This is a genomic window from Georgenia phoenicis, assembly GCF_047302425.1.
GTDB lineage: Bacteria > Actinomycetota > Actinomycetes > Actinomycetales > Actinomycetaceae > Oceanitalea.
This window is the reverse complement of the sequence record NZ_CP154855.1, coordinates 2,931,768-2,987,168: the sequence shown is the minus strand read 5'-3', so window position 1 is coordinate 2,987,168 and position 55,401 is coordinate 2,931,768. Positions and strand designations below refer to the sequence as shown.

Sequence of the window (55,401 nt, the reverse complement as noted above, 5' to 3'; positions counted from 1 at the left end):
GGCGTGCGGCTGCGCGGTGCCGACGTCGCCCTCCTCGACGAGCCGACGAACAACCTCGACGGCGACGCGCGCGAGCAGGTCTACGAGGTGGTGCGGGGGTGGCGCGGCACGCTCGTCGTCGTCAGCCACGACCTCGCCCTGCTCGAGCTCATGGACGCGACCGCCGAGCTGCGTGCCGGTGAGCTCGCCGGTTTCGGCGGCCCCTACAGCGCCTACCGGGAGTGGCTCGCCACCCAGCAGGAGGCGGCCCGGCAGGCGCTGCGCACCGCCGAGCAGGGCCTGCGCCGCGAGCAGCGGGAGCGCGTCCGGGCGGAGGAGCGCATGGCGCACAGCCAGCGGCAGGGCCGCCGGGACCGCGCGGAGGGCAAGTACCCGCCGATCGTCCTGGGCGCCCGCCGCAGCGCCGCCGAGCGCTCCCAGGGTGAGCGCAGGGCGGCGGCCGACGCCCGGCTCGCTGCCGCCCGGGCCGCCGTCGACCTCGCGGAGGAGGCCGTCCGCGACGACGACGCCGTGCGGGTCGACCTGCCCGACCCCCACGTCCCCCGCGGGCGGCGCCTCGCCGTCCTGCCGAGCAGCGACGGGCGCGACGTCGTCGTCCAGGGGCCCGAGCGCGTCGCGCTCGTCGGCGCGAACGGGGTGGGCAAGACGACGCTGCTCCGCGAGCTGCTGCCCACGCTGACGGTGCGGGTCGGGTACCTGCCGCAGCGGGCCGAGCTCGACGACGGCGCCACCGTCCTCGACACCGTGCGCGCCACCGCTCCGCACCTGGCGCCCGGTGACGTGCGGGGCCGGCTGGCCCGCCTCCTCGTCCGGGGCGACATGGTCGACCGCCCGGTCGCGACGCTCTCCGGCGGTGAGCGCTTCCGGGTCGCCCTCGCCCGGCTGCTCCTGGCCGACCCGCCGCCCGAGCTGCTCGTCCTCGACGAGCCGACGAACGACCTCGACATCCCGACCGTCGACCAGCTCGTCGCGGCCCTCGGCGCGTACCGGGGTGGCCTGCTCGTCGTCAGCCACGACGGCGCCTTCCTCGAGCGGCTCGGGCTCGACGCCGTCGTCCGGCTCACCGCCGACGGCCGCCTCGAGCGGTGCTCCTGAGGCGGCTCAGGGGCGGCGCAGCTCCCGCACGAGGGCGCCGGCCAGCACGGCCAGGGCGGCGACCGCGACGGTGACGAGCCACGGCACCGGCGCGGCGCTGTCGAGCACGAGGGCGAGGACGGCGGCCGTCTGCGCGACCACCTGGACGGCGAGGAACCCGGGTGTGGCCTCGCGCAGCACGGCCAGCTCCACCCGCCCGCGCCACGAGACGGCGTCGGCCGTCGCGCCGAGGCGCAGCAGGGCGTGGGTGAGGAGCACGAGGAGGGGCAGCGCCCACCACGGCCCGGGGGAGAACGCGAGCAGGGCCGCGAGGACGGCCACCGCGATCGCGAGCAGGGCGGCGTGGGGACGCAGCGCCACGACGACGGCGAGGGCGGCCACCACCGTCCACTGCGTCTCGTTGGCCGCCACGGTGGCGCCGGCACCGAGGACGAGCAGGAGCAGGACGCCGCGCAGCACGAGCGCGGGCACGGCGGGGCCGGTGCGCAGCGTGGTGCTCGGGCGCACCTGCCGGTGGCCGGGGAGCCCCTCTGGCCGGGGCAGGGCGGCCCGCACCCGCTCGGGCAGCCGCGCGCTCATCGCGGCGCTCCGTGCCGGCGGCGCGCGAGGGTGGCGAGCTGGGCGCGGCCACCGGCAGGCGGCGGGCCGTCCTCCGCCCAGCGCACCACCTCCACGCCGCCGCGGCGCAGCGTGGCCAGCCGGTCCTCCCGCTGGATCGACACCATCCGGAAGGCCATGAGCTGCCGCACCGACATCTGCGCCCCGCGCACCGGCGGCAGGACGTCGACGGCGAGCACCCGGTGGCCCGCGTGCCGCCAGGTCAGCGCCATCGTCACCGCCTCGTCGTCGAGGAAGGTCGACAGGACGACGACGAGCGCCCCGGACGGCACCTGGGGTGCCCGGACGCGCGGGCGCGGTGTGCCCTCCGGCGCGGACAGCGCCAGGCGCCGCACGACCCGCTCGAGGTGCCGCCGCCCGCCCCCGGGACGCACCGGCCGCCGCCGCAGACCCAGGTCCTCCAGGCCCACGCGGTCACCCTGGGCGAGGTAGGCCCGGGCGAGGGACGCGGCGGCCTCGCGGGCGATGTCGAGGGAGGTGACGTCGCTGGTGAGCACCTCGCGGCCGCCTGCCCAGGTCGCGACGTCGGGCCCGACGTCGTCGCGGGAGTCGATGACGAGGACGACGGTCGCCTCCGCCGTCGACTGCGTGCGGCGCACGTACAGGTCCTGCAGGCGCCCGCCCTGCACGCCCCGGCGGGCGCTGGTGCGCCAGTCGATGCGGCGCAGCCGGTCCCCGGCCGTGAAGAGGTTGACGTCGTGCAGCTCCTCGCCGTCGCCGATGCGCCGGGCGGCGTGCGGGCCGACGAGCCCCTGCAGGCGCGGCGGCAGCGGCAGCGCGTCGAGCGGACGCTGCCCCGGGACGACGAGGACGGACGCGGGTCCCACCGTGACGACGTCGCCCACGGTCAGGTGACCGCTGCCCAGCCCCACGGCGTCGAGGCGGAAGAGCCGGTTGTGCCCGGTGCGCACGGTGCTCGTCGCGAGCACCACCTCGCGGGTCCGGCCCGGCTCCAGCCGCACGAGGCACTCCTGGGGCACCGTGCCCGGGCTCGAGGCCCGCAGCCGGGCGGCGACGACGCCCTCCGGGGCGTGGACGAGCGCCGGGGCGCGCAGCTCGCTGCTCGCGGTGAGCTGGCGCGGGGCACGCAGCTCCACCTCCATCGGCCCGCGCGGGCGGCGGCTCCAGCCCCACACCGCCGTGAGGAGCGGGGCCACGCCGAGCGCCGCCACGTCCGGGCGCCCCGCCAGCGCACCGGCGAGCAGCACCCCCGCCCCGAGGAGCAGCGCGGCGGTGAGGTGGGTGAGCGGGGCCCAGCGGGTCACCGGGTGCTGGCCGGGCCGGGGACGGAGGACAGGAGCGCGGTGACGACGCTGCTCGGCTGGGTGCCGCCCGCCCACGCCGCGGCGGTGAGGGTGAGGCGGTGCGCGAGGGCCGGCACGGCCACGGCCTTGACGTCCTCCGGGGTGACGAAGTCACGCCCGTCGAGGGCGGCCAGCGCGCGCCCCACGAGGAGCAGCGCCTGGGAGCCGCGCGGGGAGGCGCCGACCTCGACGGCGCTGTGCGAGCGGGTGGCCGCCGCCAGCGCGACGCAGTAGGCGACGACGTCGGCATCGACGTCGACCGCCTCCACGCCCGCCTGCATCGCCAGCAGCTGCTCGGGCGTGACGACCTGACGCACGTCCGCGCGCTCGCGGCGCCGCTCCAGCCGCCGGTGCAGGACGTCGGCCTCCGCCTCGGCGCTCGGGTACCCGACGGCGAGGCGCACCATGAAGCGGTCGAGCTGGGCCTCGGGCAGCGGGTAGGTGCCCTCGTACTCGACGGGGTTGGAGGTGGCCATGACGTGGAAGGGCTCGGGCAGCGGGAAGCTCGTCCCCTCGACCGACACCTGCCGCTCGGCCATCGCCTCGAGCAGCGCCGACTGGGTCTTCGGCGCGGTGCGGTTGATCTCGTCGGCGAGGAAGAGGCCGGTGAAGACGGGGCCGGGGCGGAAGGTGAACTCCGCCGTCGCCGGGTCGTAGACGTAGGAGCCGGTGATGTCCGCCGGCAGGAGGTCGGGGGTGCACTGCAGCCGCCGGAAGTCCAGGCCGAGCGCCGTCGCCAGGGAGCGTGCCGCCAGCGTCTTTCCCAGCCCGGGCACGTCCTCGAAGAGCACGTGCCCGCCGGCGAGCACCGCCGCCAGCGCCAGCCGCAGCGGCTGCGTCATGCCGACGACGGCGGTGCCCACCTCGCGCAGGACCTCACCGCCCAGCGTGGCGACCTCGGCGACGTGCAGCGGGGCGGGGGAGAGGGTGGGCAGCTCAGGCACGGTCGGCTCCAGGGAGGTTCTCGAGGGCGGTGAGGCAGGCGTCCAGCGCCCGCACGGGCTGAGGGGTGGTGGCGCGCAGGGTGCGCCAGGCGCGCTCCCCGAGGGCCGCGCGCACGGCGGCGTCGTCCGTGGGGTCGATCCCGGCGCCGGTGAGGCGGCCGGCGGCGACCTCGCGCAGCTGGCGCAGGCCGCGCTCGCCGACGCGCCCGTCGCGGTCGGTCAGCGACCAGGAGAGCTGGGAGACCTCGTGGCGGTGGCCGGCCCGCTCCTCCGCGGGCAGCTGGGGCAGCTCGTGCTCGCGGCCCAGGTCGCGGTGGCCGACGACGACAGCGACGACGGCGGCAGCCCCGGCCGCGAGGGCGATGTTGACGCCGGTGAAACCGAGGGTCCACAGCAGCCCGGCGACGACGGCCGCGGCAACGACTGCCGCCACCGCCCGGGCCGCCGTCACCGGTCCTCCCAGGAGTCGGCGAGCCGCTCGAGGCAGCGGCGTGCCTCGGCGACGTCCGCGGGCGTGAGCACGGCGTGCGGCGCGAAGCGGGCGCGGTGGTACAGGCGCAGCAGGCCGCGGGTGGCCGCGGGGTCGGCGCTCGTGGCGTCGAGCACGGCGGTGGTGAGCTCGGTGGGCGTGTCCGACGGTGCGCGCGGCACCCCGGAGCTGGCGGCGGCGGCCTCGAGCTCGAGCCAGGCGGCGATGACGGCGTCGTCGGGCGCGGCCGGGGAGGAGAGGACGGCGCGGGCCGCCGCGACGCCCCGGCGCAGGGCCGGCAGGTCCGGCTCCGGCTCGGCGGCGGTGGACGGGACGGCCGTCCCGACGGCCGGGTCGTGGGCCGGCGGGCTCGTGCCGCGGGCGAGGGTCACGCGGCGCAGCAGCGCCCGCAGGAGGAGGACGATCAGGACGAGACCGGCGGCGGCGAGGAGCAGCGTCACCGGGATGCCGCGCTCGCCCGCGTCGGGCGGCGGCTCCTCCTCGGCCTGCTCCGCCGTCGGCAGCTCGCGCTGCTCCACGGGCGCCGCGGGGGGAGGGACGTCCCGGGCGGCGAGCTCCCACGGCCCCGCGAGCGCCGCGCCGGCGACGACGGCGAGCGCGACAACGGCCGTGAGCAGGGGGAGGAGCAGCGGGCGAGGGGTGGCCGGGCCACGGCGCTGCGCCGTCGCCTCCCGCCCGTCCATGGCCCCACGCTATCGGCCACGGTCCCCTACCGTGGCTGCATGGACCGACGCGTGCGCAGGGGCCGCCTCAGCTTCGACGTCCGTGACGAGGGGAGCGGGCCGCCGGTGCTGCTGCTCCACGGCTTCCCGCAGGACTCGACGAGCTGGCGGCACGTCGTGCCCCTGCTCCACGCGGCGGGGCTGCGAACGATCACGATGGACCAGCGCGGATACTCGCCCGGTGCCCGGCCCGCGCCCCGGGCGGCCTACCGGCTGGAGTTCCTCGTGGCCGACGCCCTCGCCGTGCTCGACGACGCAGGCCTCGAGCGCGCACACGTCGTCGGGCACGACTGGGGCGGCGGGGTGGCCTGGGCCGCCGGCGCGCTGCACCCGGAGCGGGTGGCGTCCCTGACGGTCGTCTCGACCCCGCACCCGGCGGCCCTGAGCGCTGCCCTGCCGCGCTCCGACCAGGCGCTGCGCTCCTCCTACATGGCCTTCTTCCAGCTGCCCGGGCTGCCCGAGCGGGTGCTGCGGACCCGGCTCGAGCAGGTGCTGGTGTCCGCCGGGCTCCCCGCCGAGCAGGCGCGGCACTACCAGGAGCGCATGCGTGAGCCGGGCGCCGCCCGCGGCGCCCTCAACTGGTACCGCGGCGCGCCGCTCAGCCGCGAGCGCGCCGGGCGGGTGCGGGTGCCGACGACGTACGTGTGGGGCGAGCGGGACCCCTACCTCGGGCGCCGGGCCGCCGAGCTGACCAGGGACCACGTGCGCGGAGACTACGAGTTCGTCGCGCTGCCCGGCGGGCACTGGCTGCCCGAGCTCAGCGCGGACGCGGTCGCCGACGCCGTCGTGCGACGGGTGCGCGCGCAGTCCTGACGCGCTGCCGTGCGAGGGCGCACCCCGCGGGGTTCACTGGTCGATGACCGTGCCACCGACGCCGGAGGGCTGCCGTGAGAGTCAAGGGTTGCGTCGTCGTCATCACCGGCGCGTCCAGCGGGATCGGACGTGCGAGCGCGCTGCGCTTCGCGCGCGAGGGGGCGGACGTCGTCGTCGTGGCCCGCCGGGGCGAGGCGCTGGAGACGCTCGCCGAGGAGTGCCGCCGGCACGGGGTGCGGGCGCTGCCCGTCGTCACCGACGTCACCGACGCGGCCGCCGTCGACCGGCTCGCGCAGCAGGCGGTGGCCTCCTTCGGCCGGATCGACGTCTGGGTCAACCTGGCGTCCGTCAGCGTCTTCGGCGCGTTGCACGTCACCCCGGTGGAGGACGTCCGGAGGGTCATCGACGTCAACGTCATGGGCTACGTCCACGGGGCGCGGTCGGCGCTGGAGCACATGCGCCGGCAGGGGCGCGGCGTCCTCGTCAACGTCTCCTCCGTGGTGGGTGAGGTGCCCCAGCCCTACACCGCCGCCTACTCGATGGCCAAGGCTGCCGTCCGGGCGCTGTCGGTGAGCCTGCGCTCGGAGCTGTGGCTCGACGGCGCCAAGGACATCCACGTCGTCACGGTCCTGCCGGCGACCTACGACACCCCGTTCTTCCAGCACGCCGCGAACTACAGCGGCCGGCGCGCGCAGCCGCTGCCCCCCGTCTACGCCCCGCAGCGCGCCGCGCGCGGGGTCGTCGACGCGGTGCGCCGACCGCGGCGGGAGGTGACCGTCGGGCTCGGGGGCAGGCTCATGCGGGCGCAGCACCGGGTCGCACCGGCGTTCACCGAGACGATGATGGCGGTCCTCGTGGACCGCACCCACCTGTCGCGCAGGCACAGCGCCCCACCCACCACCGGGAACCTCTACGAGCCCTCCTCCGGCGAGCGGTTCGCCCGCGTGACCGGAGGCTGGGGCGGGCGGCGACGCACGGCCGTGCGCACGCTCGCCGGAGCGGGCGCGCTCGCCGGTGGCGGCCTGGCGCTGCGCCGGCTGCGCCGTTGAACCCACGAGGAAGGCCCCGCATGACCCAGTCCCCGACCATGTCCGCTCCCGACGCCGCGCGTGCGCTGGTCAACGTCCTCGTGCCGATGGTGGCGGGTGGCGCCATCGCCCGCCGCCCCCGCGTCATGGGCCTGGCCCAGCGCCTCGACCTCGACAGCCGTGCGGTGCGGGAGATGCAGCGGCTGCGCGACCGCTACGGGCCGGGCCCGGTCCAGGTGCTGCCGGGCCGGGGCATGGCCCTGCTCCTCGACCCCGCCGACGTCCACCGAGTCCTCAATGGCAGCCCGCAGCCGTTCAGCCCCGCCAGCCTGGAGAAGCGCGGCGCGCTGGGCCACTTCCAGCCCGCCGGTGTGCTCGTCTCCAGCCCGCAGGAGCGGGTGCACCGGCGGCCCTTCAACGAGCAGGTGCTGCAGGCCGGGAAACCCGTGCACGACCACGGGGAGCACATGGCCGCGGTCGTCGCCGAGGAGGTCGACGCGCTGCTCGGCCACGTCGACTTCGCCGGGGAGCTCACCTGGGACTCCTTCGCCGTCGCCTGGTGGCGGATCGTGCGCCGCATCGTCCTCGGGGACGGCGCGCGCGACGACGAGCAGGTCACCGACGACCTCCTGCGGCTGCGCAAGGACGGCAACTGGTCGTACCTCAAGCCGCGCCGGACCGCCCGGATGCGCCGCTTCCTGCGCCGGGTGGAGGAGTACGTCGGGCGGGCCGAGCCCGGCAGCCTCGCCGAGCTGACGGCTCGCACCCCGGCCGCTCCGGGGACCGAACCGCACCAGCAGGTCCCGCAGTGGCTCTTTGCCGCCGACGCCGGTGCCTGGTCCGCGTTCCGCGCGCTCGCGCTCCTGTCCACCACACCGGGGGCGACCGCCCGGGCCCGTGCGGAGCTCGTCCGCTCACCCGACCTGCCCTACCTGCGCGCCGCCGTGCTCGAGTCCCTGCGCCTGTGGCCCACGACCCCGCTCATCCTGCGCGACACGACCGAGGACACCGAGTGGGCGCGCGGGACCCTCGCGGCCGGGTCCTCCGTCGTCGTCTTCGCGCCCTTCTTCCACCGCGACGAGCGGAACGTGCCCGAGGCGCACCGCTTCGCCCCCGAGCTGTGGCTGCGGGAGCGCACCGACGCGGACTGGCCGCTCGTGCCCTTCAGCGGCGGCCCGGCGATGTGCCCGGGCCGCAACGTCGTCCTCCTCATGGCGAGCACGGTGCTGGGACGGCTCGTCGCCGGGCGTGACTACGCCGTCGAGGGCGCCCCGCTGCGGGGGGACCGGCCGCTGCCCGGCTCGCTCAGCCCCTTCCACCTGCGCTTCCGCGTCGACCGCTGACAGCCCGCTCGCAGCGCGCGACCGGTATTCCCTTCCCAGTTGTGTAGCAGTCCTGCTACATTTCCTCCCACCACTACGACGGGGAGGTGGGTCATGAACGGCACCGGGTCCGCGGTCATCGAGGCCACGGACGTGCGGATGCGCTACGGGACCACGGACGTCCTGGACGGCGTGAGCTTCCGCGTCGACCGCGGCGAGGTCGTCGTGCTCCTCGGGCCCAACGGCGCGGGCAAGACGACGACGATCGAGATCCTCGAGGGCTTCCGGCTACCCTCCGGCGGCGAGGTCCGCGTGCTCGGCCAGGACCCCGCCCGCGGCGACGAGGGGTGGCGCGCGGACGTCGGGGTGGTGCTCCAGTCCTGGCGCGACCACGGCAGGTGGACGGTGCGGGAGCTCGTCGAGCAGTTCGGCTCCTACTACCGGCCCTACTCGACCCCGGAGCGCCCGCGGCCCTACCCGACGGCGGAACTCCTCGAGCGGGTGGGGCTCGGCGAGCACGCCGACCAGCAGGTCAAGAAGCTCTCCGGAGGTCAGCGGCGCCGGCTCGACGTCGCGATCGGGATCGTCGGCCGTCCCCGGCTCCTCTTCCTCGACGAGCCGACGGCGGGCTTCGACCCCGTGGCGCGGCGCGACTTCCACGACCTCATCCACCGGCTCAGCGACCTGGAGGACACGACGATCCTCCTCACCACCCACGACCTCGGCGAGGCCGAGAAGCTCGCCGACCGCATCCTCATCCTCGACGGCGGACGGATCGTCGCCGACGGCAGCGCCGAGCAGCTCGCCCGGCAGGTCGCCGGACGCACCGAGGTGCGCTGGTCCGCCGACGGTGAGCGGCACGTCCACGCGACCTCCGACGGCACCGCCTTCGTCCGCGACCTGCTCGCCCGCCTCGGCGACGAGGTCAGCGACCTGGAGGTGCGCCGCACCACCCTGGAGGACACCTACCTGGCGATGGTCGCACGCAGCGACGCGCCACTGCGCCACGCGGCCGCCCTCCCCAACCTCAGCCCCGCCTCCCGGGAGGACGTCCGATGAACCCCACGACCAGCGCCGTCCGCGCGGGTGCGCGCCGCGGGTGGATCGAGTTCCGCAACTCCCTGCGCGCGCCCGAGGACCTCACCTACTACCTCGTCGGGACGACGATCTTCCTCGTCGTCATGTGGTTCAACCGTGACAACGAGGTCGAGGGCACCGGCATCTCGCTCGCGCTGCTCCTCCTGCCCGGCGTCCTCGCGTTCACGACGATGTTCTCCGCCTCCTACGGCCTGGCGTCGGCGGTGGCCGCCGAGCGCGAGGACGGCACGCTCCTGCGCGCGAAGTCCGTGCCCCACGGCATGCGCGGGTACGTCACCGGGCAGACCGTCCGGTCCAGCCTCGAGGTCGCCTTCAACGTCGTCGTCCTCACGGTCCCGGCGACCGTCGTCGTGCCGCGACTGTGGTCAGCCACAGACGCCGGTGACGTCCTGCTCCTCGCCGCGGCGCTCGTGCTCGGCCTGGCCGCGTGCCTGCCCATCGGCTTCGCCGTCGGCTCGGTGTTCCGCAGCCCCCGGGCCGTCGGCGGCTGGGGGATGCTCGTCATGGCCGCCCTCGTCTTCGTCTCCGGCGTGTTCGTCCCCGCGAGCCAGCTCCCGGGCTGGGCGCAGCTCCTCGGGCAGCTCACCCCGATGTACTGGATGGGCCACCTCATGCGTCAGGCGGTCCTGCCCGAGGGAGTCGTCGTCATCGAGATCGGCGAGACCTGGCGCACGGTGGAGGCCTTCGGCGTCCTCGGGCTGTGGGCGCTCGTCGGTATCCTGCTCGCGCCGGTGCTCCTGCGCCGGATGGCCCGGCGCGAGTCGGGCTCCGTCGTGGCCGCCGGCCGGGAGAAGCAGCTGCAGCGTGTCTGAACCGAAGAGCCCGGAGACCGTCCACAACCGCATCGCGACACTCCGCGTCGACCGCGGCGTCACCCGCCGCGAGCTCGCGGACGCACTGGGTGTCCACTACCAGACGGTCGGCTATCTCGAGCGCGGCGAGTACGCCCCGAGCCTGCACCTCGCGCTGCGGATCGCCGCGTACTTCGACGTCCCGCTCGAGTTCGTCTTCTCCCTCGAGCCCTTCCCGCGCATCGGCCCGGGCTGAGCTCAGCGGCGACGGTAGGTGAGGATGCGGAAGCGCATGCCGTTCTCGGCGACGTGCCAGCCGCCGTCGTCGGGGTCCTGCTCGACGACCTGCCACTCCGGGCCGATCGGCGGCGCGTAGGTGTCGCCGTCGACGGCGTGGTCGATCTCGGTGACGACGAGGAGGTCGGCGTGGTCGATCGCGGCCTCGTAGACCTGGGCGCCGCCGCAGATCCACGCGTCCTCGCCGGCGACGAGCTCGAGCGCGGCCGGCAGGTCGCCCACGACCTCCGCCCCCGGAGCCTCGAACTGCGGGTTGCGGGTGAGGACGACGTTGCGCCGCCCCGGCAGGGGGCGGATCTTCTCCGGCAGCGACTCCCACTGCCGGCGCCCCATGACGACGGCGTCGCCCGCCGTCGTGTTGCGGAAGTGGCGCAGGTCCTCGGGCAGGTGCCAGGGAAGGTCGTTGTCGCGGCCGATGACGCGGTCGTGGGCCTGGGCCCAGATCATCCCGAGGGTCATACGGCCACCGGCGCCTTGATCGCGGGGTGGTGCTGGTAGTCGTGGACGACGACGTCCTCGAAGGAGTAGTCGAACAGCGAGGGTGCCTGGCGCAGCTCGAGACGCGGCAGCGGGTACGCCTCGCGGGAGAGCTGCTCGCGGACCTGCTCGACGTGGTTGTCGTAGATGTGGCAGTCCCCGCCGGTCCAGATGAAGTCCCCGACCTCGAGGCCCACCTGCTGGGCGACCATGTGGGTGAGCAGGGCGTAGGAGGCGATGTTGAAGGGCACGCCGAGGAAGAGGTCGGCCGAGCGCTGGTAGAGCTGGAGGGACAGGCGCCCGTCGGCGACGTAGAACTGGAAGAAGGCGTGGCACGGGGCCAGCGCCATCGCGTCGAGGTCGGCGACGTTCCACGCCGAGACGATCATCCGGCGGGAGTCGGGGTTGCTGCGCAGCGTCTCGAGGACGCCGGCGAGCTGGTCGACGTGGCCGCCGCCCGGCGTGGGCCACGAGCGCCACTGGTAGCCGTAGATCGGGCCGAGGTCCCCGTCCTCGGCGGCCCACTCGTCCCAGATGTGCACGCCGCGGTCCTGGAGGGGGCGGGCGTTGCGCTCGCCGCGCAGGAACCACAGGAGCTCCTCGACGACGCCGCGCAGGAAGACGCGCTTCGTCGTGACGAGCGGGAAACCGGCCTGCAGGTCGAAGCGCATCTGGTGGCCGAACACGCTGCGCGTGCCGGTCCCGGTGCGGTCGGACTTCGGCGTGCCGTGCTCGAGCACGTGCCGCAGGAGGTCCTCGTAGGGGGTCGGGACGAGCGGAGTGGTCACCGCGCCATGGTAAGCCGAGGGCCGCCGCCCGGGTGGTCCGGTGCGGCGGCCCTGTGGTGTGTCCGGCGCGTCAGGCGTTCGCCGGCTCCTTCTCGCTCTGCTCGATGGTGCGGGGCGTGTGCGCGACCTGGATCTTGCGCGGCTTGGCCTCCTCGGCCACCGGGATCGTCAGGGTGAGCACGCCGTCGGCGTAGTCGGCGTCGATGCGGTCGACCGCGAGCCCGGTGCCCAGCGCCAGCTGGCGGGCGAAGGTGCCGGTGGGACGCTCGTGGGACAGCCACTGGACGTCCTCGCCGTCGATGCTGGTGCGCTCGGCGCGGACGGTGAGCGTGCGGTCCTCGACGTCGATGTCGATCGTCGACGGGTCGACACCCGGCAGATCGATCTGGGCGACGAAGGTCTCACCGCGCCGGTAGAGGTCCAGCGGCATCGCCGTGGCCGCGGGGGCCTGGCGCAGCACCGTGTTGAACACGCGGTCCATCTCGCGGAACGGGTCGGTGAAGTGAGCCATCAGGGGTACCTCCTCCTCGGTCAGGCGCCCGATCCGTCCGGGCGCCGCTGACTCAATTTTGGCACTCGGAGGGTGAGAGTGCCAGCGTCGTTCACCGACGGCGAAAGAGTTGAGTGGCCTCGGCTCAACCTAGGTGCTGACCTGCACAGACGCGGTGGTTTCCGGTGCTGGCCCGAAGGCTTCGCGGGCGCCGGTGACGACCTGCGCGGCGAGGCGGCGGCCGACGAACCACCCGACGACGGCCCCGACGCCGAAGGGCGCCAGCCGCCCGAGCATCATGGCGCCGCCCTTGGCCGCGGCCGCGCGCACGAGCCGCCGGGAGAGCCCCTTGTTGACGGCCCGCACCGTGCCGAGCGGCAACCGGGTGAGCAGCCCGCGGCCCCAGTAGAGGGTGCTGACGCCGAGCTCGTCGTGGACGGCACGGGCGCCGTCCTCGCCGAGGAGCGCGGAGAGGAGCAGCGTGCGCCGGCGTGCGACGTCCTCGACGTCGATCCCATGCACGTGCGCGACCGCCCCGACGAAGGTGGTGCTGGCGCGCAGGTAGCTGCCGAGGTTGGCGGTCGTGAGCAGCGCTGCCACCCCGGTGCCGACGCCCGGCACCGCGGCGGTGAGACCGACGGCGGCGCTCAGCATGCTCACCCGGCGGCGGTAGCGCCGCTCGAGAAGGGCGACGACGTCGGCGGGCGACGCGCCGGGGTTGGCGGCGGCCACCTTCTCGGCGAGCGCCCTGGAGCGTCCGGCGCCCTTGCTCAGCGCCTTCTCGACGCGCCGCTCCAGGGCGTTGGCGGCCGGCTCGACCTCGGTCGGAGCGGCGGTGGTGCGGTGGCGGCGTCTCATGACTGCCCCTTCAGCGGTTCGTGCGTCACGGCGACCTCGTAGGTCGCGCCGGCCTTGAGGGTGCGGCCCACCGTGCACTGGCGCCCGGACGTGCGGTCGACCCGCTCGGCGAGCTTCTCCCGCTTCTCCTCGTCGAGCTCGGCGAGGTCGAGGAGCAGCTCGACGTCGAGGTGCCCGTAGCGGTTCTCGCCCTCGACGCCCGTGGAGGAGACGCCGACGACGGCGGGGAAGTCGTCCCCCAACCGGCTGCGCAGCACGTGGTCGGTCGACAGGGCGGTGCACGCGGCGAGCGCGATCTTGAGCAGCTCACCGGGGGAGAAGACGCCCTCGGCGTCACCGCTGCCGATCCGCACCGTCGCGCCCCGGCCGTTGTAGGCGATGTACTCCGGGCCGCCCTGGCGCTCGGCCCACAGGGCGCGCGCGGGGGAGGCGTTCTCCTCCGGGACGGAGGCCGGCTCGTCTGGTGTCGTCGTGTCGGTCATGCCCCGATCGTGGCACGGGCCACGCCACCCCGACACCGGCGGAGTATCCAGCTCTCGCCAAGAAGGCGCCCCCCTCGCGCCGAGAGCGGGATTCTCCGGGGGCGCCTACGTCGGGAGCCGGACTCCTCGGCGGCGGGGGAGGAGGGCGGTGAGCTGGGTGCGGCCGCTGGCGGGCAGCAGGGCCGCCAGCAGGCGGCGACGGCGCGAGACCCGCCCGCGCTGCCACTCCACCACCCGCCGCACGTCCTCGCGCATCGTCCCGGGCTCCGGCGGCTGCGCGGCGTAGCGGGCGGACTCGAGGCGGTCGGTGGCGCGGTTGAGCGCGTCACGGGTGGGGGTGTCCGGCTCCAGCTGGCGCACGTAGTGGTCGCGCAGTGCGCGGGGCGTGGCAGCGGGCGGCGGCTCGGCCCCGAGGTCGGCGAGCCCGTCGACGAGCGCGGCCCACTCGCCCTCGATCCGCGCCGCGGCGCCGCGCCCGCGGCGGGCGCGCCACCGGCGCCAGCGACCGGCGAGCGGGACCACCGAGGCGAGGACGCCGAGGGCGGCCAGGCCCAGGGCGGTCCACCCGATGACCTGCGCGTGGCGCTCAATCCAGCTCTCCTCGGCGGTCGCGCCCTGCCCGCCGGCGGTGTCGGGCACCGCGGGGGCGACGGTGGGCTCCTCCGCCGTCGGCACCTCCTGCGGGGCGGGGGCCACCGGTTGCTGCCCCTCGGTCGCGAAGGTGGGCGCGGTGCCGCTGCGCTGGCCCGGCGTCGGCTCGAAGCGGGTCCAGCCGAGCCCGGTGATGTAGAGCTCGGGCCAGGCGTGGGCGTCGGACGCGACGACGGTCCGCGTGCCGTCCAGGCCGCGGGAGCCGGGGAGGAAGCCGACGGCGAGACGGGCCGGGATCTCCTGCGCGCGCGCCAGCATGACCATCGCGGTGGCGAACTGGGTGCAGTAGCCCTGCTTCGTCTCCAGGAAGTGGGAGACCGGGTCGAGCGGCTGCCCGTCGGGCCCCTCGACGGGGTCGGCGAGGGTGAGGGAGTAGGTGAACTCCGGGCCGCGCAGGTAGCGCTGGATCTCCAGGGCGATGTCGATCTGGTTCGTCCGGCCCCCGGCCAGCTCGGCGGCCAGGGGCCGGACGACGGACCACGAGTCGGGGTCGATGGCCAGGGCGTCGGGCCCGGCGAAGGGCAGCTCGCGGCGCAGCGACCCGTCGGGGCTCTCCAGCTCGGCGCTGCCGTCAGTGAGGTAGCGGTGCACCGTGCCGTCGGGGAAGGCGAAGGAGACGGTGTTCCCGTCGGGTGCCATGGTGTGCACCGTGCCGTCGTCGTAGGTCTCGGTGACGAGGTCCGCGGCCGAGTAGCGGTCCGCCAGCGGTGTGGGGGGTGCGCCCACGGTGTCGGGCAGCGCCGTCAGCGGGGCGATCTCGAGGTACTCGGCCTCGTAGCTGCCGGGCGCGGACTCCACCTGCACGGCGTCGGCCATGCCGCTCCACCACCACTCGACGTCGCCGGGGTCGACCGCCGTCGTCGGGTAGGGCAGCGCCAGCTGCGGGTCGCGCAGGCCGTTCTGGGTGACGGTCATCGTCCGGGTGGTCGCCTCGACACCGGAGATCGCGAGGGTCGCGGAGGTCCACGACTGGATCCCCTCGAGCTGGTAGTCGGTGGCGGCGGTCGCCGCGCCGTAGGGCGTCCACTGGCCGTCGGCGTAGAGGGTCGACGACGTCACGCGCAGCGGCGGCGGGGAGCTGTCCTCGGTGCGGTAGCGGATGACCGGCGCGTTCGAGCGGTCGCCGAGGTCCTGGGCGAGGTCGAGGGTCTCGGTGAAGGTCACGCTCCCCGGCGCGCCCTCGCCCGAGCGGCCGTCGAGGAGGACGGTGGGCGGCAGGTGCGGCAGCAGACCGGGCACGACGACGGCGAGGACGAGCGCGGACAGCCCCATGACCCGCGCCGTCACCCCCAGGCGGTGCTGGTTGCCACGGGCGGCCGCCACCCTGTCGACGCTCACCGCGGCGACCGGTCCCTCGCCCCACTCCTCCAGCCGCGCACGTCCCTGCTGCGAGAGCAGGACGAGCCAGGCGGCCGCCCCGACGAGGAAGTAGCGCGGGTCGAGCGCGGTGCCCGTGCCGGAGGCGGCGCCGGCCGAGACGAGCAGGAGCGGGACGCCCGCCAGCGCGCCCGCGCGCAGCGTCACCCCGAGCGCCTCGACGACGAGCGCGAGGGTGGCCATCGAGGCGAGGACGACGAAGGTGAGGCCCTCGGTCGCGGGTGCCGGGACGGCGTAGGTCTGGATCGTCCAGATGCCTTCCCGCACGAGCTCGCTCATCGCGGTGACCGCCGACTCGTCGGGCGGCCGGTACTGCGCCGCCCAGCCGGCCAGGCCGCTGAGCAGGGCGAGCCCCTGGGACAGGAGGACGAGCCAGCGCGGCGCCCGCGCCATGCGCACGAGCGAGCCGGCGGCGACGAGGAGGAGCAGCACCCCCACCAGCGGGCCGGTCCACGGCCGGGAGGAGACGAGCGCGCCCAGCGGCCAGGACACCGCGACGAGCGCCGTCACGGCGAGCGCCGACTCCAGCCACCGGCCGCGGAGGAAGGCCGCCACCCAGGGGTCGTTCATCGCAGCCCCGCGAGGTCCGCACGCCGCCCGGGCGTGGGGGGCACCGCGGCCGCCCACGCGTCGGCGACGGAGTCGCCGTCACGGACGGTGCGGGTGCGCCAGCCGGCGGCGGTGAAGATGGGGACGAGGTCGCCGTCGTCGGGGTCGGCCCAGCTGCGCACCTCGGGGTCGTCGGCGAAGGACGTGGTGTCGAGGACGAGGGCCACGCCGAGGCTGCCGGGGGAGCGGACGGCGGGGACGGCGAGGACGGCCTCGGGGTCGTGGTCGGCGACGACCGCGACGACGACGGCGCCCTCCGCCGTCAGCGCGTGCGCGTCGCGGACGTCGCGGGTCAGGGCCTGCGCGGTCGGCTCGACGAGGGCGAGGGACTGCAGGACGGTGAGGAGGTCGGTGCGGGACGGCTCACCGGCGCCGACGACGTGCACGGCGTAGCCGTCCTCCCCGAGGTGCACGGCGAGGGAGGCGACGGCGCGCACCGCCCACTCGAAGGCCTCGGCGGCGTCGCCGTAGGCGGCGGCCCGGGTGTCGAGCAGCAGGACCGCGCGCCGGCGGGCCGGGCGGTCCTCCTGGCGCACCATGAGCTCGCCCCGGTGCGCGGTGGTGGGCCAGTGGACGCGGCGCAGGTCGTCGCCGTCGCGGTAGGCGCGGATGCTCACGTCGTCCTCGCCGTGGAGGGCGACCATGTGGGGGACCTGTCCCTCCCGGCCCAGGCCGCCGCCGTGCACGCGGCCCGGTCCCAGCGCCTCGATGCGGGGCAGGACGAGGAGCCGGCCCTCACCGGGCAGCTCGACGGTCGCCGTCGTCATCCCGAAGGGGTCGCGCCGCTCGAGGCGCAGCGGCCCGAGGCGGTGGGCGCCGCGGACCGGGGAGGACACGCGGTAGCGCACGGTGTGGCGCTCGCCGGGGTCCATGCGCGGGAGCAGGAAGCGGGGGCCGGCGCCGAGGATCGGGTCGACCTGCTCCTCGGCGACCTGGAGCGGGCTGAGCCGGTTCCCGCGCCCGCGCAGGAGGAGCTCGACCTCGGCCGGCTGCTCGGGTGCGACGAGGGTGGGCGCGACGAGCCGCTGGAGGGTCAGCGGAGGCGTCGGCCGCCAGCCGACGACGACGGCGAGCACCGGCAGCCCGGTGACGAGGACACCCGCCCGGGTGATGTCGGGGTAGCCGAGCAGCGTGCCCAGGGCGACGACCACCACCCCCAGCGCGAGGAAGACCTGTCCTCGGCCGGTGAGGCGCGGGCGTCTGTTCATCGTGCTCCCACGGGGACGGGGACCTCGCCCAGCAGACCGGCGAGCACCTGCTCGGGTGTCTCCCGGGCGAGCTGGGCGTCGTTGCTCAGGATGACCCGGTGGGCGAGGACCGGCACGGCGAGCTGTTGGACGTCGTCGGGGAGCACGAAGCTGCGCCCGTCGAGGGCCGCGTGGGCGCGGGCGGCCCGCACGAGGTGGAGGGCCGCGCGCGGGGAGACGCCCAGCCGCAGCCGCGGGTGGCGCCGCGAGGCGGTGGCGAGGTCGATGACGTACTGGAGGACGGCCGGGCTCGCGTACAGGGTGCGGACCGCGGCCACCAGGCGGGCGACGGTGACGGCGTCGGTCACCGGCCGCAGCTCGGCGAGCGGGTCGGTGCGCGAGTGCGCCCCGATCATGTCGAGCTCGGCCGCGGGGGCGGGGTAGCCCATCTCGATGCGCGCCATGAAGCGGTCGCGCTGCGCCTCGGGCAGCGGGTAGGTGCCCTCCATCTCGATGGGGTTCTGGGTCGCCATCACCATGAAGGGCTCCTCGAGCCGGTAGGTGGTGGCGTCGACGGTCACCTGGCCCTCGGCCATCGCCTCGAGGAGCGCGGACTGGGTCTTGGGGGAGGCGCGGTTGATCTCGTCCCCGACGACGATGTTCGCGAACACGGCGCCGGGCCGGAACTCGAAGGTGCGGGCGTCCTGGTTGAAGACGCTGACCCCGGTGACGTCGCTGGGCAGCAGGTCCGGGGTGAACTGGATGCGCTGGACGCTGCAGTCGATGCTGCGGCCCAGCGCCTTGGCGAGCATCGTCTTGCCCACGCCCGGGACGTCCTCCACGAGGAGGTGGCCCTGGGCGAGCAGGACGGTGACGACGGTGCGGACGACGTCGTCCTTGCCGGCGATGACGCTCGCCATGGCGGCCTCCACCCGGTGGGCGACCTCCTGGAGCTCCTCGAGTTCGTTCACCACCCGATCCTCCCCCATGGACGCGGCCCCGGGGAGGGGATCGGGCGGCTCATCTGCCCGCGAGGAAGTCCAGTCCGATGGAGCGCTCGACGGCGAGGACCTGGTCCACGGCACCGGCGGCGGCCTTCTCGATCGGCTTGCCGAAGAAGGGGATGGAGGCGGTGATGTCGCCCTCGAAGGACTGGGCCGTGCCCCCGCCGGCGGCGGGCCGCAGGTGCATGCGGCCGGTGACGCGCACCGGCGCGCCGACGATGTCGAGGGACAGGGTGCCGGCGCGGCTGCGGTCGGCGGCCGGGGCGTCCCAGGCCTCGACGAGCCGCACGTCCAGGCTCTGGCCGACGAGGGAGCGGAAGGAGGAGGGCACCTGGTCGGTGGGCAGCTGCCGCCGGGTGGTCACGGTGAAGGCCTCACCCTCGCGGATGACCTCCTGGGTGGACTCGAGCGCACCAGTGGCGGCGATCTTGCGCCGGACGAACTCCTCGTCGGCGAGCATCGCGGCCACCGTGTCCACGTCGGCGGGGTAGTCGATCGTCGCGTCGAACCGCACGTTGCTCCTTCAGTCGCCGGGGGTCCTAGCCTAACCGGGAGCCGCGGCGCCGCACGGGCGGGCTATACGCTGGCCGGGTGTCGACGCTCAGCGAACTCATCCAGGACCGCTCACGGCTCGACCCGCACAGCATCGAACGGCTCCACCAGCTCGTCGGTGACTGGCAGGTCGTCTCCGACCTCTCCTTCGCGGACCTCCTGCTGTGCATCCCCATGGGGGAGGAGGACTTCCTCATCGTCGCGCACTGCCGCCCCTCCACCGGGGCGACCGTCTACTACGAGGACGTCGTCGGCCGGCTCATCCCCGCCGGGCGCCGCCGCCTGCTGCGGCAGGCGATGGAGCGCCAGGTGCCGGTGCGCGCCACCGAGCCCCGCTGGATCGGCTCCCACGCGGTGCGCGAGGACGCGGTGCCGGTGGTCCACGAGGGCCGCACCATCGCCGTCATCTCCCGGCAGGCCAACCTCGGCATCACCCGCACCTCCAGCCGTCTGGAGCTCAACTACGTCGAGGCGGCCGACGCGATCTGCGCGATGATCGCCCGCGGCGAGTTCCCCCAGCCGGGCTCGCCCACCGGCTCGCGCCGCGGTGCGCCGCGCGTGGGTGACGGCCTGTTCCGGCTCGGCCTGGACGGTGAGGTCCTCTACGCCAGCCCGAACGCGCTGTCCTGCTTCCACCGCCTCGGGGTCATCGGTGACCTCACCGGCAAGGTCCTCGTCGAGGCCGTCACCGACGTCATGGACGGCCAGAGCCAGGTGGACGAGTCGCTGCCCGTCGTCATGACCGGCAAGGCCGCGTGGCGCTCGGAGATCGACGCGCACGGCGTCGTCGTCTCCTTCCGGGCCATCCCCATCACGGAGAACGGCCAGCGCCGTGGCGCCGTGCTCCTGTGCCGCGACGTCACCGAGGTGCGCCGCCAGGAGCTCGAGCTGCTCACCAAGGACGCGACCATCCGGGAGATCCACCACCGGGTGAAGAACAACCTCCAGACGGTGGCCGCGGTGCTGCGCCTCCAGTCGCGCCGCTCGAGCAGCACGGAGGTGCGTGACGCGCTCGGCGAGGCGATCCGCCGGGTCTCGACCATCGCGCTCGTCCACGACATGCTGTCGCAGATCATCGACGAGATCGTCGACTTCGACGCCCTCTTCGTCCGCGTCCTGCGCCTGTCCGCCGACGTCGCCGCCGGGGAGGGGCACGTACGCACCGAGGTGCAGGGCAGCTTCGGTCAGGTGCCGGCCGACGACGCGACGGCGCTCGCCGTCGTCCTCACCGAGCTCGTCACCAACGCCGTCCAGCACGGTCTGGGCCCCACCGGCGGCACCGTCGTCGTCACCGCCCAGCGGGAGGGGGAGCAGCTGGACGTCACGGTCCGCGACGACGGCGCGGGCCTGGCCGAGGGCAGCGTGCTCAGCGGCCTGGGCACCCAGATCGTCTCGACGCTCGTGCGCGGCGAGCTCGGCGGCACGATCGACTGGCGTCCGGCCCCCGGGGGCGGCACCGAGGTGGCGGTGCGGGCGCACATCGCCGACGCCCGCTAGTCCGCGGCGCGCTCCTCGCGGCGGCGCTGGCGCTCGCGGCCGCGGCGGCCGGTGCGGCTCCACACGAACCAGCCGACGGCGCCGACGACACCGGCGATGACGATCCACTGGAGGATCCCGGTGTACTGCTCGACGACGTGCCAGTTCTCCCCGAGCAGGTAGCCCGCGCCGACGAGCACGGTGTTCCAGATCGCCGAGCCCGCCGTCGTGAGCGCGATGAACACGGGCAGGGACATGCGCTCGATGCCCGCCGGGATCGAGATGAGGCTGCGGAAGATCGGCAGCATGCGCCCGAAGAAGACAGCCTTGGTGCCGTGACGGGCGAACCAGCGCTCGGTGTCGTCGATGTCACCGGCGTCGACGAGCGGCAGCCGCTCGGCGATCGCCTTGAGCCGCCGGACGCCGAGCGCGGCACCGAGCCCGTAGAGGACGAGGGCGCCGACGACGGAGCCGAGGATCGTCCACAGGATGACGCCGACGAGCGAGAGGTCACCCTGGCTGGAGGTGAAGCCGGCGAGCGGGAGGATGACCTCGCTGGGGACCGGCGGGAAGAGGTTCTCCAGCGCGATGGCGATCGCGGCCCCGGGACCGCCGAGGGTCTCCATGAGGTTGACGGCGAAGTCGGTGACTCCGCCGAACAGGCCACCGTCCCCGGACACGGAGGAGGCCCCCGGTGCCGCCAGGGGCGCCGGGGGCCTGCTCTGCAGTGCGGTGAGGATCAAGAGGCGCGGCGGGCCCGGGCGGTGCGGCGCTTGAGGGCGCGGCGCTCGTCCTCCGAGAGCCCGCCCCACACGCCGGCGTCCTGGCCGTTCTCCAGTGCCCACTTGAGGCAGGTGTCGACCACGGGGCAGCGGCGGCACACGGCCTTGGCCTCCTCGATCTGGAGGAGCGCGGGCCCGGTGTTGCCGATGGGGAAGAAGAGCTCGGGGTCCTCGTTGAGGCAGGCAGCGGTGTGGCGCCAGTCCATGGCAACTCCTTCTTGGGCGCAGCGGAAGGCCGTGATCGTTGACGAGAAAAGCGCAACGCGGCCCGTGACTGCCACCAACCTTCACACGGCCCTGACGTGCCCGACAAGGGGGTGGGGACGGTGAACTCCCGGTTAACCCCCGTGGTCTTTGTCACAGGAGCGTCACGGGTCACACGGGCGCCCGACGTACCCTGGGCGGGTGACCCCCGACCGCCCCGCGCGCCCCCCGCTGCCCCTCGTCCTCGCCCTGCTGCTCGTGCTCGTCGAGGTCGGTGCGATCGTGGCGCTGAGCGTCGGGATGCTCGTCGAGGTCCTCGGCGGGCGCACCACCGGTGGTGTCGTCACGGCGGTGCTGGCGCTCATCTTCCTCGGCATCGCAGCCCTGCTCGTCGCCGCCGCACGGGCGCTGCACCAGCGGCGCCGGTGGGGCCGCGGCCCGATCGTCACCTGGCAGCTGCTCGTCCTGGCGACGGGGCTGTCGCAGACCGGGACGGTCGTGTGGTGGGTGAGCGCGCTCCTCGTCGCGCTGCCCGTGGCCGTCACCGTCGCGCTGCTCGTGCCGCCGTCGGTGGCCTGGGCGAACCGGACCACCCCGCCCCGCGCCGTCGTCTGAGCGCCCCAGTCTTAGGGGCGGGTGGGGCGTCCGGGCAGGACGAGGACGGCGTCGCCGACCGGGCGCTCACCGGCCGCGTCCGAGGGGACGGTGAGCAGCTCTCCGCCGGCGACCATCGTCGTCGACCCGCCGCCGTCGAGGTTGAGCGCCTCGCGCAGGCCGAGCCCGACGGCGACGTCGGCGGCCTCGGGGATCGACAGGCCCAGCGCATCGGTGCTGCGTCCGTCCGCGGTCACGAGGACGAGCCGGCCGCGCTCGTCCACGCCCGCGAGGGTGCGCGGGTTCCGCTTGTGCGCCCAGCCGTAGTAGAAGCTCGGGTTGTCCGGGTGGACCATGCCGTCGGCCGCGGCGGTGACGTGCCGCCGGCCGTCGCGGACGAGCTCGGGCCCGCCGTTGACGACGGCGGGGTAGCGGCTCGGGTGGACCGTCCGACCGTCCTCGTCGGTGAGCGAGGTCCGCACGTCGAGCCGCTCCCCCTCCGGCGCGAGGGCCCGCAGGACGGGGGCGAGGTCCCCGGTGGCCTGGACGGTGCTGCCGCCGTCGGGGACGGGCCCGCCGCGCGCGTCGCGGACCTCGGTGACCCGGTCGTGCGCGTCGAGGACCACCTCGACGCCCTCGCCGGCCGGCGTCAGCTCGGCGTAGGCGCCGGCGAAGACGACGATCTCGTCCGGGTCGGTGCACGTGACGTCGTGCAGCGGCAGGGAGGTGGGCAGGTCGTCGAGGCCGCCGCAGTTGCGGACGAGGCCGGGGACGCGGTTGAGGCCGTCGAGCGGCAGGCGGGTGCCGCCGGCCCGCAGCTCGGCCTCCCAGGTCAGCCGCTCGACCTCCGTGCGCCGGGCGTCGGGGCGCAGCAGCAGCGCGGGACGGTCGCCGACCGGCTCGCTGAGGAGCTCGCCGTCGACGACGGACACCCCGGCCGGGTCGCCGGGTGCGCCGGCGCGTGGGTCGAGGACGAAGAAGCCGCCGTTGACGGCCGCGAGCGCACCGGCCTGCTCGGCCAGCTGCGACGTCGTCTCCCGCTGCTCGACGTCGGGCCCGAGGGAGGCGGCCACCTCACCGCGGAAGTGACGGGGGTCGACGGTGAGGACGTCGATGCGCCAGGGGCCGCGGTCGTCGTCGCCGTCGGCGTCCCAGGCCGTGGAGAGGGTGGAGCCGCGGTGCCCGGCGGCCACCACCTGCTCGCGCGCCGCGTCGGCAGCGGCGCGGTCGGCGAAGGATCCGACGCGGACCCGCCAGCCCAGGCTCCCGCCGGCGAAGTCGGCGACCGGCTCGGTGCGGACCTCCTCCACCCGGGCGTCCAGGCCGAATGCGCGCAGCTCGGTGGCGACCTCCTCGGCGCTCGCGCGGTCCCGCAGGGCGGTCGCCGGGGCGTCCGGGTCGGGTGACCCCGAGCCGGCCGGGACGGAGACCTCGACGGTCCACGGGTAGGTGGCCGTCGTCTCCCCGCGCACGATGCGGGTGAGCGTGACCCCGGGGGCCAGCTGCTCGGTCTCGCGCACCTCGGGCAGGTCGGCGGCGCCCAGGGGCAGGGCGGGGGCCTCCTCCTCGGGCGGCTGGGCGCCGGCGAGGAGCGGCAGGGTGAGCACGGCGGCGGTCGTCGCGGCGAGGACGGCGGCGCCGCGCCGGGCGCGGGGCTGGGACATGGGGGCCTCCCGGTCGGTGCCGTCCGGCGCCGGACGGCGGGCGAAGCGGTCGCCGCCAGTCTCACCGCCCCGCCGCCGCCGCGCCACAGCACGACGGAACCCCGCCACGTGGGGGGCGTGGCGGGGTCCGTCGTCGTCGGCACCGGCCCCTCCAGCCCGGCGCCGACGGGTCTACTCGGCCGCGAGGGCGGCCACGGGCGGGGTCCGCACGGCGCTGCGGGCGGGCAGCACCGAGGCGGCCAGGCCGGCGAGGAGCGCGACGACGACGATCGCGCCGAGGTAGGCCCACGGCACCGCGAGCTCGAGCTCGCCGGACGGGCCGAGGAGGACCGCGGTCCCGGCCCAGCCGTACACCAGCCCGAGAACCGCGCCGATGAGCACACCGGCCAGGGCGAGGAAGACGCCCTCGACGGCGAGCATCCGCCGCAGCTGGCCGCGGGTCAGGCCCATGGCTCGGAGCAGCGCGGACTCGCGGCGCCGCTCGATGACCGACAGGGACAGCGTGTTCGCCACGCCGATGAGCGCGATGACGACGGCGACGGCGAGCAGCCCGACGACGATCGCCAGCAGGGTGTTGATGACCTGCTCGAAGATCTCCCGCTGGGCGGCGGGCCCGTCGACGTAGGGGGTGTTGTACATCGCGTCGGGGTCGTCCACGCCGGCGGCGGACTGCGCCTCCGTCAGGCGGTCGGTGACCGCGGTGATCGTCTCGCTGTGCTCGCCGCCGGACAGGCGCGCCCACAGCTCGGTGACGGGTGCCTCGGGGTCGATCGCCTCGCCCAGCTCGGCCGGGGCGTAGGCCCAGTCACCGCTGCCGCCGACGACGACGGTCAGCTCCGCGTCGCCGAGAGCGAGCTCCTGGCCGTCGGTGACGCCCACGTACTTGGCCCAGCTGGAGCCGACGAGGAGGGTGTCGGACTCGAGCCCCTCGAACGTCGACGCGTCGCGCATGACGTCCTCGGCCGCGTCCCTGTCGACGAGGTTCACGGAGGTCTCGACCTCGCCCTGGGAGGTCTGCAGGATGACGACCGCGTCGCGGACCTCCAGGGTCTCTGCGACGTTCTCCGTGCGCTCGACCGTCTCGCGCTGGGCGTCGGTGAGGGACAAGGCCCGGCCCGTCTCCGGGTCCCAGGCGCTGGACGTGACGGTGAGGTCCACCGGGAACTCGCTGCGGAGCATCGCGTCGAGGCTGGCGCGGGCGCTGACCGCACCGGTCGACATGAGCGCGACGAGGGTGACACCGATGACGAGCGCCGTGGCCGTGGCGGCGGTGCGGCGCGGGTTGCGGACGGCGTTCGCCGTCGCGATCCGGGACGGGGTGCCACCACCCAGCCGCCGGGTGGCCGCGCCGAGGGCGCGGACGACGGACGGGACGACGAAGACCATGCCGAGCATGACGCCGGCGAAGGACACGACACCGCCGAGGAGCCCGAGCGTGAGCCCGCCGAGCAGGGCGTCCTCCTCGCCGATATCCGAGGCCGAGAGGACCGGCGCGACGGCGACCATGGCGCCACCGACGACGATGAGCAGGATCGAGGCGATGACCCGCAGGCGCGAGGCGCCGCGCGGGTCCGGCGGCTGCGGGGGACGGAGCGCGGCGAGCGGGGAGACGACCGTGGCAGCGCGCGCCGGGGAGAGCGCGGCGAGCACGGTGACGACCGCGCCCGTGACGACCGGGACGATGACCGCGGCGGCCGTGATGGTCACGCTGCCGGGGACCGCGAAGGGCAGGTCCTGGGTGCCCAGCACCCACAGGGCGCCCTGCGCCAGGCCCGTGCCCAGCAGGAGGCCGGCGACGCCGGCGACGACACCGAGGATGAGCGCCTCGGTGAGCACCGAGCGGCGGACCTGCCGCTTGGTCGCCCCGACCGCCCGCAGCAGCGCCAGGGTGTGGGTGCGCTGGGCGACGAGGACCTGGAAGGTGTTGGTGATGACGATCGCCGCGACCACCATGGCCAGGGCGCCGAAGGCGAGGATGACGGCGCTGAGCACGTAGGCCTGGCCGGTGAGGTCCTGGAGCCGCTGCTCGGCGAAGGACTCGCCCGTGAACACCGTGGCCTCGGGCAGCACGTCGGCGACGTCCGCGGCCAGGGCCTCGGGGGTGGTGCCGTCGGCGGCGCGCACGAGCAGCTCGTCGAAGGCGAGGTCGCGGTCGGTCTCCGCCACCCAGGCGTCACGCTGCGCCTCGGTGACGAGCACGGCGGCGCTGCCCCCGACGAGGGGCGAGGGATCCTGGAGGAGCCCGACGACCGTGATCTCGTCCTCGGTGACGGCGTTGCTCTCCTCCGCACCGGCGGGTGCGGGCAGGTAGACGTCCGCGGAGATGTCCACCGTGTCACCGAGTCCGACCTCCAGCCGCTCGGCGGAGGAGGCGCTGATCGCGGCCTCGCCCTGCGCCGTCGGCAGCGCGCCGTCGACGAGCGTGGCACCGGACAGGCCCGGGGACCCGACCGACTCGACGGAGGCCCAGTCCTGCCGGCCGCCCGAGACGATCGAGCCGAAGATCGCGAGGTGGCCGTCGGCGACGGCGACGCCCGGCAGCGCCCGCACCTCGTCGAGCTGCTCCGGGGTGACCAGCTCGACGCCGGCCGGGACGACGACGTCCGCGTCGGCGATGTCGGCGGTGACCGCGCCGTAGGTCGTGTCACGGATGACCGCGGTCCCCAGCAGGGTGGCCGCGATGAAGGCGGTGCCGAGCATGATCGCCAGCCCGGCGGCGAACAGGCGGCCGGTGCTGCGCCGCATCTGGGTGAGGGTGAGGCGCAGCATCAGGCGTTCACCGTGCGCAGCGCGTCGAGGCCGGCGAGGACCGACTCGGGGGTGGGGCTCTGGATCGTGCCGGCGATGCGGCCGTCGGCGAGCAGGACGACGCTGTCGGCGTAGGACGCGGCCGCGGGGTCGTGGGTGACCATGACGACGGTCTGCCCGAGCTCGCGCACACTGGTGCGCAGGAAGGACAGCACCTCGGCGCCGGAGCGGGAGTCGAGGTTGCCGGTGGGCTCGTCGGCGAAGACGACCTCGGGGCGGGTGATGAGGGCGCGGGCGATGGCCACGCGCTGCTGCTGGCCACCGGACATCTCGCTGGGCCGGTGGGTGAGGCGCTCGCGCAGGCCGAGGGTGTCGACGAGGGTGTCGAGCCAGGCCTGGTCCGGCGTCGTGCCGGCGAGCTCGCAGGGCAGGGTGATGTTCTGCAGGGCGGTGAACATCGGCAGCAGGTTGAAGGACTGGAAGACGAAGCCGACGCGCTCGCGGCGCAGCAGGGTGAGCTCGGTGTCGCCCAGGGCGGTGAGCTCGGTGCCGCCGAGGACCACCTGGCCGCCGCTCGCGGAGTCGAGCCCGGCGAGCAGGTGCATGAGCGTGGACTTGCCCGAGCCGGAGGGGCCCATGATCGCGGTGAACTGGCCGGCGGGGAAGGCGACGTCGACGCCGCGCAGCGCGTGGACGGCGGCGTCGCCGCTGCCGTAGACCTTGCTCAGCGCGCGGGCGTGGACCGCGGCTCGGGTGGGGGAAGTGCTCACAGGTGGTCTCCTCGGTGGGGCGGCGGGGTGCCGCGTCTGGTGATGTCACCGACGCTACGAGCGCCGCCCCCGGAACGGCGTCGTGCCGTGGACCCGTTCTGGGGTCATCCCGTGGTCGTACACCGGGTGGGCCGGCTCCGCCCTGCGGGGTGCCGCGTCAGGAGCCGGGGGTGACGAGACCGGTCTCGTAGGCGATGACGACCGCCTGGACGCGGTCGCGGGCGCCGAGCTTGGCCAGCACCCGGCCCACGTGGGTCTTGACCGTGGCCTCGGCGACGTAGAGCTCGCCGGCGATCTCGGTGTTGCTGCGGCCGCGCGCCATGAGGACGAGGACCTCGCGCTCGCGCTCGGTGAGGCCGTCGAGGACGGCCGGCGGCGCCTTCTGCTCGTCGGGCAGGATCTGGGCAAGGTGCTCGATGAGCCGCTTGGTGGACGAGGGCGCGATGACGCCGTCGCCGGCGTGGACGGTGCGGATGGCGTCGAGCATGTCCTCGGGCGGGACGTCCTTGAGGAGGAAGCCGCTCGCGCCGGCCTTGATCGCCTGCATGACGTACTCGTCCAGGTCGAAGGTCGTGAGGATGACGACCCTCGGGCCCGAGCCGTTCCCGCGTGAGGTCAGCTGCTCGGTGGCGGTGAGCCCGTCCATGCCGGCCATGCGGACGTCCATGAGGACGACGTCGGCGACGTAGGACTCGAGCATGCGCAGGGCCTGGGCGCCGTCGGAGGCCTCGACGACGACCTCCATGTCCGGCTGGGAGTTGATGACGAGCGCGAAGCCGGCGCGGACGAGCTGCTGGTCGTCGACGAGGGCGACGCGGATGGGGGTGGGCTCGGGGGGAGTGCTCACGGGGTTCCGTTCTGCTGGGGCTGCGGCCATGATGCCGGAGCCAGCGGCGCACCGGTGGGAGCGGCGGGCGCAGGGAGTGGTGCGCCGGGCAGCGGGATCTCCGCCCGCACCCGGTACCCGCCGCCGGGCTTGGCGCCGGTCTCCAGCGTCCCGCCGAAGAGCGCGACCCGCTCGTGCATACCCACGAGACCGTGCCCGGCGCCGTCGCTCGTCGCCGCGGCACCCCGGCCGGTGTCGTCGACCTGGATCGACAGCCGCTGGGGCGCCCACTGGAGCATGACCGTGGCGCTCGCGGAGGGTCCGCCGTGCTTGAGGACGTTGGTCAGCGCCTCCTGGCAGATGCGGTAGACGGTGAGCCCGAGCCCCGGGGGCAGCGGCCGGGCCTGGCCCACGCGCACGAGGGAGACGTCGAGACCGGAGGACCGCACCTGCTCGACGAGCGTGTCGAGGTCGGCGTCGATGGGCTGCGGCGTGGTGGTCTCGGGCTGGCCGTCGTTCCCGGGGGCGCGCAGCACACCGAGGATCTTGCGCATGTCGGCGAGGGCGGCGCGGCCGGTCTCGCTGATCGTCGTGAGCGCCCGGACGGCCGCCTCGGGGTCGGCGGTGGCGGCGTAGCGCCCGCCGTCGGCCTGGGCGATGACGACGGACAGCGAGTGGGCGACGACGTCGTGCATCTCCCGGGCGATGCGGGAGCGCTCGGCGGCCGTGGCGATCTGGGCCTGCTGGTCGCGCTCGATCTCCAGCCGCTTGGCGCGCTCGGCGAGGGTCTCGGTGTGGGCCAGGCGGCTGCGCCGCACCAGGCCCATGGCCCAGACGAACAGGGCGGCCACGCCGATGAGCGAGCCGATGATCGCGATGAAGACGAGGTCCTCGAGGGAGAGGACCAGGCTGTACAGACCCCCGCCGGTGAGGCCCGGGCCGGACGTCCCGGCGAGCCACCCCGCCAGCAGCAGCCCGCCGAAGATGGCGCTGCCGAGGGCCACCCGGCCGGCCCACACGGGGCCGTAGACGGTGACCGAGTAGAGCGCCACGAAGATGAGGACGTCGGAGACGATGAGCGGTGACTCGAAAAGGAAGTGGACGAGCGCGGCCGCGTAGACGACGACGGCGGAGGCCACCGGCCGCGACCGGCGCCAGTAGAGTGCGGCCGGCATGACGATCGAGGCCACGACGGCGACGACGACACCGAAGGGGTTCCCCGCCGCCGACGCCGACACGAGGGAGGGCAGCGTGACGAAGACCGCGAGCCCGAGGACGACGAAGAGGTCGGTGACGCGGCTGCTGCCCCGCAGCACCGGCTCGGCCGGCCGCGGCACACCCGCGAACGTGGGCTGCGTGGCGCCCTGCCACGCGGGGACGCGGACCTGCTCGCCGGGCTTCGGGGGCGGCGGGGGGTAGAGCCCCCAGGGGGAGCCGGGCGGGCTCGGCGGGGTGCTCACCGGCTCAGTCCACCGGTTCGATGAGGGCGGGGGAGTCCACCCGGACGTTGCCGACCTGCGGGCCCACCCGGTGGAACTCCATGCGGGGCCGCTCGGGGGCGATCACGGAGAGCGCCTCCTCGGGCGCGGTGACGGCGGGGTCGAGCCACTGCGCGACCGCGGCCCGGCGCAGCACGACCGGCTCGCGGTCGTGGATGCCGGCGAGCTGCGAGCGGGCCGGCTGGGTGAGGATCGTCGTGGACAGCAGCCAGCGGCTCGGGTCCGACTCGTCCTTGCTGGGGTCGCGCCAGAAGGCGTAGAGGCCGGCGAAGGCGAGGGGCGCGGCGTCGGCCCGGTGGATGAAGTGGGGGGTCTTCGAGCCGTCGGGGTTCTTGCGCCACTCGTAGTAGCCGTCCGCGGGCAGGATGCAGCGGCGGGTACGCAGCGACTTGGCGAAGGCGTTCTTCTCGGCGACGGTCTCGATCCTGGCGTTGATCATCCGCACGCCGATCTTGGGGTCCTGCGCGAAGGCCGGGACCAGGCCCCAGCGCGCGGCGTGCATCTCCCGGCCCGCGTCCGCGCGCTCGAGGACGACCCGCACCTGGTCGGTGGGCGCCACGTTGAAGGAGGGGTGGACACCGATCGCGTCCTCGGCGATCTCGGCGACGTCGAAGGCGTCAGCGAGCTCCTGGGCCTGACGGAAGGATGCATAACGTCCGCACATGGTCATAGCGTGCCAGGGGGTACCGACACCCCGCGTCCGCCGGCGGGTTGATTCCCGCCGTCCACCCGTAGGTGGACCTCAGCGCACCCGGGCGTACTCCGAGCCGGACCTGGTCCGCTCGAGCAGCTCCTCCTCGACGAGGTAGCGGCGCAGCGTGGCGGTGTCCGGGCCGAAGCGGACCAGCCGCTCACCGAGCACCTTCTCGGTGACGACCTCCTCGGGACCGAGCACCTGCTCGGCGACGAGCGCGAGGAGGGCGCGCCGCTCTCCGGCGTCGGCGGGATAGCGGTCGATCCGGCCGCGGCCGTCGAGAAAGCGTTCCGGCCCGGTGGGGCGGGGACGCGAGGCCCCGGCCAGCAGCCGGGGAAAGGCCCCCGGCTCCTCGACCACCCGCCCCTCGACCTCGCGGACCAGGCCGGCCGTCAGCAGGCTGTCGAGGGCACGCCGCCGGCGCGAGCGGCCCAGCTCCGCACCGAGCAGGTCGGTCTCCACGCCCAGCACGACCTGGGCGTAGACCTGCCGCACGTGCGGGTTGGCCAGCGCCGCCACGGCGGGGCGCCAGTCCGGTCGGTCGTCGTCGTCCATCGCGTCAGCCTATGCCGGACCGGGCAGCGCTCACGCGCCTCAGCCGAGGGCGTCCGGCCCCTCCTCGACGAGCAGGCGGAACTGGGCGGCATCGAGGATGGGCAGCCCCAGCTCCTCGGCCTTGGCGAGCTTGGAGCCGGCTCCCGGCCCTGCCGCGACGTAGTCGGTCTTCTTGCTCACGCTCGACGCCGCCTTCCCGCCGGCGGCGATGACCGCCTCCTTGGCGCCGTCGCGGGTGTAGCCCTCGATGGCACCGGTGACGACGACGGTGAGACCGTCCAGCACCCCGCCGGTGGCGGCTGCGGCCCCCGGCCCGGGGTGGCCGGGGGTGGCGAAGCGGACACCGGCCGCCGCCCACCGCTCGACGATCTCCACGTGCCAGTCGACCTCGAACCACTCCTTGACGGCGTCGGCGATGATCCCGCCGACGCCCTCCACCGCCGCCAGCTCGGCGCGGTCCGCGGCGCGGATCGCGTCCAGCGAGCCGAAGTGCGCGGCCAGCGCGCGGGCGGCGACCGGGCCGACGTGCCGGATGTTGAGCGCGACGAGCAGGCGCCACAGGTCCTTCGTCTTGGCCTTCTGGAGCTCCTCGAGCAGCGTGACGGCCTGGCTCGAGGGGTGGACCTTCCTGAAGTCCTTCCGCACCCCCGCCTTGCGGCGCTCCGCGGGCGTGACGTCCTCGTACCCCGGCGGGTAGGTGAGCTCCACCCGCTGGAACGGTCGACGGCGCACCGGCTCGCCGTCGTCGTCGACCCGGGGCTCGCCCGTCTCGTTGTCGCGGACGACCACCTCGATCGGCACGAGCTGCTCGAGCCGGAGGTCGAAGAGGCCGGCCTCGGTGGTGAGCGGTGGCTCGGCGGGCGTGGCGGGCTGGGTCAGCGCAGCCGCCGTCACCTCCCCGAGCGCGTCGATGTCCAGGGCCCCGCGGGAGCCGATGTGCTCCACCCGGCCGCGCACCTGCGCGGGGCACGAGCGGGCGTTGGGGCACCGCAGGTCGATGTCGCCCTCCTTCATGGGCCGCAGCGGGGTGCCGCACTCGGGGCACTCGGCGGGCATGACGAAGGGCTGCTCGCTGCCGTCGCGGCGCTCCGCCACCGGCCCGAGGATCTCGGGGATGACGTCGCCGGCCTTGCGGAGCACCACGGTGTCCCCGATGAGCACCCCCTTGGCCTCGACGATCTCCTGGTTGTGGAGCGTGGCCTGCCGCACCGTGCTGCCCGCGACGTGGACGGGCTCCATGACGGCGTACGGGGTGGCGCGGCCGGTGCGCCCGACCCCGATGCGGATGTCGAGCAGGCGGGTGTGGACCTCCTCGGGCGGGTACTTGTAGGCGATCGCCCAGCGGGGCGCCCGGCTGGTCTGGCCGAGCTCGGAGTGCAGGGCGAACTCGTCGACCTTGACGACGACGCCGTCGAGCTCGTGCTCGATCTCGTGCCGCTCGCGTCCGTACTGCTCGACGAACGCGAGCACATCGTCGACGTCGTGCAGCACGCGCGTGCGGGGGCTCACCGGCACGCCCCAGCCGGCGAGGAGGTCGTAGACCTCGCTCTGGGCGGCGACGGGCGGGTCGTCCCAGGCGCCGAAGCCGTGGGCGTAGAAGGAGAGCGACTGGAGCCGGGCCACACCGGCCTCGCGCTCCAGACCGGTCTTCTTGTCGAGCAGCTGGCGCAGCCCACCGCTCGCGGCGTTGCGCGGGTTGGCGAAGGCGGGGAACCGACGGGCGGCGCTCTCGCGCGCCCGCTCCTCGTCGAAGGGGCGCCCCCGCGCCTCCGCGCGCTCACGCGCCTCCTCGACGGCGCGGTCACGCAGCCGCGCCTGCAGCGCGTTGAGCTCCTCGAAGGCGGCGACGGGGATGAACACCTCCCCCCGCACCTCGACGAGGGGAGGGTGACCCTCCCCGGCGAGGCGCTCCGGGATGAGGCCCAGGCGCCGCACGTTGCTCGTCACGAGCTCGCCCGTGTGACCGTCGCCGCGGGTGGCCGCCGACGTGAGCACACCGTGCTCGTAGCGCAGGGACACGGCCGCGCCGTCGATCTTCAGCTCGGTCAACCAGGCCACCCGCCGCCCGGCCGCCGCCTCGGTCTTCGCGCACCACTCCCGCAGCTCCTCGGGGGAGAAGACGTTGTCGAGGCTGAGCATGCGCTCCGCGTGCTCGATGGTGGGCAGGTCCGTCGCCCCGGGCGCCCCGACGCGCTGGGTGGGGGAGTCCTGGCTCTGCAGCTCGGGGTGGCGGCGCTCGAGGTCCTCCAGGCGCCGCATCCACCCGTCGAAGGTCGCGTCGTCGACGGGGGAGGTGTCCTGCCCGTAGTACGCCTCGCGCGCGGCGGTGATCCGCTCGGCCAGCGCGAGGGCCTCCTCGCGTGCCTCGTGGAGGGTGACGGGCTCGGGTCCGGTGTGTGCCACGCCGGCCAGTTTACGAAGGCCTGGCGACATCGGCCCGGAGTGCCTGCCAGACTGTGCCGGAGCCGGTTCGGGGTGCCGCGGGAGAGCCGAACGGCCGATCATCCGCCAGCGAGGAGGTGAGGTCCTGTGGGGACCGTCCGCACCGTCGAGGTCCGCCCCGTCGACCCCGCCGATGCCGAGCGCCTGGGCGAGGCGCTGGCCGCGGCCTACGTCGCCGGCGAGGTCATCGGGCCCGACGACGGCTACGCCCAGGACCTGCGCGACGTCGCCGGTCGGCTGCCGCACGTCGTCGCCGTCCTCGCCGCCTACGACGGCGAGGAGGTGCTCGGCGGCCTCACGCTCACCGAGGCGGGCACGGCGGAGGCGGAGGTCGCCGTCGCCGGTGAGCTCGAGATCCGCATGCTCGCCGTCGCACCGCAGCACCAGGGACGCAAGGTCTCCCTCGCTCTGCTCGCCGCGGCCGAGGAGCTCGGACGGGCCGGCGGGTACGACGCGCTCGTGCTGTCCTCGCTGCCCGCCATGTCCTCGGCCCACCGCGTCTACCAGCGCTACGGCTTCGAGCGGGTCCCCGCACGGGACTGGGTGGCGAACTGGGACCCCGAGGCGCTCGCGAACGGCACCGCCCCCACCCTCAGCGTCTACCGCCTGCCTCTCGGGGAGGACTCGTGACGAGCTTCGGCCTGTCGGCCTACTTCCGCCACCTCGACGTCGCCGAGGAGGTCTGCGCCACCGCCCGCGAGGACGGCTTCACCATGCTCTTCGGCTCCCTCCACGTGCCCGAGGAGCCCGAGGGCGACTTCCGCGCCCGGATGAAGCGGGTGGGGGCGCTCGCGCAGGACGCCGGGCTCGGGCTCGTCGTCGACATCTCCGGCCCCTCCCTCGCCGCCGTCGGCCTGGACGTGACGACGGCGGGCACCATGCGTGACTGGGGCGTCACCGCGCTGCGGGTGGACTACGGGCTGAGCGACGAGGAGATCGTCGCGCTGTCCCGCTCGATCCCCATCTGGTTCAACGCCTCGACGGCCACCCCGGGCGACTACGAGCGGCTCGTCGGGATGGGGATGCGCACCGAGGGCATCGGCATCTCCCACAACTTCTACCCCAAGCCGTGGACCGGCCTGTCCGACGAGTTCCTCGACTCCCAGACCCGGATGTTCCACGAGCTCGGCTTCACCGTGCAGGCGTGGGTGCCGGGCGACGGCCTGCGGCGCATCCCGCTCGGCTTCGGGCTGCCGACCCTCGAGCGCCACCGCGACGTCCACCCGCTCGCCGCCGCGCTGGACCTGCGCCGCGCCGGTATCGACGACATCTTCGTCGGTGACCCGTCCCTGTCCGAGCGCACCCGCCGCGCGTGGCGGGCGTGGGCCCTCGAGGGCGTCGTCGAGCTCGAGGTCGAGCTGAGCGCACCGGTGCCACAGGCCGTCGCCCAGCGGCTCGCCGTCGTCGACCGCAACCGCACCGACGACGCCGCCGCGATGGTCCGCCTCGAGGGCGCCCGTGCGGCGCTCGCGGACGTGACGATCCCGCCCGGCCCGACCGTGGGGCGTGCGCTCGGCTCGGTGACCGTCGACAACGACGGCGCCGGCCGCTACAAGGGCGAGATCGCGATCCAGCGGCGCGACCTGCCCGCGGACGCGACCGTCAACGTCGTGGGCCACGTCGTCGCCCAGGACCGCGACCTCCTCTCCCGCATCGGCCCCGGCCAGCCCGTCCGTCTCCGCCTCCGCTGACCCGCGGTCAGCACACGAAGGCGAAGGGGGTGTGGGAGGGGATGCTCAGAGGATGACGACGACCTGGACGAGGAGGATCTTGGCGATCATCCCGACGGCGAAGAGCGCGGCGTAGCCCGCCTCCACCCGCTCGTCGGTCACCCGCGAGCCCGCGTAGGCGAGGATCGCCGGCTGCCCCACGAAGCCGGCCAGCCCGCCCGCCGTGCGGGCCGTGCTCTGGCCGAGCAGCCGGGCCGCGAGGACGAAGCCGGCCCCGGCCAGCGCGGTGAGCACCGCACCGGCCAGCACCACCCGCAGCCCCAGGCCGGTGAAGGCCTGCGCGACGAAGGCCTGCCCCGAGGCCAGGCCGGTGGCCCCGAGGAAGAGCAGCAGGCCGAGCTGGCGGATCGTGAGGTTGGCCGAGCTCGGCAGCGTCCACACGATGGGGCCGGTCCGGTCCAGCCGCCCCAGCACCATCCCGACGACGAGCGGTCCGGCCGCCGAGCCGAGCGCGAAGGCCACCCCGCCCGGCAGCGGCAGGGTGAGCAGCCCGAGGAGGAGCCCGACCGCGACGCCAGAGCCGAGGGAGAGCGGGTCGATCTCGCTCACCCGCCGCTCGGAGTCGCCGAAGAGCTCGGACAGTGCGGTCAGCTGCCCGCGCGGGAAGACGACCCGCACCCGGTCGCCGAGCTGGAGGACGAGGTCCTCGTGGGCGAGCAGGTCGGTGTCACCCCGCCGCACCCGCGTGACGACCCCGTTGAAGCGGCCGGGGATGTCGAGCTCGTGGACGGTGCGGCCGGCCACGCGCCGGTCGGAGACGACGAAGCGCCGGAAGTGGACGACCGAGCGGTCGTGGGCCAGGTGCCGGTGCACCCGCCGCCCCAGGTGCGTGACGGCGTCGTGCACGGCCTGCCGCGAGCCGACGACGACGACCCGGTCACCGGCCCGCAGCTCCTCGTCCTCGTCGACGACGCCCATCTGCCCGTCCCGCTCGAGGTAGGACAGGCGCACCGTGCCCTCCGTGTACCCGGGGATGTCACGCAGCGGGCCGGGGTGGAGGACCTCGGCGCTGACGTCGACGAGCCCGATGCCGGCCCGCGGCTGCGGGTCGCGTGCCGACGTCCACGGGCGGGAGACGACGACGGCGACGAGCAGGATCGTCACGACCACCCCGAGCGGGTAGGCGAGCGAGTACCCGATGGCCGGCTCCTGCGTCCCGGTCGCCGTCGTCGCCGCGGCGAGCGCGGGAGTCGCGGTGAGCGAGCCGGCGAAGACGCCGCCCACCATCGCCGCCGGGACGTCGAGAACGCGCCCGAGGACGACGGCGGCCCCCGCCACCACCGCCAGCACACCGACCGCCGCCGCGAGCAGCGGCAGCTGCGTGCGCAGGTCACGGAAGAACCGGCCCCCCGCCGCGAGACCGACCATGTAGACGAACAGCACCAGCCCCAGGGTCTGGACCAGGCCGAAGCCCTCACCCAGCCGCGGGTCCAGCGCCCCGACCGCGAGGCCGACGAACAGCGCCCCCGCCGCCCCGAAGCGCACCGGCCCGAAGGGCACCATGCCCAGCAGCGTCCCGGCCGCGACGACGAGCATGATCGTCAGCAGCGGGTTGTCCGCGAGGAGCTCGATCACGTGGTTCCTCAGAACAGCCAGCGCAGCGGGTGGAGCAGCTCCTCGCCGACTCGCGCGAGGAAGGGCCGCCGCTCCCACTCCTCGAGCGTCAGCTGCCGGGCGTTGGTGAGGTCCGTCTCGAAGACCTTCTCCATGTGCGCGGCGAGGTCCCGGTCGTGGATCTCGAGGTTGATCTCGAAGTTGCCGATCATCGAGAGGCGGTCGATGTTCGTCGTGCCGATCGTCGTCCACCTGCTGTCGGCCGTGGCCGTCTTCGCGTGGACCATCGCGCCCTGGTAGAGCCAGATGGACACCCCACCGCGCAGGATCCGGTCGTAGAAGGATCGGGCCACCCAGTCGGACAGGACGTGGTTGGACACCTCGGGGATGAGGACGCGCACGTCCACCCCCCGCCTCGCCGCGCCGAGCATCGACTCGAGGAACTCGGGGTCGGGGATGAAGTAGCCCTGGGTGATGTAGACGTGCTGGACGGCCCGGTCCATCGCGTCGATGTACGCGCCGCGCACCGGGAAGAGCATCGAGGACGGGGTGTTGCGTGCCGCCCGGATCCGTGAGTCCCAGGCGTGGGCGCCGCGGTCCTCGAGCTCGGGGTGGTGCGGCTTGCGGTGGGCGTTCCAGAAGTCGACGAAGGCGTTGTCCAGCTCCCAGACGGCGGGACCGTGCACCTGCAGGTGGGTGTCGCGCCACTGCGTGGCGTACAGCTCGCCGATGTTGTACCCGCCGACGAAGCCGCGCTCGCCGTCGACGACGACGATCTTGCGGTGGTCGCGGCCGGACTTGCGCATGTTGAGCGTGAGCAGACCCGGGCGCCACAGCGGGAACTTGAGCACGTGCACCGAGTCGGGGAAGCGCTTGAAGGCCGGCGGGACGACGAGGTTGCCCCAGGAGTCGAAGACGACGTACACCTTGACGCCGCGCTCGGCCGCGGCGACGAGCTCACGCTTGAACTCCTGGCCGACGGCGTCGTCCTTCCAGATGAAGGTTTCGAAGAAGACGTACTCCTGCGCACCGCGGATGGCCTCGAGCATCGCGGCGTAGGTGTCCTCGCCGTAGGTGTAGACGGTGAGCTCGGAGTCGCCGACGTCGACGCCGACGGGGTCGGTGCGGGGGAAGTCGCCACCGGGGGGCTCACGCCGCTTGCGCAGGGTGTCCACGCCCCAGATCGTCGTGGCCGCGGCGAGCTGCGCGCCCGCCAGGCCCAGCACCCCCCACTTCACCGCCCTGCGGACGCGCGGGCGCAGCCAGTGGCGGACCGTGCTCAGCTCCATGGCCCCAACCTAGAGCAGCGTGCCCGGGTGGGGCCTCGCGGCCGCGCGACGGAGGGGCGATAGACTCGGTCCCCATGTCCACCATCAACGCAGCCGAGGTCGCGCGCGTCGCCGCGCTGGCCCGGATCGAGCTCACGAACGAGGAGGTCGAGCGCCTCGCGGGGGAGCTCGGCGTCATCGCCGACGCGGTCGCCCAGGTCGGTGAGCTCGTCGGCCCCGACGTGCCCGCCACCAGCCACCCCATCCCGCTGACCAACGTCATGCGGGAGGACGTCGTGGAGGAGCCGCTGCCCGTGGAGGCCGCGCTCTCCGGCGCGCCCGCGAGCGAGGACGGCCAGTTCCTCGTGCCGCAGATCCTGGGGGAGGACGCATGAGCGAGCTCACCACCGCCACCGCCGCCGAGCTGGCGCAGCGGCTGCGCGCCAAGGAGGTCAGCTCCGTCGAGGTGACCCAGGCGCACCTGGACCGCATCAACGAGGTCGACGGCGCCGTCCACGCCTTCCTGCACGTCAACGGGGAGGAGGCGCTGGCCACCGCCCGCGACGTCGACGAGCGGCGCGCCCGCGGCGAGGAGCTGCACCCGCTCGCCGGCGTGCCGATCGCCGTCAAGGACGTCGTCGTGACGAAGGGGCAGCCGACGACGGCCGCCTCGAAGATGCTCGAGGGCTGGGTCCCGCCCTACGACGCGACCATCGTCGAGCGCCTGCGCGCCGCCGGCCTGCCGATGCTCGGCAAGACGAACCTCGACGAGTTCGCCATGGGCTCCTCCACCGAGCACTCGGCCTACGGCCCCACCCGCAACCCCTGGGACCTCGAGCGCATCCCCGGCGGCTCCGGCGGTGGCTCCGCGGCCGCCGTCGCCGCCTTCGAGGCACCCCTCGCGATCGGTACGGACACCGGCGGCTCGATCCGCCAGCCCGCCGCCGTCACCGGCTCCGTGGGCGTCAAGCCCACCTACGGCGGCGTCTCCCGCTACGGGCTCATCGCCCTGGCCTCGAGCCTCGACCAGGCCGGCCCGGTCTCCCGCACGGTCCTGGACTCCGCGCTGCTCCACGAGCTCATCGGCGGCCACGACCCCCGCGACTCGACCTCCCTGCCCGACCCGGTCGGCGACCTCGTGGGCGCCGCCGGCGCCCAGGACCTGCGCGGCATGCGCATCGGCGTCGTCCGCGAGCTCGGCGGCGAGGGCTACCAGGCGGGCGTCGAGGCGAGCTTCACCGCCGCGCTCGAGCTGCTGCGCGGCGCCGGCGCCGAGGTCGTCGAGGTCTCGTGCCCGAGCTTCGCCTACGCGCTCGCGGCCTACTACCTCATCCTCCCGGCCGAGGCGTCCTCCAACCTCGCGAAGTTCGACGGCATGCGCTTCGGCCTGCGCGTCGAGCCCACCGAGGGCCCGCTGACCGCCGAGCGCGTCATGGCCGCCACCCGCGGCGCCGGTTTCGGCGACGAGGTCAAGCGCCGCATCATCCTCGGCACCCACGCGCTGTCCGCGGGCTACTTCGACGCCTACTACGGCAGCGCCCAGCAGGTCCGCACGCTCATCCAGCGCGACTTCGCGGCCGCCTTCGAGCAGGCCGACGTCCTCGTCTCGCCGACCACCCCGACGACGGCCTTCCGCTTCGGGGAGAAGCTCGACGACCCGCTGGCCATGTACCTCAACGACGTCGCGACGATCCCGGCGAACCTCGCCGGCGTCCCCGGCATCTCCGTGCCAAGCGGCCTGAGCGACGACGGCCTGCCCGTCGGCTTCCAGGCCCTGGCCCCGGCGCGTCAGGACGCCCGGCTCTACCGGGTCGGCGCCGTCCTCGAGCGTCTCCTCGACGAGAGCCGCGGGCACCGGCTGCTCGCCGACGCCCCGTCACTGCCCACCACCGTCTCCCAGGAGGCCGCCCGATGACCGCGACCACGCCCGCGCTCGTCGACTTCGACGACGCGATCAGCCGCTACGACCCCGTCATCGGGATCGAGGTCCACGTCGAGCTCGGGACCGCGTCGAAGATGTTCGATGGCGCCCCCAACGCCTTCGGTGGCGAGCCGAACTCCCACACCACCCCCGTGTCCCTCGGCCTGCCCGGGACCCTGCCGGTGGTCAACCGCACGGCCGTGGAGTACGCCATCCGCATCGGCCTGGCCCTCGGCTGCGAGATCGCCGAGACCTGCCGCTTCGCCCGGAAGAACTACTTCTACCCGGACGTGCCGAAGAACTTCCAGACCTCCCAGTACGACGAGCCCATCGCCTTCGACGGGCAGGTCGACATCGAGCTCGAGGACGGCACGGTCGTGCCCGTCGCCGTCGAGCGCGCCCACATGGAGGAGGACGCCGGCAAGAACACCCACATCGGCGGCTCCGGTGGCCGTATCCACGGCGCCGAGCACTCCCTCGTGGACTACAACCGCGCCGGCGTGCCGCTCGTCGAGATCGTCACCCGCCCGATCACCGGCACCGGTGCGCGCGCCCCGGAGGTGGCCCGCGCCTACGTGAGCAACCTGCGCGACCTCTTCCGGGCGCTGGGCGTCTCCGAGGCGCGGATGGAGCGCGGCAACGTCCGCGCGGACATCAACGTCTCCCTGCGCCCGAGCCCGGACGCGCCGCTCGGCACCCGCACCGAGACGAAGAACGTCAACAGCTTCCGCTCGATCGAGCGGGCGGTGCGCTACGAGATCTCCCGCCAGGCCGCCGTGCTCGACGCGGGTGAGGCCGTGGTCCAGGAGACCCGCCACTGGCACGAGGACACCGGTACGACGTCGTCGGGCCGGGTGAAGTCCGACGCCGAGGACTACCGCTACTTCCCCGAGCCGGACCTCGTGCCGCTGGCCCCGAGCCGGGAGTGGGTGGAGGAGATCCGCGCGAGCCTGCCCGAGCTGCCGGCGCTGCGCCGTCGGCGCCTGCAGTCCGAGTGGGGCTACGCGGACGCCGAGATGCGCGACGTCGTCAACGCCGGTGCGCTCGACCTCATCGAGGCGACCGTCGCCGCCGGCGCGGACGCCGCCGCCGCGCGCAAGTGGTGGATGGGCGAGCTCGCCCGCACCGCCAAGGGCGTCAACGTCGACCTGGGCGACCTCGCGATCACGCCGGCGCAGGTCGCCGAGCTCGCCGCGCTCGTCGACTCCGGCCGGATCAACGACAAGCTCGCCCGCCAGGTGCTGGCCGGCGTGCTCGCGGGGGAGGGCGGCCCGGAGGAGGTCGTCGTCGCCCGTGGCCTCGAGGTCGTCTCCGACGACGGCGCCCTCATCGCCGCCGTCGACGAGGCCCTCGCCGCCAACCCGGACGTCGCGGACAAGATCCGCGGCGGCAAGGTGCAGGCGGCCGGCGCGATCGTCGGTGCGGTCATGAAGGCCACCAAGGGCCAGGCCGACGCCGCCCGCGTCCGCGAGCTCATCATGGAGCGCGTCGGCGCCTGACCGACACCCCCAAAGACGCCGACAGCGGAGTTGTTCCTCGGAACAACTCCGCTGTCGGCGTTTGGGGGGCTTACTCCGGCTGGGGGACGCCGGTGAAGCGGGCGTAGCTGTCGAGTGCTCCGAGGGAGAGCTGCGCCAGGCCGCGCATGAACGCGGTGTCCGCCTCGGCCACCACGCGCCCCAGCATCTCCGGCGCCCACTCGAGCAGGTGGGTGCGCAGGAAGTCCGCGCCGTGGCGGACGTAGCGCTCGGCGTCGCTCGCGGAGCCCTGCTCCAGCGCGTCCAGCGCCCGGAGGCAGGACTGCGCGACGAAGTCGAGCTCGAGGCCGATGTGGTCGTCCGGCTCCCGGTTGAGGTGCGGCGCCTGGAGCGACAGGGCGCGGTAGGCGTCGCGCACCTCGAGGGTGTGGGCGTCGAAGACGAGCCGCTCCTGGCCGCGGTGCACCGACTCGTAGGGGGCGACCTTCGCGGTGGCCAGCGTCCCGTAGAGCCAGGCGTGGTCGCGGCGGATCGCGGCCGCGTCCTCACCGGCGTCGCGCGAGGCGCATATGAGCCGCAGCCCCTCCTCTGCGCCTGGCGTGCCCGGGAGCGGCCACTCGTCGAGGAGCTCGCGCAGCCCGGCCAGCGCGTCGTCGTCGGGCGGCTCCTGGTGGAAGCGGCCGAGGACGGCGAAGGCGGCGGCGAGGTCGTCGAGCTGGTCGGTGTCGGTCACGAGACTCCTTGGAGGACGGTGGCGCACAGGGCGGTGTGCCCGCTGAGGAAACCACGGAGCAGTCCGGGCACGGCCCGGTAGAGCCGGGTCCGGGCGTGTCGGGCGATGCTCTCGACGACGGGGCCGACGACGTGGTCGGTGTGCTCGGCGCGCAGCCGCGTGGCCGCCTCCGCCGCGTCCAGTGCGCCCGCGACGTCGCCGGCCGCGTGGCACCGCCCCACCCGGGTGGCGAGCTCGGCGAGGTAGGCGAGCTGGTAGCCGAGGTGGTCGTCCACCGGCGTCGGCAGCCCCGCGAAGGTCGTGCCCGCGTAGGTGGTGAGGAGCTCCTCCCGCAGCGCGTCGCGGTCCGTGCCGCTGGGCCGCCACGCCGACTCGTGCAGCGGCACGAGCGGAGGACGACGGCGGAACATCGTCGCGTGGTCCCGGGCCAGGGCGTCGAGGGGCTCGGCGCTCACCGACTCCACGGCGTGGAGGCTGTGCGCGTCACGCAGCGGCCACGTCTCGCGCATCTGCGGCGAGGCGAAGCTCTCCGCGAGCGCCTGGCTCGGGGGCTCGAGGAGGAGGCGGGACAGGACGAAGCCTGCCGTCCCGACCCGAGCCCCCTGGGCGAGGAGCTCGTCCATCAGATGCCGATGCGGAGCATCGAGTCGTAGTGGAGCGAGCGGCCCATGAGCTCGGCGGCCAGCGCGACGACGAAGGCCGCGGTGATGAGCCCGGTGAGCAGCCGGGGGCGCTCGAGGACGGTGCTCGTCGCGGTGCGGAACACGAACAGGGCGAGCAGCACCGCCGAGAGCCCCAGCAGGAGCAGGCGGGCGGTGAAGAAGGCGCCGGAGAAGACCTCGGCCGAGACGGCACCCACCGGGTCGGCGGCGAGGTCGGCGACGTGGAGCGGGTAGGAGACGAGGACCGCCACCCCCACCACCGCCGAGACGACGGCGAGCCACTGGATGGTCCGGGTGGTCAGGGCCCACTCGGCCGTCGTCGTCGGCTTGTTGATCTCCTCGACGCGGGTGCGCACCGCCGTGAGGACACCGCCGGACGACGGCGGCTCCTGTGCGGGCGCGGCCGCCCCCGCCCCGCCGGTGGTCGCCGTGCGGCGGCGGACCCACGTCGTGACGACGAGTGCGCAGCCGACGGCGAGGGCGCCGAGCATGAGCGTGGTCGCGAAGAAGTGGAAGGGCACGACCGGGGTGTTCCACGCCGGGACGGTGACGAGGGAGTAGTAGATCTGGGACATCGACCAGATGAGGGCGATGCCGGCCACCGCCGTCGCCGCCGCGAGGAGCTGGCGCAGGCGGAAGGTGCCGATCTTGAACCACTGGAGCAGGGCGAAGCCGAAGCCCAGGCCGGCGAAGGCCATCCCGAAGACGATCTCCCGCGACAGCCAGGAGCTGCCGACGTGGCGGAAGACGTTGAGGGTGTTGGTGATGTCGTTCATGTGGAGCGTGGAGGCGGCCAGGCCGAGGACCATGGCGGGGCCGATCGCGTAGACGATCGGCTCGGTGAGCCGCTCCACGGTGCGGGTGTCGTGGCGCCGCGAGGCCAGCAGCTGGATGGCGCCGAGGACGACGAAGGAGCCGACGCACATCTGGGCGATGACGGTGAAGATGATCATCGGCAGCTCGTGGATGTTCATCAGATCTCCTTCGGGTTGGCGATCTGCCCCGTGGCCGCGTCCCAGGGCTGGGCGTCGCGGTGGGGGGTGATGACCAGGTGGGGCTTGGTGATGGAGGGGTCGGGCAGCGGCGCGATCGCGTCGGTGTCGCCGTACTTCTCGCGCAGCTCGTCGATGGGGCCCCAGTCCAGGGCGCGGGAGGGGCAGGCGTCGACGCAGGCGGGGTTCTGGCCCTGCTCGCGGTAGTCGTAGCAGAGGTCGCACTTGGACATGTGCCCGGTCTCCACGTTGAACTGCGGGGCCGAGTAGGGGCAGGCCCACTCGCAGTAGCGGCAGCCCACGCACTTGTCCTCGTTGACCCACACGGTGCCGTCCTCGCGCATCGACATCGCGGTGGTCGGGCACACCTGCATGCACACCGGGTTCTCGCAGTGGTTGCACGCGATGGAGGTGTAGTAGGTGAAGACGTTGGGGGTGAAGGTGTCGCCGTCGGTCTGCCAGGAGCCGCCGGAGTACTCCACGACCCGGCGCCAGTTCACCCCGATGGGCAGGTCGTGCTTGTCCTTGCAGGAGACCTGGCAGGCCTTGCAGCCGGTGCAGGCGGACTGGTCGAAGTAGAAGCCGTAGTCCGCCCCGGCCTCGGTGAAGGTGTCGGTCATGATGCTCCCTAGGCCTTGACCACGTTGGCGATGGTCGTGTGGACGGCGTTGCCCTTCGCCAGCGGCGAGGGGTGCAGCGAGGTGAGTGAGTTGACCGAGCCGGCGATGTCGACGGGACGGTCGGGGTTGGCCTGCGGCGGCGGCGTGACCTCCGACGCGGGCCGCGGGTCGAACCAGGCCCCCTGCGGGATGGAGATGACACCGGGCGCGATGCGCTCGGTCACCTTGGCCTCGAGGCGGACGGTGCCGCGGTCGTTGTATACGAAGACCTCGTCCCCGTTCTCGATGCCCTTCCGGGCGGCGTCGAGGGTGTTGAGCCACACCTGCTGGCGGTGCGCCTCCTTGAGCCAGTCGACGTTGCCGTAGGAGGAGTGGGTGCGGGCCTTGTAGTGGTGGCCGATGACCTGGAAAGGGTGGTCGCTGGACTCGCGGGCGGCGAGGGCGCCCTCCCACGTGTCGACGTGCTCGGGCAGCGGGGTCAGCTTGTCTCCGGGCTGCTCGGGCCGGAAGACCCCGAAGGTCCACTTCTCCGCCATGGCCGCCAGCCGGTCGGAGTAGACCTCGATCTTGCCCGACGGCGTCGCGAGCGGGTTGGCCTCGGGGTCGGAGCGGAAGTCCGCCATGGAGATCGCGGGGCCGAGGTTCTTGCGGTAGATCCCCAGCTCCTTCCACTCGTCGTAGGTGGGCAGGTCGGGGTCGTTCTCGCGGGTGGCCTCGATGGTCTCCCGCAGCCAGTCCTCGCGGCTCTTGCCCTCGGTGAACTCCGGCTCGGTGCCGAGGCGGCGCGCCATCTCGGTGCAGATGTCGAAGATGCTGCGGCACTCGTAGAGCGGCTCGATGGCCTGGGAGGAGACGATCCCGTAGGCCATGGGCCCGCCGTTCTCACCGGGGTGGACGTCGAACTCCTCGGCCGTCGAGGTGCCGGGCAGGATGTAGTCCGCGTAGCGGGCCGAGACCGTGTACTGGATGTCGCACACGACGATGAGCTCGCACTTGGACTCGTCCTGGAGGATCTCCACCGAGCGGTTGTTGTCACCGGTCTGGTTGACGATCGAGTTGCCGCCGTACTGCCACACCATCTTGATCGGCACGTCGAGCCTGACGTTCGTGGGCTCGCCGTTCTCGTCGACAGGCACCTTGTTGTCCCGGACACCGGGGGCGGGCTTCTCGCACACGCCGGCGTTGAAGGTGTCCATCTCCGGGCCGTGGTCGATCGCGTCGAGCCAGGAGAAGACCGAGATGATCTTGTTCGAGGGGTTGATCGTGCCGGTGTTGAAGGGCTTGACGAAGGGCAGCGACTGCGCGCCCTCACGGGCTCCGGTACCGCCGCCCGCGATGCCGACGTTCCCGGTCACGCAGGCGAGGAGGAAGATCGCGCGGGCGTTGTTCTCCCCGTTCGCGTGACGCTGGGGACCCCAGCCCTGGGTGATCGCGCAGGGCTTGGCGCCGGCGATCTCGCGGGCCAGCTGGCGGATGCGCTGGGCGGGCAGGCCGCAGATCCGGGACGCCCACTCCGGGGTCTTCTCCACGCCGTCGGGACCGCGGCCCTCGATGTAGGAGCGGTAGGAGGAGTTGGCCGGCGCCCGCTCGGGCAGGGTGTGCTCGTCGAAGCCGACGCAGTAGGTGTCGAGGAAGTCCTGGTCCTGCAGCCCCTCGGTGAGCATGACGTGGATCATCCCGGCGATGAGGGCCGCGTCGGTGCCCGGACGGATCGAGACCCACTCGTCGCCCAGGATCGCGCCCGTCTCGGAGTAGCGCGGGTCGATGACGATCGTGCGCACCCCGTGCTCCTTGCGCGTCATCTGCGTGACGGCGAGCTGGCCGCCGCCCGACATCCGCGTCTCGAGCGGGTTGTTCCCGAACATCACCTGGAGCTGGGCGTTGGCGGCGTCGTCGAAGGAGTTGCCGTTGACCCAGCTGCCGTAGAAGTACGGGTAGGCCTGGGTGATCTCCGTCGTCGAGTAGTCGGAGTAGTGGTCGAGGTAGCCGCCCCACGTGTTCATCAGGCGCGCGAACGGGGTGGCGTCCGGCGGCCAGGAGCAGGCCATGGTCGAGCCGAGGGTGCCGGTGCCGTAGTTGATGTAGAAGGCCTCGTTGCCGTACTGGGCCTTGATCTCCTTCATCTTGTCGGTGATCTCGTCCAGCGCCTGCTCCCAGGAGATCTCCTCCCACTGCTCATCGCCGCGCTTGGTCCCCGGCTTGCGCTTCATCGGCTTCTTCAGCCGGTCGGGGTTGTAGATGCGGTGGCGGATGGAGCGGCCGCGGACGCAGGCGAGCACGCGCTGGCTGCCCAGCTGGTCGTCACCGGTGTTGTCCGGCAGCACCCGCACGACCGTGCCGTCCTTGACCTGGAGACGCAGCGGGCACCGGGAGCCGCAGTTGACGGTGCAGGCGGACCAGACGGTCCTGTCCGCGTCGGCCAACCCCTCCGCGGCCGCCGCCGGGGCCGTACCGGGCATCCCGAGGTGGGAGGCGGTCGACACGAGGGCCGCGGCCCCACCGGTCACCGCGGACCACTTGAGGAAGGTGCGCCGGCTGGGGCCCGGGCGGGTGCCCGGGGCCAGGGTGCTCGTCTGACTCATTTCGTCGCCTCCAGCGAGAAGATCAACAACTGTGGACATCGGACCACGGGCCCGGAGGCGGATCGGAGGACCTTCGTCCAAGCCCGGTCGGGTACGCCGTCGTCCGACGACGGCGTCGCGCGAGTACCCGCGGGTCGCCTCGCGCGGGGGAGCGGGCGCGTCAGGCGGGGGAGACGGGCGACGCCGTCGGCGCGTCGTCGCGCGCCGTCCGGCGGCGCAGGGCCGCCTCGCGCAGCGCCGCCACCCCGACCGCGAGGAGGTAGAGCCCGACGAGCGCCAGGGCCTGGCCCACCATGAACACCGGGTTGGGCAGCGGGTTGATCATCGCGGCGAAGGTGAAGGCGACGACGACGGCCCAGCGCCAGCCGCGCAGCATCGTGCGCACGGGGAGCACCCCGAGGAAGTTGAGCGCCACGAGCAGCTCGGGCAGCAGGAAGGACAGCCCGAAGGCGAGCACGAGGTACATGAAGAAGCTGACGAAGGACGTCGCGCTGAGGAGCGCGGCGGCGTCGTCGGGGACGAAGGACAGCAGCGCGGTCACCGCGCGTGGCACGACGAGCGCGCCGGACACGGCCCCCGCCGCGAAGAGCACGATGCCCGCGGCGCCGAAGGCCAGCGCGTGGATCTTCTCCCCGCGCTTGAGGCCCGGGCCGATGAAGGCGCCGAGCTGGTAGATCCACCACGGGCTGGAGAGGATGGCCCCCGCCCAGAAGGCCACCTTGAGCTGGAGCTCGAAGGCTGCGCCGATGGTCTGGAAGTTCAGCTGCGAGCTGCCGCCGAAGTCGGTCAGCGGCTCCTGGAGGAAGGCCATGACCGGCTCGTAGAGGAACCAGCCGGCCGTCGTGCCGACGGCGAGGCCGAGCAGGACGAGGACGAGTCGTTTGCGCAGCTCGCGGAGGTGGGCACCGACGCTCATGGCCCGCTCCGGGTTGGCGCGTCGGTGCGACCTCATCTGTCCGTCGGTGCCGTCTCACCGGCAGCCGGTGCGGCGGGCGCGGGTGCCGGGGCGGCAGGGGCGGCGGGAGCTGCGGGGGAGACGTCCTCCTGCAGCTCGGTGATCTCCTTCTTGAAGACCTTCATCGACTGCCCGACGGACCGGGCGACGTCCGGCAGCCGCTTGGCCCCGAACAGGATGACGAGGACGATGAGCAGGATGAGGATGTGGGTGGGTCTCACGGGTTCTCCCAGCGTCAGGACGGCCCGGTCGTGGCCGTCCACTCGAAACTAACGGCCCGTTCCGGGCGGAAGGTCGGACTTCGGTCCCGGCCCGCCCTGCTTCATCCAGGCGTCCATCTCCTCGCGGACGGCCTGGCGGACGATCTCGCGCGGGTCGTACTGGCGCAGGTCGAGGGAGGAGAGGTCGAGCTCCTCCACGCCGAGGGCGGCGGAGTCGTGCTGCGCCTCCTCCCGCAGACGGGCGCTCCACGCACGCACGAGCTCCACGCCCCGACGGAAGGCGCGCAGCGCCTGCGCGAAGCCGGACGGTCCGAGGACGAGAACGACGACGACGAGCACGATGACGAGCTCGACCGAGCTGATGCCGAACAGGTTCATCGCCCCTCCTCACGCCGGCTCCTGCCAGGCTAGGTGCGCCGCGAGGGGCGGTTGTGGGGCATTAGTCCCCTTCGTGCGCTCCCGCCCGTGGTCCCTGTCCCGGCGCCAGCCGGGCGAGGAGCGCCGGCGGGAGTGCCGAGCCGAAGGCGTTGCTTCCGCGGTAGCGGCACGTCGGGCACAGCGCGCCCTCGTCGGCGGGGTGCTTCGCCCCGCACCGCTCGCAGGCGGCGGTGGTGAGCCGCGCGAGGGTGACGACGGGCTCCTCGAGCAGCTCGGCGAGCGGCAGCGGACCGGCGGCGGAGTAGGCGTCGACGGGGCACAGCCGCACGCACTCGTGCTCGGAGCGGCACTGCTCGCGCAGGTGGGTCAGCGTGCTCGTGCCGTCGGCGTGCTCGAGGACGAGGGCGTCGTGGGGGCAGGCGCGCACGCACACGCCGCAGGCCGTGCAGCCGTCGACGAGGAGCCGCGTGGCCGCGGGATGCTCGACGGCGGGCGCCTCGCGGGGGCGGGCACGGCCGGACTCCTCGAGCAGCCGGAGCGCCGCCAGGGTGCGGGCTGCGTCGTCGAGCTCGAGGTCGAGCGGGGTGGTGTCGCGCAGTCCCAGCCCGAGCAGCGTCCGGCGGGGGAGCGGGATGCGTCCGAGGACGAGGACCTCGGGGCGCGACCGCCCGCGCCGCGGGGCGACGAAGGGGGTGACGCCGTCGGGCAGGACGGCGCTCCACGCGGCGACGTGGGCGGCCGCCGCGTCAGGGGCATCGGGGCAGGGCAGCACCTCGACGGCGCCCACGCCGGACGCGAGGAGCTGGGCGGGCAGGCCGACGCCGACGTCGCGCACGCAGCCCTCGAGGCGGACGACGACGGTCCCGCGTGCGACGCGGGGCAGCTCGGCGTCCGCGCACGCGAGGAGCACGCGCTCGGGGCAGTCGTGCGCGGCCAGCCAGCGCAGCAGCGCCCGGACGGCATCGGCCACGGCGGCGTCAGTGCGCCGGGCGGGAGGCGACGAGGCGCTCGACGGCGTCGGCCCGCTCGGTCACGCCCCGCACGGTGGCGGCGGTGTCGAGCTCGCGGCCCCCGGCGCCCGCGGCGAGGCCGACGAGGAAGGCGGTGAGCGGCGCGCCCGGACGGGTGGGGCCGTGGGCGACCTGGCCCACGAGCGCGAGGAGCTGGTCGGTGGTCCCGTCGAGGACGGCGGGGTCCAGGCCGAGTTCGGCGCAGACCTCCTCGAGCCACTCCCGCATCTGCACCATCCGCTCGTCGCTCATGGCTGCTCGTCCGCCTCGAGGACCTCGCTTGCCCACTTCCAGGCCGCGATGGTCGCGGGGAAGCCGCGAGTGGTGAGTCCGAGCAGGACGACCTGCTCCACCGCCTCGCGGCTGGCCCCCGCCTCCAAGGCCTTGCGGACGTTGGAGCGGACCGCGCCGTCGGCCTGCGCGCCGAGCGCGATGCCGAGCTTGACCAGGCGGACGGTCTGCTCGTCGAGCGGGCCGACGGCGTCGACCGCCCGGGCCACGGCGTCGTGGCGCTCGACGACGTCACCGAACCGGCGACGGAAGGACTGGTAGACCTCGGGAAGGTACTCGGTGTTCTCGTCCATGGGCGTCATCGTGGCACAGGCTCCTCGCGGCGGATCGGGACGCACGAGCGCCGAGGACCGCGGGGTCCTCGGCGCGTGCAGCGGGTCAGCGAAGCCAGCTGTTGCCCACCTTGCCGGCCCACCACTTACCCAGGCCCCACTTGTCACCGGAGAGGGTCACCGCGGCGATGATGAGGAGCAGCGCCTCCATCCAGTGGGAGTCGAGGATCGGGTTGGTGCCGTGCTCGCCCACCCACGGGAGGGCGACGACGTACATGAAGGCCATGAGCAGGGTGCCGCTGACGGCCGCGATGCGCAGGCCCGCCCCGGTGAGCATCGCGACGCCGATGCCGAGGAGGCCCAGCATGAAGACGATGTCGCCGAAGGGGTTGAGGAACAGGGACTGGAAGAGCTCGGCCAGCGGCTGCTCCGGGGGGAGGTTGCCGATGTAGCCCTGGGCGGGGGTGCCGCCGTTGATCCAGGCCCGCTCGCTCGGCGTCGTGAAGCCGAGACCGAAGGTCTTGTCGAGGAAGGCCCACAGGAAGTAGAAGCCGATGACGATGCGTCCCACGGCGAGCGCGGCCTGCGCGCCGGGCCGCGTGACGACGTCGTCCATGTACAGGGTCCGGCCGCCGGAGCCTGGCGCGGTGGCCCTGGCGGGAGTGGTCGTGGATGCCATCGGAGTGCTCCTCGCTGCTTGGTGGTGCTGTGTGACTGCTGTCATACACAGCGTGACGGTCGGACTTGTCCGGCAGCAGGGGCCAAGGTCCCGACTTTTCGCCGGGTCCCGCCACGCCCGTCCCGCGCCCGTGCCGAGCGGCGCGGGTGGCCGATAATGGCGGTGGTCGCGAAGTCGCGGCCACGGCGAGAGGACATGACACCGATGGCACTGCCCAGCCCGAGCTACACGATCACGATGCGTGTGCAGGTACCCGCCTCCCAGGCGGCCACGAGCGAGCTGGTGGCGGCGGCGGCCGCACAGGGTGCCTCGGTCACCGGCGTCGACATCGCGCAGTCGAGCACGGACCACCTCACGGTCGACCTCACCTGCGACACGATCGACGGGGCGCACAGCCAGCGGGTGGTGGACGCCCTGGACGCGCTCGACGACGTCCACGTCCAGAAGGTCTCCGACTCCACCTTCCTCATGCACCTGGGCGGCAAGATCGAGGTGGGTCTCAAGGTGCCGCTGCGCACCCGCCGCGACCTCTCCCGCGCCTACACCCCGGGTGTGGCCCGGGTGTGCCTGGCGATCGCGGAGCGTCCCGAGGACGCCCGGCGCCTGACGATTAAGCGCAACACGGTCGCCGTCGTCACCGACGGCACGGCGGTGCTCGGTCTCGGCGACATCGGGCCCGCGGCGGCGCTGCCCGTCATGGAGGGCAAGGCGGCCCTGTTCAAGAAGTTCGCCGGGGTCGACGCCTGGCCGGTGTGCCTCGACACGACCGACACCGAGGAGATCATCTCGATCGTCAAGGCCCTCGCCCCCGTGTACGGCGGGGTCAACCTCGAGGACATCTCCGCCCCGCGCTGCTTCGAGATCGAGCGGCGGCTGCGGGCCGAGCTCGACATCCCGGTCTTCCACGACGACCAGCACGGCACGGCGATCGTCGTCCTCGCGGCGCTCATCAACGCGCTGAAGGTCGTGGACAAGCGGATCGAGGACGTCCGGATCGCCGTCGCCGGTGTCGGCGCCGCGGGCTCGGCGATCATCCGCCTGCTGCACGCCCAGGGCGCGCGGAACATCGTGGGCTTCGACCGCGACGGCGCGATCCACACCGGCAGCGACACCCCGGGGGAGCACCACCAGTGGATCGCGGCGAACACCAACCCCGAGGGTTTCACCGGCAGCCTCCAGGAGGGGCTCGAGGGCGCGGACGTCTTCATCGGCGTCAGCGCCGGCGACATCCTCACCGGTGACGACGTCGCCCGGATGGCGGAGGGTGCCATCGTCTTCGCGCTCGCCAACCCCGTGCCCGAGGTCGACCCCATCGCCGCGGCAGCGCACGCGGCCGTCGTCGCGACCGGCCGCAGCGACTACCCCAACCAGATCAACAACGTCCTCGCCTTCCCGGGCCTGTTCCGCGGCCTGCTCGACGCCGGGGCGCGCGACGTCACCCAGGAGACGATGCGCCGGGCGGCCGTCGCGATCGCCGGTGTGGTCGGCGACGACGAGCTCAACCCCTCCTTCGTCATCCCCGGCGTCTTCGACAGCAGGGTCGCGGAGGCAGTCGCCGACGCCGTGCGTGAGGAGGCCGAGGAGGCACGCGCCGCCGGCCGTTCCCCGGCCCTGGCCGACCAGGCGGCAGAGGACGCCCGGGTCACGTGGCCGGGCCGCCGACCGGGCGGTGAGGCCTGAGGTATGTCGTGGCGCACATCTGTCCTGAGAGCCCACGCCTGACACCGACCTTTCCGCGAGATCCCGGGCGTTTGGGGGCGCCTGGCAGCGGTCCGCCGTCGGCTTGACCCGCGGTCCGCGGCCTGCCTATGATTCTCGAGCCGGCAAGGGAGGCACGGACACGAAGAGCCGAAAGGCTCGGTGGCCGGTCCCGCCGGAACGGCTGGGCGCCACGACGGCGCCGACAGTCGGAACTCGACAGGGTTCAGTGCCACGCTCGCTCCGCGAGCACAGCGAGCTGAGTCGTGTCGGGCAGATGGAGATAGCGCCCCGGTCCGGGGTTCGGGTCTGATGGCTCGGGTTTCGGCGGTGTGTGTCTGTTTCTTGAGAACTCAACAGTGTGCCAAGTTTTTGGTGCCAAATATGGTCCTGGCGTCGGCTGTGTCCCCTCCGTCTGGTGGGGGCTGGTTGGTGTCTGGGGTCGTTAGTTTGTTTGGTTGATGCCCGTCCCGTGGTTCCTCGTTTCTGCGGGTGGGTGTTTGCCTGGATCGCTCGCCACTGTTTGGTGGTGGGTGTTTCTTCGTATGGTTGTTACCCCTTTTGGGGTGGCGATAGACATTTACGGAGAGTTTGATCCTGGCTCAGGACGAACGCTGGCGGCGTGCTTAACACATGCAAGTCGAACGATGAAGCCCAGCTTGCTGGGTGGATTAGTGGCGAACGGGTGAGTAACACGTGAGTAACCTGCCCCTGACTTCGGGATAACCTCGAGAAATCGTGGCTAATACCGGATATGACACGCATTCGCATGGGTGTGTGTGGAAAGATTTATCGGTTGGGGATGGGCTCGCGGCCTATCAGCTTGTTGGTGGGGTGATGGCCTACCAAGGCGACGACGGGTAGCCGGCCTGAGAGGGTGACCGGCCACACTGGGACTGAGACACGGCCCAGACTCCTACGGGAGGCAGCAGTGGGGAATATTGCACAATGGGCGCAAGCCTGATGCAGCGACGCCGCGTGAGGGATGACGGCCTTCGGGTTGTAAACCTCTTTCAGTAGGGAAGAAGCTCCTCGGAGTGACGGTACCTGCAGAAGAAGCGCCGGCTAACTACGTGCCAGCAGCCGCGGTAATACGTAGGGCGCAAGCGTTGTCCGGAATTATTGGGCGTAAAGAGCTCGTAGGCGGTTTGTCGCGTCTGCTGTGAAAACGCAAGGCTTAACCTTGCGCCTGCAGTGGGTACGGGCAGACTAGAGTGCGGTAGGGGAGACTGGAATTCCTGGTGTAGCGGTGGAATGCGCAGATATCAGGAGGAACACCGATGGCGAAGGCAGGTCTCTGGGCCGTTACTGACGCTGAGGAGCGAAAGCATGGGGAGCGAACAGGATTAGATACCCTGGTAGTCCATGCCGTAAACGTTGGGCACTAGGTGTGGGATCCATTCCACGGGTTCCGTGCCGCAGCTAACGCATTAAGTGCCCCGCCTGGGGAGTACGGCCGCAAGGCTAAAACTCAAAGGAATTGACGGGGGCCCGCACAAGCGGCGGAGCATGCGGATTAATTCGATGCAACGCGAAGAACCTTACCAAGGCTTGACATACACCGGAAAAGTGCAGAGATGTGCTCCCCGTAAGGTCGGTGTACAGGTGGTGCATGGTTGTCGTCAGCTCGTGTCGTGAGATGTTGGGTTAAGTCCCGCAACGAGCGCAACCCTTGTCCTGTGTTGCCAGCACGTGATGGTGGGGACTCATAGGAGACTGCCGGGGTCAACTCGGAGGAAGGTGGGGATGACGTCAAATCATCATGCCCCTTATGTCTTGGGCTTCACGCATGCTACAATGGCCGGTACAAAGGGCTGCGATACCGCGAGGTGGAGCGAATCCCAAAAAGCCGGTCTCAGTTCGGATTGGGGTCTGCAACTCGACCCCATGAAGTCGGAGTCGCTAGTAATCGCAGATCAGCAACGCTGCGGTGAATACGTTCTCGGGCCTTGTACACACCGCCCGTCACGTCATGAAAGTCGGTAACACCCGAAGCCGGTGGCCCAACCCCTTGTGGGAGGGAGCTGTCGAAGGTGGGACTGGCGATTAGGACGAAGTCGTAACAAGGTAGCCGTACCGGAAGGTGCGGCTGGATCACCTCCTTTCTAAGGAGCTCACCACATCATCGCCCGCTTCGTCGGGGTTCATCGGTGGTGTCAGGTGGCCACGCAGGCGCCGCACGTGTGCCTGGTGGTTGCTCATGGGTGGAACATCGATGCTTGGCATGCTGTTGGGTCCTGAGGACACAGGCACCCGGCCACGGTTGTGGCTGGTGGGCGTGTTTCTTCTGGTGGCCGCCTTCTGCCGGCTCTCGCACTGTGTGTGCTGGGGAGACGGGGTTGGTCGGTGGGTTGCTTGAGAACTGTACAGTGGACGCGAGCATCTTTGATCTTTTGTGGTCAAGTTTTTAAGAGCATTCGGTGGATGCCTTGGCACTAGGAGCCGAAGAAGGACGTGGTGGCCTGCGATAAGCCTCGGGGAGTTGGCTAACGAACCGTGATCCGAGGATGTCCGAATGGGGAAACCCAGCTGGGGTCATGCCCAGTTACCCGCGCCTGAATATATAGGGCGTGTGGAGGGAACGTGGGGAAGTGAAACATCTCAGTACCCACAGGAAGAGATATTCCGTGAGTAGTGGCGAGCGAAAGCGGATGAGGCTAAACCGGGGGTGTGTGATAGACGGCAGTCGTTGCACCTCCGGGGTTGTGGGACCCGCCAGCCCGGTCTGCCGACCGGGTAGGGAGTGACAAAGTGCTGTCATAGTCGAACGGTCTGGGAAGGCCGGGCACAGAAGGTGAGACCCCTGTAGACGAAATGGCAGTGCCTCCCGGTGGGGATCCCGAGTAGCACGGGGCCCGTGAAATCCCGTGTGAATCTGGCAAGACCACTTGCTAAGCCTAAATACTACCTAGTGACCGATAGCGGACAAGTACCGTGAGGGAAAGGTGAAAAGTACCCCGGGAGGGGAGTGAAATAGTACCTGAAACCGGATGCTTACAACCCGTCGGAGCCTCCCTAGTTGGGGTGACGGCGTGCCTTTTGAAGAATGAGCCTGCGAGTTAGTGGTACGTGGCGAGGTTAACCCGTGTGGGGAAGCCGTAGCGAA

53 protein-coding genes and 2 rRNA genes (2 of these 55 running past the window's edge) are annotated in these 55,401 nt (G+C 73.3%); 17 read left to right on the top strand and 38 right to left on the bottom strand.

The genetic code is table 11. The annotated features are described in order from the left end of the window. Positions 1-1,095, top strand: partial view of an ABC-F family ATP-binding cassette domain-containing protein gene (locus tag AA0005_RS14185; RefSeq protein WP_413450784.1) — the 3' portion only. It extends 465 nt beyond the left edge of the window; 1,095 of the gene's 1,560 nt are visible here — the last part of the coding sequence; the start codon falls outside the window, past its left edge; it ends in the stop codon at positions 1,093-1,095. Between the two features lie 6 nt (positions 1,096-1,101). Here the strand turns inward: AA0005_RS14185 and AA0005_RS14180 are convergent, their stop codons facing one another. From AA0005_RS14180 to AA0005_RS14160, 5 genes are read right to left on the bottom strand one after another with little or no spacing between them, the layout of a single operon-like run. Beyond that, positions 1,102-1,674, bottom strand: a complete 573-nt coding sequence (locus tag AA0005_RS14180; protein WP_413450783.1) for a hypothetical protein — start codon at positions 1,672-1,674, stop codon at positions 1,102-1,104. Next, positions 1,671-2,978 (bottom strand): DUF58 domain-containing protein, encoded by a 1,308-nt coding sequence (locus tag AA0005_RS14175; protein WP_413450782.1) that lies wholly within the window; start codon positions 2,976-2,978, stop codon positions 1,671-1,673. The genes AA0005_RS14180 and AA0005_RS14175 overlap by 4 nt, the downstream gene beginning before the upstream one ends. Further along, positions 2,975-3,952 carry an AAA family ATPase gene (locus tag AA0005_RS14170; RefSeq protein ID WP_413453101.1) on the bottom strand — a complete coding sequence of 326 codons (978 nt, stop codon included), beginning with the start codon at positions 3,950-3,952 and terminating at the stop codon, positions 2,975-2,977. Before AA0005_RS14170 ends, AA0005_RS14175 begins: the two co-directional genes overlap by 4 nt. A 1-nt stretch (position 3,953) precedes the next feature. Next, positions 3,954-4,412, bottom strand: a complete 459-nt coding sequence (locus tag AA0005_RS14165) for a hypothetical protein (RefSeq protein ID WP_413450781.1) — start codon at positions 4,410-4,412, stop codon at positions 3,954-3,956. After that, positions 4,409-5,134, bottom strand: a complete 726-nt coding sequence (locus AA0005_RS14160; RefSeq protein WP_413450780.1) for a DUF4129 domain-containing protein — start codon at positions 5,132-5,134, stop codon at positions 4,409-4,411. The genes AA0005_RS14165 and AA0005_RS14160 overlap by 4 nt, the downstream gene beginning before the upstream one ends. A 39-nt stretch (positions 5,135-5,173) precedes the next feature. Here AA0005_RS14160 and AA0005_RS14155 point away from each other — a divergent pair, with 39 nt between their 5' ends. From AA0005_RS14155 to AA0005_RS14130, 6 genes are all read left to right on the top strand, one after another. Next, complete coding sequence (locus AA0005_RS14155; protein ID WP_413450779.1) at positions 5,174-5,986, top strand: alpha/beta fold hydrolase; 813 nt, start codon at positions 5,174-5,176, stop codon at positions 5,984-5,986. 74 nt (positions 5,987-6,060) lie between these two features. Next, positions 6,061-7,035: an SDR family oxidoreductase gene (locus AA0005_RS14150; protein WP_413450778.1), complete on the top strand. Its 975-nt coding sequence runs from the start codon at positions 6,061-6,063 to the stop codon at positions 7,033-7,035. Positions 7,036-7,055: 20 nt separating this feature from the next. Beyond that, entirely contained in the window at positions 7,056-8,357 is a 1,302-nt protein-coding gene (locus AA0005_RS14145; protein WP_413450777.1) for a cytochrome P450, read from the top strand. A 93-nt stretch (positions 8,358-8,450) separates the two neighbouring features. Next, positions 8,451-9,395, top strand: coding sequence for an ABC transporter ATP-binding protein (locus AA0005_RS14140; RefSeq protein WP_413450776.1), 945 nt, complete (start codon positions 8,451-8,453; stop codon positions 9,393-9,395). Next, complete coding sequence (locus AA0005_RS14135; RefSeq protein WP_413450775.1) at positions 9,392-10,246, top strand: ABC transporter permease; 855 nt, start codon at positions 9,392-9,394, stop codon at positions 10,244-10,246. Before AA0005_RS14140 ends, AA0005_RS14135 begins: the two co-directional genes overlap by 4 nt. Then, entirely contained in the window at positions 10,239-10,481 is a 243-nt protein-coding gene (locus AA0005_RS14130; protein WP_413450774.1) for a helix-turn-helix transcriptional regulator, read from the top strand. The genes AA0005_RS14135 and AA0005_RS14130 overlap by 8 nt, the downstream gene beginning before the upstream one ends. Positions 10,482-10,483: 2 nt before the next feature. Here AA0005_RS14130 and AA0005_RS14125 read toward each other — a convergent pair whose 3' ends face one another. The 9 genes from AA0005_RS14125 to AA0005_RS14085 all read right to left on the bottom strand — a co-directional run bounded on the left by AA0005_RS14125 (position 10,484) and on the right by AA0005_RS14085 (position 18,959). Then, positions 10,484-10,969 (bottom strand): dihydrofolate reductase, encoded by a 486-nt coding sequence (locus AA0005_RS14125; protein ID WP_413450773.1) that lies wholly within the window; start codon positions 10,967-10,969, stop codon positions 10,484-10,486. An 8-nt stretch (positions 10,970-10,977) separates the two neighbouring features. Then, the gene (locus tag AA0005_RS14120) at positions 10,978-11,787 is read right to left on the bottom strand and encodes a thymidylate synthase (protein ID WP_413450772.1); all 810 of its coding nucleotides are present in this window, start codon (positions 11,785-11,787) and stop codon (positions 10,978-10,980) included. A gap of 70 nt (positions 11,788-11,857) precedes the next feature. After that, positions 11,858-12,298: an Hsp20/alpha crystallin family protein gene (locus tag AA0005_RS14115; protein WP_413450771.1), complete on the bottom strand. Its 441-nt coding sequence runs from the start codon at positions 12,296-12,298 to the stop codon at positions 11,858-11,860. Positions 12,299-12,427: 129 nt separating this feature from the next. After that, on the bottom strand, positions 12,428-13,135 hold the full coding sequence (locus AA0005_RS14110; RefSeq protein ID WP_413450770.1) for a hypothetical protein: 708 nt from the start codon (positions 13,133-13,135) through the stop codon (positions 12,428-12,430). Then, complete coding sequence (locus tag AA0005_RS14105) at positions 13,132-13,617, bottom strand: OsmC family protein (protein WP_413450769.1); 486 nt, start codon at positions 13,615-13,617, stop codon at positions 13,132-13,134. Before AA0005_RS14105 ends, AA0005_RS14110 begins: the two co-directional genes overlap by 4 nt. A gap of 105 nt (positions 13,618-13,722) precedes the next feature. Then, complete coding sequence (locus AA0005_RS14100; protein ID WP_413450768.1) at positions 13,723-16,215, bottom strand: DUF3488 and DUF4129 domain-containing transglutaminase family protein; 2,493 nt, start codon at positions 16,213-16,215, stop codon at positions 13,723-13,725. Further along, positions 16,212-17,462, bottom strand: a complete 1,251-nt coding sequence (locus AA0005_RS14095; protein ID WP_413450767.1) for a DUF58 domain-containing protein — start codon at positions 17,460-17,462, stop codon at positions 16,212-16,214. Before AA0005_RS14095 ends, AA0005_RS14100 begins: the two co-directional genes overlap by 4 nt. Next, the gene (locus AA0005_RS14090; RefSeq protein ID WP_413450766.1) at positions 17,459-18,430 is read right to left on the bottom strand and encodes an AAA family ATPase; all 972 of its coding nucleotides are present in this window, start codon (positions 18,428-18,430) and stop codon (positions 17,459-17,461) included. The genes AA0005_RS14095 and AA0005_RS14090 overlap by 4 nt, the downstream gene beginning before the upstream one ends. 31 nt (positions 18,431-18,461) lie before the next feature. Further along, positions 18,462-18,959, bottom strand: a complete 498-nt coding sequence (locus tag AA0005_RS14085; protein WP_413450765.1) for a DUF2505 domain-containing protein — start codon at positions 18,957-18,959, stop codon at positions 18,462-18,464. A 77-nt stretch (positions 18,960-19,036) separates the two neighbouring features. Between AA0005_RS14085 and AA0005_RS14080 the strand changes: the two genes are divergently transcribed. Next, positions 19,037-20,494, top strand: a complete 1,458-nt coding sequence (locus AA0005_RS14080) for a sensor histidine kinase (RefSeq protein WP_413450764.1) — start codon at positions 19,037-19,039, stop codon at positions 20,492-20,494. On the opposite strand, the gene AA0005_RS14075 is transcribed toward AA0005_RS14080, so the two are convergent. Next, a complete protein-coding gene (locus AA0005_RS14075) occupies positions 20,491-21,099 on the bottom strand; it encodes a DedA family protein (RefSeq protein ID WP_413453100.1) in 609 nt (202 codons plus the stop codon). The two genes, AA0005_RS14080 and AA0005_RS14075, sit on opposite strands and share 4 nt — an antisense overlap. A 113-nt stretch (positions 21,100-21,212) precedes the next feature. Continuing rightward, complete coding sequence (locus AA0005_RS14070; protein WP_152192985.1) at positions 21,213-21,461, bottom strand: WhiB family transcriptional regulator; 249 nt, start codon at positions 21,459-21,461, stop codon at positions 21,213-21,215. A gap of 199 nt (positions 21,462-21,660) precedes the next feature. Here AA0005_RS14070 and AA0005_RS14065 point away from each other — a divergent pair, with 199 nt between their 5' ends. Further along, entirely contained in the window at positions 21,661-22,074 is a 414-nt protein-coding gene (locus AA0005_RS14065; RefSeq protein WP_413450763.1) for a hypothetical protein, read from the top strand. A gap of 11 nt (positions 22,075-22,085) precedes the next feature. Here AA0005_RS14065 and AA0005_RS14060 read toward each other — a convergent pair whose 3' ends face one another. From AA0005_RS14060 to ligA, 8 genes are all read right to left on the bottom strand, one after another. Beyond that, complete coding sequence (locus tag AA0005_RS14060) at positions 22,086-23,717, bottom strand: phosphodiester glycosidase family protein (RefSeq protein ID WP_413450762.1); 1,632 nt, start codon at positions 23,715-23,717, stop codon at positions 22,086-22,088. Positions 23,718-23,888: 171 nt separating this feature from the next. Then, positions 23,889-26,486 (bottom strand): ABC transporter permease, encoded by a 2,598-nt coding sequence (locus AA0005_RS14055; RefSeq protein WP_413450761.1) that lies wholly within the window; start codon positions 26,484-26,486, stop codon positions 23,889-23,891. Then, the gene (locus AA0005_RS14050) at positions 26,486-27,235 is read right to left on the bottom strand and encodes an ABC transporter ATP-binding protein (protein ID WP_413450760.1); all 750 of its coding nucleotides are present in this window, start codon (positions 27,233-27,235) and stop codon (positions 26,486-26,488) included. The genes AA0005_RS14055 and AA0005_RS14050 overlap by 1 nt, the downstream gene beginning before the upstream one ends. A 157-nt stretch (positions 27,236-27,392) precedes the next feature. Beyond that, a complete protein-coding gene (locus AA0005_RS14045) occupies positions 27,393-28,112 on the bottom strand; it encodes a response regulator (protein ID WP_413450759.1) in 720 nt (239 codons plus the stop codon). After that, complete coding sequence (locus AA0005_RS14040; RefSeq protein ID WP_413450758.1) at positions 28,079-29,521, bottom strand: sensor histidine kinase; 1,443 nt, start codon at positions 29,519-29,521, stop codon at positions 28,079-28,081. Before AA0005_RS14040 ends, AA0005_RS14045 begins: the two co-directional genes overlap by 34 nt. Positions 29,522-29,525: 4 nt before the next feature. Beyond that, positions 29,526-30,224 carry an SOS response-associated peptidase gene (locus AA0005_RS14035; protein WP_413450757.1) on the bottom strand — a complete coding sequence of 233 codons (699 nt, stop codon included), beginning with the start codon at positions 30,222-30,224 and terminating at the stop codon, positions 29,526-29,528. A gap of 78 nt (positions 30,225-30,302) precedes the next feature. After that, positions 30,303-30,809, bottom strand: a complete 507-nt coding sequence (locus AA0005_RS14030) for a DUF2087 domain-containing protein (RefSeq protein WP_413450756.1) — start codon at positions 30,807-30,809, stop codon at positions 30,303-30,305. Positions 30,810-30,848: 39 nt separating this feature from the next. Then, complete coding sequence (gene ligA, locus AA0005_RS14025) at positions 30,849-33,242, bottom strand: NAD-dependent DNA ligase LigA (RefSeq protein ID WP_413450755.1); 2,394 nt, start codon at positions 33,240-33,242, stop codon at positions 30,849-30,851. A gap of 96 nt (positions 33,243-33,338) precedes the next feature. Between ligA and AA0005_RS14020 the strand changes: the two genes are divergently transcribed. Continuing rightward, entirely contained in the window at positions 33,339-33,881 is a 543-nt protein-coding gene (locus tag AA0005_RS14020; protein WP_413450754.1) for a GNAT family N-acetyltransferase, read from the top strand. After that, complete coding sequence (locus AA0005_RS14015; protein ID WP_413450753.1) at positions 33,878-34,942, top strand: MupG family TIM beta-alpha barrel fold protein; 1,065 nt, start codon at positions 33,878-33,880, stop codon at positions 34,940-34,942. Before AA0005_RS14020 ends, AA0005_RS14015 begins: the two co-directional genes overlap by 4 nt. Before the next feature lie 45 nt (positions 34,943-34,987). On the opposite strand, the gene AA0005_RS14010 is transcribed toward AA0005_RS14015, so the two are convergent. Together AA0005_RS14010 and AA0005_RS14005 are read right to left on the bottom strand one after the other, a co-directional pair. Continuing rightward, a complete protein-coding gene (locus tag AA0005_RS14010; RefSeq protein WP_413450752.1) occupies positions 34,988-36,556 on the bottom strand; it encodes an aspartate:alanine exchanger family transporter in 1,569 nt (522 codons plus the stop codon). Between the two features lie 8 nt (positions 36,557-36,564). Beyond that, entirely contained in the window at positions 36,565-37,824 is a 1,260-nt protein-coding gene (locus AA0005_RS14005; protein WP_413450751.1) for a phospholipase D-like domain-containing protein, read from the bottom strand. Between the two features lie 74 nt (positions 37,825-37,898). Here AA0005_RS14005 and gatC point away from each other — a divergent pair, with 74 nt between their 5' ends. From gatC to gatB, 3 genes are read left to right on the top strand one after another with little or no spacing between them, the layout of a single operon-like run. Then, on the top strand, positions 37,899-38,198 hold the full coding sequence (gene gatC, locus AA0005_RS14000; protein ID WP_413450750.1) for an Asp-tRNA(Asn)/Glu-tRNA(Gln) amidotransferase subunit GatC: 300 nt from the start codon (positions 37,899-37,901) through the stop codon (positions 38,196-38,198). Next, the gene (gene gatA / locus AA0005_RS13995; protein WP_413450749.1) at positions 38,195-39,718 is read left to right on the top strand and encodes an Asp-tRNA(Asn)/Glu-tRNA(Gln) amidotransferase subunit GatA; all 1,524 of its coding nucleotides are present in this window, start codon (positions 38,195-38,197) and stop codon (positions 39,716-39,718) included. The genes gatC and gatA overlap by 4 nt, the downstream gene beginning before the upstream one ends. Then, positions 39,715-41,223 (top strand): Asp-tRNA(Asn)/Glu-tRNA(Gln) amidotransferase subunit GatB, encoded by a 1,509-nt coding sequence (gene gatB / locus AA0005_RS13990; protein WP_413450748.1) that lies wholly within the window; start codon positions 39,715-39,717, stop codon positions 41,221-41,223. The genes gatA and gatB overlap by 4 nt, the downstream gene beginning before the upstream one ends. A 70-nt stretch (positions 41,224-41,293) precedes the next feature. On the opposite strand, the gene AA0005_RS13985 is transcribed toward gatB, so the two are convergent. From AA0005_RS13985 to AA0005_RS13930, 12 genes are all read right to left on the bottom strand, one after another. Next, positions 41,294-41,935 carry a molecular chaperone gene (locus AA0005_RS13985; protein WP_413450747.1) on the bottom strand — a complete coding sequence of 214 codons (642 nt, stop codon included), beginning with the start codon at positions 41,933-41,935 and terminating at the stop codon, positions 41,294-41,296. Continuing rightward, positions 41,932-42,558 (bottom strand): molecular chaperone, encoded by a 627-nt coding sequence (locus AA0005_RS13980; RefSeq protein ID WP_413450746.1) that lies wholly within the window; start codon positions 42,556-42,558, stop codon positions 41,932-41,934. Before AA0005_RS13980 ends, AA0005_RS13985 begins: the two co-directional genes overlap by 4 nt. Beyond that, positions 42,558-43,571: a dimethyl sulfoxide reductase anchor subunit family protein gene (locus AA0005_RS13975; protein ID WP_413450745.1), complete on the bottom strand. Its 1,014-nt coding sequence runs from the start codon at positions 43,569-43,571 to the stop codon at positions 42,558-42,560. Before AA0005_RS13975 ends, AA0005_RS13980 begins: the two co-directional genes overlap by 1 nt. Continuing rightward, positions 43,571-44,209 carry a DMSO/selenate family reductase complex B subunit gene (locus tag AA0005_RS13970; RefSeq protein ID WP_413450744.1) on the bottom strand — a complete coding sequence of 213 codons (639 nt, stop codon included), beginning with the start codon at positions 44,207-44,209 and terminating at the stop codon, positions 43,571-43,573. The genes AA0005_RS13975 and AA0005_RS13970 overlap by 1 nt, the downstream gene beginning before the upstream one ends. Positions 44,210-44,217: 8 nt before the next feature. Continuing rightward, positions 44,218-46,791, bottom strand: coding sequence for a DMSO/selenate family reductase complex A subunit (locus AA0005_RS13965; protein WP_413450743.1), 2,574 nt, complete (start codon positions 46,789-46,791; stop codon positions 44,218-44,220). A 160-nt stretch (positions 46,792-46,951) separates the two neighbouring features. Further along, positions 46,952-47,743 (bottom strand): twin-arginine translocase subunit TatC, encoded by a 792-nt coding sequence (gene tatC, locus AA0005_RS13960; RefSeq protein ID WP_413450742.1) that lies wholly within the window; start codon positions 47,741-47,743, stop codon positions 46,952-46,954. Further along, a complete protein-coding gene (tatA, locus tag AA0005_RS13955) occupies positions 47,740-47,967 on the bottom strand; it encodes a Sec-independent protein translocase subunit TatA (protein WP_413450741.1) in 228 nt (75 codons plus the stop codon). The genes tatC and tatA overlap by 4 nt, the downstream gene beginning before the upstream one ends. A 48-nt stretch (positions 47,968-48,015) precedes the next feature. Then, a complete protein-coding gene (locus AA0005_RS13950) occupies positions 48,016-48,345 on the bottom strand; it encodes a hypothetical protein (protein ID WP_413450740.1) in 330 nt (109 codons plus the stop codon). A 61-nt stretch (positions 48,346-48,406) separates the two neighbouring features. Further along, complete coding sequence (locus tag AA0005_RS13945) at positions 48,407-49,315, bottom strand: 4Fe-4S dicluster domain-containing protein (RefSeq protein ID WP_413450739.1); 909 nt, start codon at positions 49,313-49,315, stop codon at positions 48,407-48,409. A gap of 7 nt (positions 49,316-49,322) precedes the next feature. Continuing rightward, positions 49,323-49,607 carry a DUF6457 domain-containing protein gene (locus AA0005_RS13940; protein ID WP_413450738.1) on the bottom strand — a complete coding sequence of 95 codons (285 nt, stop codon included), beginning with the start codon at positions 49,605-49,607 and terminating at the stop codon, positions 49,323-49,325. Beyond that, positions 49,604-49,939 carry a carboxymuconolactone decarboxylase family protein gene (locus AA0005_RS13935; protein ID WP_413450737.1) on the bottom strand — a complete coding sequence of 112 codons (336 nt, stop codon included), beginning with the start codon at positions 49,937-49,939 and terminating at the stop codon, positions 49,604-49,606. Before AA0005_RS13935 ends, AA0005_RS13940 begins: the two co-directional genes overlap by 4 nt. Positions 49,940-50,024: 85 nt before the next feature. After that, positions 50,025-50,597 (bottom strand): DoxX family protein, encoded by a 573-nt coding sequence (locus tag AA0005_RS13930; RefSeq protein ID WP_413450736.1) that lies wholly within the window; start codon positions 50,595-50,597, stop codon positions 50,025-50,027. Positions 50,598-50,801: 204 nt separating this feature from the next. Between AA0005_RS13930 and AA0005_RS13925 the strand changes: the two genes are divergently transcribed. From AA0005_RS13925 to AA0005_RS13915, 3 genes are all read left to right on the top strand, one after another. Continuing rightward, positions 50,802-52,277, top strand: a complete 1,476-nt coding sequence (locus AA0005_RS13925) for an NAD-dependent malic enzyme (protein WP_413450735.1) — start codon at positions 50,802-50,804, stop codon at positions 52,275-52,277. A 597-nt stretch (positions 52,278-52,874) separates the two neighbouring features. Then, positions 52,875-54,400, top strand: a 16S ribosomal RNA gene (locus AA0005_RS13920). Positions 54,401-54,692: 292 nt separating this feature from the next. Next, positions 54,693-55,401 (top strand): 23S ribosomal RNA (locus AA0005_RS13915) (it continues 2,419 nt past the right edge of the window). The 16S and 23S rRNA genes sit together here, the layout of an rRNA operon.

Bases quoted from the DNA above. Each gene is read 5' to 3' on its own strand.
- AA0005_RS14090 (WP_413450766.1), bottom strand. From the start codon at position 18,430: ATGGGGGAGGATCGGGTGGTGAACGAACTCGAGGAGCTCCAGGAGGTC.
- AA0005_RS14125 (WP_413450773.1), bottom strand. From the start codon at position 10,969: ATGATCTGGGCCCAGGCCCACGACCGCGTCATCGGCCGCGACAACGAC.
- AA0005_RS14045 (WP_413450759.1), bottom strand. From the start codon at position 28,112: ATGGCCGCAGCCCCAGCAGAACGGAACCCCGTGAGCACTCCCCCCGAG.
- AA0005_RS14035 (WP_413450757.1), bottom strand. From the start codon at position 30,224: ATGTGCGGACGTTATGCATCCTTCCGTCAGGCCCAGGAGCTCGCTGAC.
- AA0005_RS14055 (WP_413450761.1), bottom strand. From the start codon at position 26,486: ATGCTGCGCCTCACCCTCACCCAGATGCGGCGCAGCACCGGCCGCCTG.
- AA0005_RS14115 (WP_413450771.1), bottom strand. From the start codon at position 12,298: ATGGCTCACTTCACCGACCCGTTCCGCGAGATGGACCGCGTGTTCAAC.
- AA0005_RS13970 (WP_413450744.1), bottom strand. From the start codon at position 44,209: ATGACCGACACCTTCACCGAGGCCGGGGCGGACTACGGCTTCTACTTC.
- AA0005_RS14110 (WP_413450770.1), bottom strand. From the start codon at position 13,135: ATGAGACGCCGCCACCGCACCACCGCCGCTCCGACCGAGGTCGAGCCG.
- AA0005_RS13925 (WP_413450735.1), top strand. From the start codon at position 50,802: ATGGCACTGCCCAGCCCGAGCTACACGATCACGATGCGTGTGCAGGTA.
- AA0005_RS14140 (WP_413450776.1), top strand. From the start codon at position 8,451: ATGAACGGCACCGGGTCCGCGGTCATCGAGGCCACGGACGTGCGGATG.
- gatA (WP_413450749.1), top strand. From the start codon at position 38,195: ATGAGCGAGCTCACCACCGCCACCGCCGCCGAGCTGGCGCAGCGGCTG.
- ligA (WP_413450755.1), bottom strand. From the start codon at position 33,242: ATGTCGCCAGGCCTTCGTAAACTGGCCGGCGTGGCACACACCGGACCC.
- AA0005_RS14060 (WP_413450762.1), bottom strand. From the start codon at position 23,717: ATGTCCCAGCCCCGCGCCCGGCGCGGCGCCGCCGTCCTCGCCGCGACG.
- AA0005_RS13975 (WP_413450745.1), bottom strand. From the start codon at position 43,571: ATGAACATCCACGAGCTGCCGATGATCATCTTCACCGTCATCGCCCAG.
- AA0005_RS14155 (WP_413450779.1), top strand. From the start codon at position 5,174: ATGGACCGACGCGTGCGCAGGGGCCGCCTCAGCTTCGACGTCCGTGAC.
- AA0005_RS14100 (WP_413450768.1), bottom strand. From the start codon at position 16,215: ATGAACGACCCCTGGGTGGCGGCCTTCCTCCGCGGCCGGTGGCTGGAG.
- AA0005_RS14160 (WP_413450780.1), bottom strand. From the start codon at position 5,134: ATGGACGGGCGGGAGGCGACGGCGCAGCGCCGTGGCCCGGCCACCCCT.
- AA0005_RS14030 (WP_413450756.1), bottom strand. From the start codon at position 30,809: ATGGACGACGACGACCGACCGGACTGGCGCCCCGCCGTGGCGGCGCTG.
- tatC (WP_413450742.1), bottom strand. From the start codon at position 47,743: ATGAGGTCGCACCGACGCGCCAACCCGGAGCGGGCCATGAGCGTCGGT.
- AA0005_RS14145 (WP_413450777.1), top strand. From the start codon at position 7,056: ATGACCCAGTCCCCGACCATGTCCGCTCCCGACGCCGCGCGTGCGCTG.
- AA0005_RS13950 (WP_413450740.1), bottom strand. From the start codon at position 48,345: ATGAACCTGTTCGGCATCAGCTCGGTCGAGCTCGTCATCGTGCTCGTC.
- gatC (WP_413450750.1), top strand. From the start codon at position 37,899: ATGTCCACCATCAACGCAGCCGAGGTCGCGCGCGTCGCCGCGCTGGCC.
- AA0005_RS14070 (WP_152192985.1), bottom strand. From the start codon at position 21,461: ATGGACTGGCGCCACACCGCTGCCTGCCTCAACGAGGACCCCGAGCTC.
- AA0005_RS14135 (WP_413450775.1), top strand. From the start codon at position 9,392: ATGAACCCCACGACCAGCGCCGTCCGCGCGGGTGCGCGCCGCGGGTGG.
- AA0005_RS13965 (WP_413450743.1), bottom strand. From the start codon at position 46,791: ATGAGTCAGACGAGCACCCTGGCCCCGGGCACCCGCCCGGGCCCCAGC.
- AA0005_RS13930 (WP_413450736.1), bottom strand. From the start codon at position 50,597: ATGGCATCCACGACCACTCCCGCCAGGGCCACCGCGCCAGGCTCCGGC.
- AA0005_RS13980 (WP_413450746.1), bottom strand. From the start codon at position 42,558: ATGGACGAGCTCCTCGCCCAGGGGGCTCGGGTCGGGACGGCAGGCTTC.
- AA0005_RS14075 (WP_413453100.1), bottom strand. From the start codon at position 21,099: ATGGAGACCCTCGGCGGTCCCGGGGCCGCGATCGCCATCGCGCTGGAG.
- AA0005_RS13935 (WP_413450737.1), bottom strand. From the start codon at position 49,939: ATGGACGAGAACACCGAGTACCTTCCCGAGGTCTACCAGTCCTTCCGT.
- AA0005_RS14180 (WP_413450783.1), bottom strand. From the start codon at position 1,674: ATGAGCGCGCGGCTGCCCGAGCGGGTGCGGGCCGCCCTGCCCCGGCCA.
- AA0005_RS13940 (WP_413450738.1), bottom strand. From the start codon at position 49,607: ATGAGCGACGAGCGGATGGTGCAGATGCGGGAGTGGCTCGAGGAGGTC.
- AA0005_RS14095 (WP_413450767.1), bottom strand. From the start codon at position 17,462: ATGAACAGACGCCCGCGCCTCACCGGCCGAGGACAGGTCTTCCTCGCG.
- gatB (WP_413450748.1), top strand. From the start codon at position 39,715: ATGACCGCGACCACGCCCGCGCTCGTCGACTTCGACGACGCGATCAGC.
- AA0005_RS14005 (WP_413450751.1), bottom strand. From the start codon at position 37,824: ATGGAGCTGAGCACGGTCCGCCACTGGCTGCGCCCGCGCGTCCGCAGG.
- AA0005_RS14105 (WP_413450769.1), bottom strand. From the start codon at position 13,617: ATGACCGACACGACGACACCAGACGAGCCGGCCTCCGTCCCGGAGGAG.